The 51,024-nt window shown below is 43.6% G+C and carries 42 protein-coding genes; 18 read left to right on the top strand and 24 right to left on the bottom strand.

What is annotated here, in order from left to right; translation table 11 throughout:
- Positions 1-61: 61 nt before the first annotated feature.
- The 4 genes from FE392_RS13685 to FE392_RS13670 all read right to left on the bottom strand — a co-directional run bounded on the left by FE392_RS13685 (position 62) and on the right by FE392_RS13670 (position 5,517).
- Entirely contained in the window at positions 62-415 is a 354-nt protein-coding gene (locus tag FE392_RS13685; RefSeq protein ID WP_319930769.1) for a YfiM family lipoprotein, read from the bottom strand.
- A gap of 149 nt (positions 416-564) precedes the next feature.
- Positions 565-1,920 (bottom strand): CDP-diacylglycerol--serine O-phosphatidyltransferase, encoded by a 1,356-nt coding sequence (gene pssA / locus FE392_RS13680; RefSeq protein WP_319930776.1) that lies wholly within the window; start codon positions 1,918-1,920, stop codon positions 565-567.
- 120 nt (positions 1,921-2,040) lie between these two features.
- Positions 2,041-4,683, bottom strand: coding sequence for a bifunctional acetate--CoA ligase family protein/GNAT family N-acetyltransferase (locus FE392_RS13675; RefSeq protein WP_319930768.1), 2,643 nt, complete (start codon positions 4,681-4,683; stop codon positions 2,041-2,043).
- A 126-nt stretch (positions 4,684-4,809) separates the two neighbouring features.
- Positions 4,810-5,517, bottom strand: a complete 708-nt coding sequence (locus tag FE392_RS13670; protein WP_319930767.1) for a tRNA-uridine aminocarboxypropyltransferase — start codon at positions 5,515-5,517, stop codon at positions 4,810-4,812.
- A gap of 135 nt (positions 5,518-5,652) precedes the next feature.
- Between FE392_RS13670 and FE392_RS13665 the strand changes: the two genes are divergently transcribed.
- From FE392_RS13665 to FE392_RS13615, 11 genes are all read left to right on the top strand, one after another.
- Positions 5,653-6,762 carry a tRNA/rRNA methyltransferase gene (locus FE392_RS13665; protein WP_319930766.1) on the top strand — a complete coding sequence of 370 codons (1,110 nt, stop codon included), beginning with the start codon at positions 5,653-5,655 and terminating at the stop codon, positions 6,760-6,762.
- Positions 6,763-7,306: 544 nt separating this feature from the next.
- Positions 7,307-9,127, top strand: a complete 1,821-nt coding sequence (locus FE392_RS13660) for an IucA/IucC family protein (RefSeq protein WP_319930765.1) — start codon at positions 7,307-7,309, stop codon at positions 9,125-9,127.
- A gap of 109 nt (positions 9,128-9,236) precedes the next feature.
- The gene (locus tag FE392_RS13655) at positions 9,237-11,408 is read left to right on the top strand and encodes a TonB-dependent siderophore receptor (RefSeq protein ID WP_439153487.1); all 2,172 of its coding nucleotides are present in this window, start codon (positions 9,237-9,239) and stop codon (positions 11,406-11,408) included.
- Between the two features lie 67 nt (positions 11,409-11,475).
- Complete coding sequence (locus FE392_RS13650; protein ID WP_319930764.1) at positions 11,476-12,504, top strand: iron-siderophore ABC transporter substrate-binding protein; 1,029 nt, start codon at positions 11,476-11,478, stop codon at positions 12,502-12,504.
- Complete coding sequence (locus FE392_RS13645; protein WP_319930763.1) at positions 12,491-13,501, top strand: FecCD family ABC transporter permease; 1,011 nt, start codon at positions 12,491-12,493, stop codon at positions 13,499-13,501. Before FE392_RS13650 ends, FE392_RS13645 begins: the two co-directional genes overlap by 14 nt.
- Positions 13,502-13,504: 3 nt before the next feature.
- Positions 13,505-14,551 carry a FecCD family ABC transporter permease gene (locus tag FE392_RS13640; protein WP_319930762.1) on the top strand — a complete coding sequence of 349 codons (1,047 nt, stop codon included), beginning with the start codon at positions 13,505-13,507 and terminating at the stop codon, positions 14,549-14,551.
- Complete coding sequence (locus FE392_RS13635) at positions 14,551-15,366, top strand: ABC transporter ATP-binding protein (RefSeq protein ID WP_319930761.1); 816 nt, start codon at positions 14,551-14,553, stop codon at positions 15,364-15,366. Before FE392_RS13640 ends, FE392_RS13635 begins: the two co-directional genes overlap by 1 nt.
- 50 nt (positions 15,367-15,416) lie before the next feature.
- Positions 15,417-16,181, top strand: coding sequence for a siderophore-iron reductase FhuF (gene fhuF / locus FE392_RS13630; RefSeq protein WP_319930760.1), 765 nt, complete (start codon positions 15,417-15,419; stop codon positions 16,179-16,181).
- Between the two features lie 515 nt (positions 16,182-16,696).
- Positions 16,697-16,906, top strand: a complete 210-nt coding sequence (locus FE392_RS13625; RefSeq protein WP_319930759.1) for a hypothetical protein — start codon at positions 16,697-16,699, stop codon at positions 16,904-16,906.
- A gap of 73 nt (positions 16,907-16,979) precedes the next feature.
- Positions 16,980-18,293 (top strand): lysine N(6)-hydroxylase/L-ornithine N(5)-oxygenase family protein, encoded by a 1,314-nt coding sequence (locus FE392_RS13620; protein ID WP_319930758.1) that lies wholly within the window; start codon positions 16,980-16,982, stop codon positions 18,291-18,293.
- The gene (locus FE392_RS13615) at positions 18,293-20,707 is read left to right on the top strand and encodes a GNAT family N-acetyltransferase (protein WP_319930757.1); all 2,415 of its coding nucleotides are present in this window, start codon (positions 18,293-18,295) and stop codon (positions 20,705-20,707) included. Before FE392_RS13620 ends, FE392_RS13615 begins: the two co-directional genes overlap by 1 nt.
- A 105-nt stretch (positions 20,708-20,812) precedes the next feature.
- Here the strand turns inward: FE392_RS13615 and emrB are convergent, their stop codons facing one another.
- The 5 genes from emrB to FE392_RS13590 all read right to left on the bottom strand — a co-directional run bounded on the left by emrB (position 20,813) and on the right by FE392_RS13590 (position 25,500).
- Positions 20,813-22,354, bottom strand: a complete 1,542-nt coding sequence (gene emrB / locus FE392_RS13610) for a multidrug efflux MFS transporter permease subunit EmrB (RefSeq protein WP_319930756.1) — start codon at positions 22,352-22,354, stop codon at positions 20,813-20,815.
- An 8-nt stretch (positions 22,355-22,362) separates the two neighbouring features.
- A complete protein-coding gene (gene emrA / locus FE392_RS13605) occupies positions 22,363-23,550 on the bottom strand; it encodes a multidrug efflux MFS transporter periplasmic adaptor subunit EmrA (protein WP_319930755.1) in 1,188 nt (395 codons plus the stop codon).
- A 239-nt stretch (positions 23,551-23,789) separates the two neighbouring features.
- Complete coding sequence (mprA, locus tag FE392_RS13600) at positions 23,790-24,305, bottom strand: transcriptional repressor MprA (RefSeq protein WP_319930754.1); 516 nt, start codon at positions 24,303-24,305, stop codon at positions 23,790-23,792.
- A gap of 129 nt (positions 24,306-24,434) precedes the next feature.
- The gene (ygaH, locus tag FE392_RS13595; RefSeq protein WP_319930774.1) at positions 24,435-24,767 is read right to left on the bottom strand and encodes an L-valine transporter subunit YgaH; all 333 of its coding nucleotides are present in this window, start codon (positions 24,765-24,767) and stop codon (positions 24,435-24,437) included.
- Entirely contained in the window at positions 24,763-25,500 is a 738-nt protein-coding gene (locus FE392_RS13590) for an AzlC family ABC transporter permease (protein WP_319930773.1), read from the bottom strand. The genes ygaH and FE392_RS13590 overlap by 5 nt, the downstream gene beginning before the upstream one ends.
- Before the next feature lie 1,464 nt (positions 25,501-26,964).
- Between FE392_RS13590 and FE392_RS13585 the strand changes: the two genes are divergently transcribed.
- Both FE392_RS13585 and cspE read left to right on the top strand, forming a co-directional pair.
- Entirely contained in the window at positions 26,965-27,450 is a 486-nt protein-coding gene (locus FE392_RS13585; RefSeq protein WP_319930753.1) for a methylated-DNA--[protein]-cysteine S-methyltransferase, read from the top strand.
- 190 nt (positions 27,451-27,640) lie between these two features.
- Entirely contained in the window at positions 27,641-27,850 is a 210-nt protein-coding gene (gene cspE, locus FE392_RS13580; RefSeq protein ID WP_092512657.1) for a transcription antiterminator/RNA stability regulator CspE, read from the top strand.
- Between the two features lie 74 nt (positions 27,851-27,924).
- Here the strand turns inward: cspE and crcB are convergent, their stop codons facing one another.
- The 3 genes from crcB to lipB all read right to left on the bottom strand — a co-directional run bounded on the left by crcB (position 27,925) and on the right by lipB (position 30,033).
- Entirely contained in the window at positions 27,925-28,299 is a 375-nt protein-coding gene (gene crcB, locus FE392_RS13575) for a fluoride efflux transporter CrcB (protein WP_319930752.1), read from the bottom strand.
- A 15-nt stretch (positions 28,300-28,314) separates the two neighbouring features.
- Positions 28,315-29,280 (bottom strand): lipoyl synthase, encoded by a 966-nt coding sequence (lipA, locus tag FE392_RS13570; protein ID WP_092512653.1) that lies wholly within the window; start codon positions 29,278-29,280, stop codon positions 28,315-28,317.
- A 120-nt stretch (positions 29,281-29,400) separates the two neighbouring features.
- A complete protein-coding gene (gene lipB, locus FE392_RS13565) occupies positions 29,401-30,033 on the bottom strand; it encodes a lipoyl(octanoyl) transferase LipB (protein ID WP_319930772.1) in 633 nt (210 codons plus the stop codon).
- 179 nt (positions 30,034-30,212) lie between these two features.
- On the opposite strand from lipB, the gene FE392_RS13560 reads away from it, so the two are divergent.
- A complete protein-coding gene (locus tag FE392_RS13560; RefSeq protein ID WP_319930751.1) occupies positions 30,213-31,673 on the top strand; it encodes a TrkH family potassium uptake protein in 1,461 nt (486 codons plus the stop codon).
- Positions 31,674-31,757: 84 nt separating this feature from the next.
- Here the strand turns inward: FE392_RS13560 and FE392_RS13555 are convergent, their stop codons facing one another.
- The gene (locus FE392_RS13555; RefSeq protein ID WP_319930750.1) at positions 31,758-33,971 is read right to left on the bottom strand and encodes a TonB-dependent siderophore receptor; all 2,214 of its coding nucleotides are present in this window, start codon (positions 33,969-33,971) and stop codon (positions 31,758-31,760) included.
- A gap of 203 nt (positions 33,972-34,174) precedes the next feature.
- Here FE392_RS13555 and fhuC point away from each other — a divergent pair, with 203 nt between their 5' ends.
- From fhuC to FE392_RS13535, 4 genes are all read left to right on the top strand, one after another.
- On the top strand, positions 34,175-34,972 hold the full coding sequence (gene fhuC, locus FE392_RS13550) for a Fe3+-hydroxamate ABC transporter ATP-binding protein FhuC (protein WP_319930749.1): 798 nt from the start codon (positions 34,175-34,177) through the stop codon (positions 34,970-34,972).
- Positions 34,972-35,883 carry a Fe(3+)-hydroxamate ABC transporter substrate-binding protein FhuD gene (fhuD, locus tag FE392_RS13545; RefSeq protein WP_319930748.1) on the top strand — a complete coding sequence of 304 codons (912 nt, stop codon included), beginning with the start codon at positions 34,972-34,974 and terminating at the stop codon, positions 35,881-35,883. Before fhuC ends, fhuD begins: the two co-directional genes overlap by 1 nt.
- Positions 35,880-37,853 (top strand): Fe(3+)-hydroxamate ABC transporter permease FhuB, encoded by a 1,974-nt coding sequence (gene fhuB / locus FE392_RS13540; protein WP_319930747.1) that lies wholly within the window; start codon positions 35,880-35,882, stop codon positions 37,851-37,853. Before fhuD ends, fhuB begins: the two co-directional genes overlap by 4 nt.
- A 177-nt stretch (positions 37,854-38,030) precedes the next feature.
- Positions 38,031-38,960 carry a siderophore-interacting protein gene (locus tag FE392_RS13535; protein ID WP_319930746.1) on the top strand — a complete coding sequence of 310 codons (930 nt, stop codon included), beginning with the start codon at positions 38,031-38,033 and terminating at the stop codon, positions 38,958-38,960.
- 166 nt (positions 38,961-39,126) lie between these two features.
- On the opposite strand, the gene ybeD is transcribed toward FE392_RS13535, so the two are convergent.
- The 11 genes from ybeD to leuS all read right to left on the bottom strand — a co-directional run bounded on the left by ybeD (position 39,127) and on the right by leuS (position 50,876).
- Complete coding sequence (ybeD, locus tag FE392_RS13530) at positions 39,127-39,390, bottom strand: DUF493 family protein YbeD (RefSeq protein ID WP_045959110.1); 264 nt, start codon at positions 39,388-39,390, stop codon at positions 39,127-39,129.
- A gap of 106 nt (positions 39,391-39,496) precedes the next feature.
- Positions 39,497-40,705, bottom strand: a complete 1,209-nt coding sequence (gene dacA, locus FE392_RS13525) for a D-alanyl-D-alanine carboxypeptidase DacA (protein WP_319930745.1) — start codon at positions 40,703-40,705, stop codon at positions 39,497-39,499.
- Between the two features lie 252 nt (positions 40,706-40,957).
- Complete coding sequence (gene rlpA, locus FE392_RS13520) at positions 40,958-41,989, bottom strand: endolytic peptidoglycan transglycosylase RlpA (protein WP_319930744.1); 1,032 nt, start codon at positions 41,987-41,989, stop codon at positions 40,958-40,960.
- Positions 41,990-42,001: 12 nt separating this feature from the next.
- A complete protein-coding gene (mrdB, locus tag FE392_RS13515) occupies positions 42,002-43,114 on the bottom strand; it encodes a peptidoglycan glycosyltransferase MrdB (RefSeq protein ID WP_319930743.1) in 1,113 nt (370 codons plus the stop codon).
- 8 nt (positions 43,115-43,122) lie between these two features.
- Positions 43,123-45,042: a peptidoglycan DD-transpeptidase MrdA gene (mrdA, locus tag FE392_RS13510; RefSeq protein ID WP_319930742.1), complete on the bottom strand. Its 1,920-nt coding sequence runs from the start codon at positions 45,040-45,042 to the stop codon at positions 43,123-43,125.
- 36 nt (positions 45,043-45,078) lie between these two features.
- Positions 45,079-45,549, bottom strand: coding sequence for a 23S rRNA (pseudouridine(1915)-N(3))-methyltransferase RlmH (gene rlmH, locus FE392_RS13505; RefSeq protein ID WP_319930741.1), 471 nt, complete (start codon positions 45,547-45,549; stop codon positions 45,079-45,081).
- A gap of 2 nt (positions 45,550-45,551) precedes the next feature.
- Entirely contained in the window at positions 45,552-45,878 is a 327-nt protein-coding gene (gene rsfS, locus FE392_RS13500) for a ribosome silencing factor (protein WP_319930740.1), read from the bottom strand.
- 95 nt (positions 45,879-45,973) lie between these two features.
- Entirely contained in the window at positions 45,974-46,693 is a 720-nt protein-coding gene (gene nadD, locus FE392_RS13495; RefSeq protein WP_319930739.1) for a nicotinate-nucleotide adenylyltransferase, read from the bottom strand.
- Complete coding sequence (gene holA, locus FE392_RS13490; protein ID WP_319930738.1) at positions 46,690-47,718, bottom strand: DNA polymerase III subunit delta; 1,029 nt, start codon at positions 47,716-47,718, stop codon at positions 46,690-46,692. The genes nadD and holA overlap by 4 nt, the downstream gene beginning before the upstream one ends.
- Entirely contained in the window at positions 47,715-48,260 is a 546-nt protein-coding gene (gene lptE / locus FE392_RS13485; RefSeq protein WP_319930771.1) for an LPS assembly lipoprotein LptE, read from the bottom strand. The genes holA and lptE overlap by 4 nt, the downstream gene beginning before the upstream one ends.
- Before the next feature lie 33 nt (positions 48,261-48,293).
- Positions 48,294-50,876: a leucine--tRNA ligase gene (gene leuS, locus FE392_RS13480; protein WP_319930770.1), complete on the bottom strand. Its 2,583-nt coding sequence runs from the start codon at positions 50,874-50,876 to the stop codon at positions 48,294-48,296.
- Positions 50,877-51,024: the final 148 nt, after the last annotated feature.

Genomic DNA, 51,024 nt, shown 5'->3' with positions numbered 1-51,024 from the left:
ATTAGACGAAAAAGCCATCCGATACCGGATGGCTTTTTTGCGTTTGGTAAACTTCAAAAAATCACTTCATGGATTGATATAAGCTGTAGCCGGTGATCGCACCGGCGATATCATAAGCAATATCGTGCCAACTCCAGCCGGTTCCTGACGGGCGACTATCATAAAGCTCTTTTGCTGCTCCAAGGCCGATTGAAAATAACAATCCGAATTGTGCACTTTCACGGTGCCCCCAATTTTGGCGCTCGCCATAGGCATTTCCAGCTACAGTCATAGCGGCGGAAAACAGAAAATGTTGTACTTTATCTTTACCAGACCAATTATCATTGGCTTGGCGGATATTAGTGCAAGAAGCATTTAATAGAAGAGGAGATATTATTAATATATTTTTCAATAAGGAAATGACGATTTTTCTCATTATAAATGACGCCATGATTTAGTTTTTATAAATCATAGCTGTTTGATAAATAAGATACAAAAAATCCCCGCTTACGATTGCAAACGAGGATTGATTATTTGATAACTATTTATCAGTTTATAATTGATCTATTCTATGGCCTATTGGTATTACAATATCCTATTGATCAACCGATCAACTCGAATACGGCGCAAGCGACGTATTAACTTACGAACTTTGACAGGGTAAAACTGGATACTTTCCAGCTCTTGATAATTGTTGATAACCTTCGTATAAGTACGAATATGCTCCAACTCCATCCTGCGTTGTTCTTGCATTTCGTGTTGAGGATCGTGGATCAGAATAGCATTTTCTAAATCCAGCCCCCATGCTCTAGGATTGAGATTATTACCTGTAATCAATTGCCATTTATCATCAATCCAAACACCTTTTAAGTGATAAGTATTGTCCTGATCTTTCCATAGCCGAATAGTTAATTGCTGGCTATCGATAAACTTCTGTAGCCGGCTGGTAAAACGGCGTAAGTTAATTTCATACAGATATGGCAATGCCGCGATGATTTTAAAAGGCTCTTCCGGCGGGATATAAAAATCGTTGGCCGTTTTGTCACCGATGATGATTTCAACTTGTTTTCCTTGGCGGAGCAACCGTGATATTGAGCGTACCAATACAGCAGGCAAGTTGAAATAAGGTGTACAGATGACCAATTTATTTTCAGTGCAGGCCATCAAATCGCAGATTGTTTTATTCAGCAGATTCTTTTTCCCCAACCCAATCAGAGGAATTACGGCCAGCTCCTCATTTGAAGCTTGGTTTTTGAATCGATACTCAGAACTGCGTAGTGATGAACGAAACTGCCGGATTAAATTTTTAATCTCAAGACTGCGAGGGCGGTTATGTTGAGCTAAATTACTCACCGCTTCAGATGCCAGAATATTTTCATCAATGAACTGCTTCATGACTGTCGCAAGTTTTGCATTATTTAATAAATGATAACGGTCATAACGATATTTTTCGTGGCGATGCAGATAAACATCATTAATGCTGGCACCGCTATAAATTACCGTATCATCAAATATAAAGCCTTTTAGATGCAAAACCCCGAGTGCTTCACGAGTGTTTACAGGGACACCCATAACAGGAATAGCGACATCAGGATAGCTTTCAGCCATGGAACAATACCAATCTGCGTTTGTTGCTGCAGCTTTTGCGCCAATGCGACCTCGTTGAGCACGATGCCAATCAACAAATATTTTGATATCCAATTCTGGACGTTTTTGCTTGGCAGCATAGAGTGCGGTCAGAATATCTCGTCCGGCATCGTCGTGCTCTAAATATAGGGCAGCGATATAGATATGTTTTTGGGCGCTGGCAATGCGTTCGAGTAAGGTGCTGTAGAACACTTTAGATTGGTAAAGTGTCTCTATACCAGCAACTGACTGCGGTAGTTTAGGCAGTTGTGCAAGGTGTTGTTGGTGTTTTGCTTGTTTAAATTTGGACAACATCACAGTGCGTTTTTTCTCTTGGTTTAGATGGATTATATTCCATCATAAGGTGTATGAATCAAAATGATCTGGTGATGATACCATTAGTTTGGTTCATTGTGAGTATGAATTCACTTTTTATTAAAGCTTCAATACCAGATTAACAATGCCATCTTCCAACTGAATATCGACAGCAAATCCCAGTTTTTTCGCAAGTTGGATCATATTACGATTTTCCGGCATGGTGATTGCAGTTAGTGTTTGGATGCCATGCTCTCTTGTATATTGGATCAACTTGGTCATGAGTTGATAGCCTAACGTAATTCCCTTGAGATCTGATCGCACTAATATCGCAAATTCGGCTTCGATATTATCAGGATCGGCCATCGCACGGGCTACTCCAATAATTTCTGGTTCAGTCGTCGGATTACGCACAGCGACAAATGCCATTTCCCGGTCATAATCAATTTGGGTCATATTGGCGAGATCATCATGGGTAAATTCATTGATCTCACTGAAATAGCGGTAATATAGGTCTTCTTTTGTCACTTGGCCGATAAAGGCTTTCAGCAAAGGTTCATCTTCTGGCAGGATTGGGCGCAGAAGACAGGTTAAATCGTCTTTTATATAGATAGTTTCTTCCAGTTCATTGGGGTAAGGGCGAATGGCAAGACGATGATGGGGATCGCCTGTTACTAGCGCCAACTCCATGACGACATCCAATAGTGTGAATTCATTGCCAGAAGCAAGCAAAGGATGAATATTCATGCGCATTATCTGAGGGCAATCGATCAGAAGATTGGAGACTCTGACCAATAACTGACTGAGGGCAGGAATATCCAACGGCAGTAATGAGCCTCCGGACTTTATTTTGCCACTTTTAATGGCTTCAATGACCAGATAGCGAGCCAATGCCATGTTCAGGGGAGGAAGGGCTACCGCAGCTTGTGTTTCATGAGTCCAGTCAACACCGCCTTCCCCGAGCATGATTAAGGGGCCAAAGATCTCATCTTGCTCAATAGAAATCCTTAATTCTTGTGCGCCGGCCCGGTTAGCCATGCTTTGTACTAACAGGCCATGAATCCTGGCTTGCGGGAAATTTTGTTTGACGCGTTCAATCATCGCTTGCGTGGCTGTCTTAACCTCATCGGCATTGCGCAAATAAAGCATGACCCCTTGAACTTCTGATTTATGCGGAATATCGGGAGAACGAAGTTTCAGAGCGACAGGATACCCAATCTTCTCGGCGATATTCACTGCATCATCACTGTTATGAGCGATCCAGGTTGGCAAAGGTTTTAAACCATATGCTTCAAGAATGGATTGTACTTCATGGGTATCCAGTTGGGTATTTCCACTATTAAGGGATTTTTGTATACATTCATGGGCACGGGTCGCATTCGAAGTGATACCAATGGGCAGAGATGGCGTTTCTTTAAGTTGCTTTTGATTTCGCTGATATTCCACCATATGCATAAAGGCAGTGATCGCCCCTTCCGGCGTACGATAAGTTGGAATGCCGGCTTCACTGAATAAACGCCGTGATTCCATTGAAGAATATTCACCGCACCAATTCGTAAAAAGAGTGATCCATTTTCCGCGTGGATGTTCTTTAATCGTCTGGATAACCCGGGTTGCAGTAGCCTGACTATGAGATATGGCGCTGGGAGAATGGATCAGCAGCAAAGCATCGTAATCATAGCTGTCCAGCAATAGTTTGAGCGCTGTAATGTATTGCTCCGTTGAGGAATCATCGCCAATATCCAAGGGGTTTCGCAGAAGTAATGTTTCAGGAAGCACACTTGAAAGTTTGCTGATGACCTCTTCCCCAAGCACTGCTAGCTTGCCTGCTCTCCTGAGTAACTCATCTAGCGCCATTGCGGCCGGTGCCGTGCCATTACTGACGATTAACAAACGTTCTCCACGCAATGGCCGCATAAAGCTTAATGTTTCTACCGCTGAAAACATTTCATGTGTATCTTGTACGCGCAATAGCCCGGCACGTTGAATGGCTGCGTCATAAGCGGCATCAAAATTCTGTTGCTCACCCAATAATTGTTGTGCTTTTCGGGTTCGGCTGCTTTTCACTATCAGAATAGGTTTATTGCGTGAAGCACTTCGGGAGGCTGAAAGAAAACGCCGGGCATCGCTGATATGTTCGAGGTGCAGCAAGATTGCACTGGTTTTGCTGTCTCTTGCCAGAAAATCAAGCAGGTCATCAATATCAATGTCAACGCTGTCTCCCAAAGCAATAAAATATGAAAAACCAATATTGCGATGGTTAGCCCAATCCAGAATTGTGTTTGAGATTGCGGCTGATTGAGAAATAAATGCCAATTTGCCCTTAAGGATAGGGATGGGAGAAAAACTGGCATTCAAGCCAATCCAGGGAGCCAAAATACCCAGACTATTGGGCCCTAGAATGCGGATATGATATTTTTGCCCGTATTGTTTCAACTCTGCAAATTGCGATGGCGGTGAGGAGAGAATGATAACGGTTTTGCATCCGTGTTGAGCCAACTGTTCCAGCAACGATAAATTGCGGCTGTGATGTGTACAGATGACAGCAAGATCGGGAAGCAGCGGTAATTTATCGATAGAAGAATAAGCCAATACGCCTGAAACGGCGTGCCTGTTAGGGGTTACAGGCAAAATAGGCCCGGTAAAGCCACCCATCAGCAAATTTCGCATTAACATTGAACTGGCTTTTTCTGGCTTTTCAGAAGCACCAATAACGGCGATAGATTTAGGGCGTAATAATGCTTCAAGTCCACGCTGGCTCATTCTGGGATCCTCATCAGTTACTACATCAGTAAACAATCACCGTTATCAATAAATAATCACCGCTGATTTAACAATTACCGCGAATTAAGCAATTTTCATGACTAATGTTAGCCACCATCTAGTACTTTAGTAGGCATTGTCAAGAGTTACAGTAATTGATTCCTCCGGAAGATTAGCCTTTCCTGCCAGATACTGTTCACGAAAGTGATTGAAGTGATTGAGTAAGGATTCTGATGCATCAAGATCGCCCGCCAATTCAAGCGCAGCGGCTGCAACCTCAGCGGTACAGTGCTGTTCCTTTCTTGATGGTATTCGCAGCAAATAATCCATTTTGGCAAGACTATCAATAGACAATAGAGGAATATCATCCAAATATGGGCTTTTGCGGAACATTTTCCTTGCTTCGGGCCAGGTACCATCCAATATAATGAACAACGGTGGTTTCTGATGATCAGGAAGTTGCTGGTACACAGTGCGAGGGGGTGTGGCATAGCTACCCGGGAAGATCAAATAGGGTTGCCGGGTTGGGTCACGCAATACTTCTAGCATTTGTTGATCTGGTTCAGTTCTGGACCAGAGGAAAGCGTACGTATCGGGTAAAATATCTGCAATCAATTTTCCAGTATTGCTGGGTTTCATTGGCTCAGTATCAAACATAATGAGACAAAAGCGACTCGCCGCAGTTACTGGTGAGATCCTTTCACACAGGCACTTTCTTTTAGGTAATAAACAATGCAGGCAACGCTGTACCCTGCAACCTCTCGCTTGAAAAGGGCGAGTAGAGCGAGCGAGGCGATGTTGACGAAGCTGGTAAACGGCGTTGTTATTTCTCATTTAAGAACTCAAACATGTTCGTGGGTCAAGCCAGGAAAAAAATTAGCGGATATTTTAATAGATTGTTGTTGCCAGAGGTAGCTTCGGGCGCGCACATCGGGTAATCTTCGCGCCATAGCGCAGTTGGAGAAATAAATGAACGATTCCTATAGTGGTAAAAACGGCAAAGTCAAAGTCATGTATGTCCGTAATGAGGACAATAATGACAGTCGTAATGACGGCGATCGCCGCAGAAATAATGATCGCAATAAAAATGATGATCGCAGTAAGAACAGCGATCGCAATAAATATAGTGATCGTAATAAAAACAGTGATCGCCATAACAACAATAAACGTTCGTTTGGTAAAGGGCGCGAACAAGGTGAACGTCGTCGTGACAATGAACGCTCAGGGCATTCCGGTGAACGTTCTCCTTGGAAAATTGTATCTCGACCAGAGGGTGAGTCTCAGACACCAGATCATGGCGGAATAAGTGGGAAAAGCTACATCGATCCTGAACAGCTTCGCCGTCAGCGTTTGGAAGAAACCCGTATTTATGGTGAAAATGCATGTCAGGCCATGTTCCAAAATCGCCCGGATGCGATTGTCAGGGCTTGGTTTGTCCAGTCAATCACTCCACGTTTTCGTGATGCGTTGAAATGGATGGCTGCAAACCGTAAGGCTTACCATGTGGTCGATGATGAAGAGTTATCTAAAGCATCCGGCACTGAGCATCATGGTGGCGTATGTTTCTTGATCAAGAAGCGCAATGGCTTAAATGCAGAAACTTATTTACAGCAGGCTCCAGCGAAAGATTGCGTTTTGGCATTGGAAAACGTTGGTAATCCACATAACCTTGGCGCAATCATGCGTAGCTGCGCACACTTTGGTGTACAAGGGGTTATTTTGCAGGATACCTCAATGCTGGAGTCAGGTGCTGCGGTTCGTACAGCTGAAGGTGGCGCAGAACATATCAAAGGCATTGACGCTGACGGTTTCACAAATACGTTGAACCAATTCCGCGATGCAGGCTACACCATTGTGACGACATCCAGCCATAAGGGAAGCACAGCATTGGCGCAAGCAACATTGCCGGAAAAAATGGTTTTGGTCTTGGGGCAGGAAAGTGACGGCTTAAGTGACAGTATTTGGGAAGATGGTGATATTCGCCTTTCTATCGGCGGAACTGGCCGGGTTGAAAGTTTGAATGTTTCTGTTGCGACCGGAATTATGTTGGCGGAATGGTGGCGCCAGAATAATATTTGATTTATCTATCTAATGAAATTTGAATTGCTGCATAGCTAAAATCAGTGATTCGAATGTAGGACAAGATAGCTCAATTACTGCTATTAATAAGGCCCTGGCTATTTAGTCAGGGCCTTTATTTATTCATATATATTCAGGTTGTTTTGATTGCCAAGGTGAAATTGTTTTATTAAATCAAACAAATTCAATGGTTATTATTTTAATCTGAAATTACTTTATGTGAAACATTTGTAATTACCTTAGATTTTAAATGGAATATTTAAAATTTATATTATTTATAACGTATTTATTATTACATTCCCTTTGTAAATATGTGGCCAAGTTATTGCTTAATAACCTGCTTTTGTGGGGTTGTTAATGTTAATGATTTTAATTATCATTCATGAAAATAAAAAATAAAGACGATGATTTTTGGTAAGCCAGAGCTGATACCCATAACATGGATAGTGATATCCAGATATTTATATAAATATGTATCACCCTGTTAATCAGGTTCCTCATATGAAAACAGGTGATGCAGGATATGAATGAAGGGCTTTATTAAATGTATCCGTTAATTTCCAATTTAGGTCATGAAGTCTCCCATTTAACAATGGAAAACTGGTCACACGCCAATCGACATCTTACAGCAAAAATATTACGTGAACTTTGCCACGAAAAACTCATCAACCCAGTGCACAATAAGGATGAGGACACTTATTGTATTGAGATCGATAAATATCAATACCATTTCCAAGCACAGGTTTATCAGCTTGAACATTTAGATATTGATGTTGCCTCTATATCTAAATTTCATCACCACCAACAGCAATCTTTAGATGCTCTTGAGCTGATTATTGAATTACAGCCATTGTTAGGCATTTCTGAAAAATTATTCCCTATTTACCTCGATGAAATATCCAGCACACTTTATGGCCATGCTTTTAAATATGGCAATAACCGACTGACTGCGCAGGATTTGACTCAAGCAGATTATCAGACGGTAGAAACTGCAATGAGTGAAGGGCATCCGGTCTTTATTGCCAATAATGGCCGCATTGGCTTTGATGCCGATGATTATTTAGAGTATGCGCCGGAGAGCGCTCACCCCGTGACGTTAATTTGGGTAGCCGTACATCGGGATAAAACCGTTTTCTCTACATTATCCTCGCTTTCCTATTCACAGCTAGTGACTGAAGAGCTGGAAGCATTTTTGCTTGCTCAATTTAAACGAAAAATGCAGTCTCTGGGATTAAATTGGTCAGATTATTACCTGATGCCTTTACACCCTTGGCAATGGAAACATCGCATTACCATGAGTTTTGCAGCAGACATTGCGAAACAGGATATTGTTTATCTCGGGGAAGGCCACGATCGCTATTTAGCTCAGCAATCAATCCGTACCTTATTCAATATCAGCCAACCGAAGAAAAACTATGTAAAAACGGCATTGTCAGTACTTAACATGGGGTTCATGCGCGGGCTTGATCCACACAGTATGGTGACCACGCCACAAGTCAATGAGTGGCTTGGCAACCTAGTTGAGTCTGATGAATTTTTTCAAGAAAAAGGGTTTACGATCTTGAAAGAACGCGCCGCCGTTGGTTACTTCAATCACTATTTTGAATCTGCTATCAAAAAAGATAATCCGCACAAAAAAATGTTGTCAGCATTATGGCGTGAAAGCCCAATGACAATACTGAAAGATAATCAGCGCCTGATGACAATGGCATCATTGCTGCATCTCGATCGGGAAGGGAATTCAGTTGTTGCTGCTTTGATTCAAAGCTCAGGTTTGTCTGCCGAAGATTGGATATCGCGTTATTTAGATGCTTACCTTTCTCCGTTACTGCGTTCTTTTTTTACCTACGATTTAGTCTTCATGCCGCATGGCGAAAACTTAATGCTGGTACTGGAAAATAACGTACCGGTAAAAATGTTGATGAAAGACATTGGTGAAGAAATTGCTATTTTAAATGGTGAACTTCAACTTCCGGAAGAAATTAATTTCCTTCATGTCTCCATCAAAGATGAGATGAAAATAAACTATATTTTCCTCGATATCTTTGACTGTTTTTTCCGCTATTTGACGCCATTGCTGCAAAAATACTCAGCATTACCAGAAACCCATTTTTGGGAATTGGTTGCCCAATGTGTCCATCGTTATCAATCACAACATCTGCATCAGATAGAAAAATTCCGCAAATTTGATCTATTCAAGCACGATTTTGTGCGGACTTGTTTGAATCGTCTGCAAATGGCGAATAACCAGCAGATGATTGATCTTGATGATCGAGAAAAAAATCTGAAATTTGCCGGAACATTGGTAAACCCACTTCATGCTTTGTGCGATAAGTATTCTGTTATTGAAACAGGTAACTGTTGAGATAGAGAAGTAAACATAACAATAAGTCATTTTGGTAACGGGAATTAAAAGAGTGAACAATCCAATTTTGCAAACAAATCATTTAACCCAAAGAACGTTGCTTTCTTTAATGATTCCGCTGATTTTGGCAGGAAACAGTGTGGCTGTGGCAGCAGAACCACAAGGAAAGGAAGATAAAATTGTCGTAACGGCAAAACCCATTTCATCAGAGCGTGAAGGTGTCACGGAAGATACCGGCATGTACAACACGACGTCAATGGTGACATCGACGGGGCTGAATCTGTCTGCCCGTGAGACACCACAAAGCGTCAGTGTGATGACCAAGCAGCGTATGGTCGATGAGAACCTGAATAATGTTACAAGCGCTATTGACAATATTACAGGCATGACAGTCAATCAGTCTGACAGCGATCGTTTTACCTTTACGTCAAGAGGGATAAGCGTCAGAAACATGCTGCGTGATGGCGTACCGACTTTTTATGATACCCGTTTCAACTATGGTGATAATCTGCTGGACACTTTCATTATTGATCGTCTTGAAGTTGTTCGTGGGGCGGCAGGGTTGATGGTCGGGCCGGGAACACCATCGGCGGCGGTTAATGTCATCCGTAAACGCCCAACCAGCGATTTTCGGGGAGAAGCCATTTTAGGTGGCGGGTCTTGGGACAAATGGCGGACTGGAATTGATTTGTCTGGCCCATTAAATGAAAACGGCACAGTCAGAGGGCGTTTCGTCACTGCTTATGAGCGTTCCAATTCGTTTATTGATCGTGATAAACATGAGAAATACCCTTTTTATGGCACCCTTGAAGCGGATTTGACCGAAAATACATTATTGACCATTGGCAGTGATTATCAAATCAATCATACCCGTGGTGGGATGTTTGGCGGATTACCCATTTATTTCAGCGATGGCAGTAAAACCGATTACAAGCGCAGTAGCAGTTACGCGCCTGATTGGGCATTTTCCAAAGTGCGTTCATTCTCAACTTTTGCCAGCCTGCAACATAATTTCGACAATGGCTGGAATGTGAAAGGGACATTTACCTATGACAATAACACTCTGGACCAAAAGGTTCTGTGGGCGACAGGGTTTCCAGATCGCGTAACGAATGAGGGAATGTATCCGGGTAATATCACGTTAATTGATGGGCAGCGTCGTCAACGTAATATCGATTTACAAACTAATGGTCATTATGAGCTGTTAGGGCGTAAACATCACGCCAGCTTTGGTCTGAATTATCAAAAGCAAAACTTCCAGAATGACTATTACTGGGCTCCATGTATGGTGGAAGGTACTTGCTCAACGCAGTATCCATTAGGTGATTTCACTAGCCCTTCATGGGGTTATGCAGAGCCGGAATGGAGCAAAACGAGAAATAATGGCTCCCATGGTTATATTGAACAAACTGCGGGTTATGCGGTTACTCAGCTTTCTCTGGCAGATCCTGTGACATTGATTCTGGGTGGGCGTATTACCAGTTGGAAGACGCGTGGTGATAATTTTGGCACACCACAGAATGCAGATTATAAACATGAATTTATGCCATACGGTGGACTGGTTTATAACTTTACACCAGACTTTTCTGTTTATGGCAGCTATACCAAAATTTTTGATCCAGAAAGTCGTATTAGCCGCAATAACAAACTTTTGAAGCCAGTCACAGGCGAAAACTATGAACTCGGGCTGAAGGGCGTTGCTTTGGATAACGGCATTGATTATTCATTGGCACTTTTTGAAATCCGTCAGGATAACTACACGAGTGAAGATACTTCAGGCAAACCTAAAGCGCCTGAAATCCCTAAAAACGCCAGAGTCTATACTGCAGTTGACGGTGTAAAAACGCGCGGTTTTGAAGCTGAAATAAGTGGGCAGCTTACTGATGATTGGCGTATTTATGCGGGATATACTCAATTCCGCGCCACAGTACCGGGCGGTAAACGCACGAATACGGAATCACCAAATCGCTTGTTCAAACTATTCACAACTTACACCTTGCCCGGCGTGATGAATGATTTGACGTTAGGTGGTGGCATTAACTGGCAGGGCGAAACAAATCGTGAACTTAAAGGGCCTGATGGCAAAATGCGCCGAGATGGCCAGAGCAGTTTTGCGACAGTTAAATTGATGGGACGTTATCAATTCACTCCGGATCTCTCGTTAACCGTGAATCTGAATAACCTGTTCGATAAGAAATATTATACGTCATATGGTGCTTATACCCAGTACTACTACGGTGCACCACGTAACGTAGAAGCAACTTTGCGTTATAAATTCTAACTCCATCACGGGCGGCGATAATGTATTTTTATCTATTTGAGCAAATAGCAATAAAGGGTAATCGGCAATGAATTTAACGCGTTGCAAAATGTTGATCGCCGCACCGTTGATACTTTTGGCCAGTTTGTTGGCAGGTTGTGACAAACCCACGGTTAAAGACACCCAGCCAGCGAATATGGCAGGCTACCCCAAAATAGTTACCACCGAACTGGGTACGGCGGTGATAAACCAACCGCCACAACGGATTGTGGCGTTGGGAACCGGCACAGAAGATATTTTGCTGGATTTGGGTGTTATTCCCGTCGGCATTGAATCCCATCGTTGGGGCGGTGATGCTGAGGGATATTTGCCTTGGTTCAGGGAAGAAATAGAACGTCGTGGTGAAAAATTGCCCGCCATTATTGAAATGTACCCTGAGTTGGATATTGAAAAAATAGTCAGCCTGAAACCCGATTTAGTTCTGGCAACCCAATCGGGTATTACGCGGGAAAATTACAAACAGTTGTCTCATTTTGTCCCCGTCGTGGCTTACCCGAAAAAGCCGTGGCAAACGACACCAAGGCAACAAATTGCCTTGGTTGCGCAAGCGTTGGATAAAACCGAACAAGGGAAGAAACTGATTGCGGAACTGGATAACTTACTGACACAAGCAGGCAGCACCATTCCTGCTATTGGCCGTTATAGTTTTGCTTATATCAAAGCGGGAACTACAGGCAATACATTATCACTTTACGTGAAAAATGATCCCCGAGTGGACACTCTGGTTCATCTTGGTTTGTCTTTACTTCCGATAGCTGACGCTTTAACGGCACCTTTCGGCAATTTTACCGTCAATATTGGTTTAGAAAACGCAGACTTACTTAATGGAGCCGATATCTTGGTCACATGGTATAGCAGCGAACAAGAACGTCAGGAAACAGAATCCCAGCCATTGTTCAGAACTATCCGGGCTGTTCAGCAGGGAGGATATATTCCGTTGACTGATCAATCAATTGTGATGTCCATGTCTTATGGTTCACCACTCAGCTTACGTTGGGGATTACCGAAATTTATGCCATTGCTAAAGCAGGAGATAGCAAAACATGAACAGCTCTAAGCGGAGAAGCGTTCTTATCTCTGGGTTAGTGTTTATGATTGTGCTGACCTGTCTTTGTGCCGCCGCCAGCTTAAGCCTGGGGTCGAAATCACTGCCTTTCTCTGCGGTTTGGCAACATTACTGGTTGGGCGATGGTGGTAGCTATTATGACTTAGTCATTAACTCCAGAGAGCCACGTACTTTGATTGGTTTAATGGCGGGCGCTGCGTTGGCCTTGTCGGGAGCCATTACACAAGGATTATTGCGCAATCCGCTGGGTGATCCGGGTTTATTGGGAGTTAATGCAGGAGCTTCGGCTACTGTTGTCTGCTTCTCTTTTATTCCATTTTTGGATGGAATTCCTCGGTTCTGGACAGCCTTTATTGGTGCAAGTTTATCCACATTTTTGTTTTATTCGCTCAGCGGGGGCGCACGCAATACCAATCCTACCAGGTTGGTATTAACAGGTGCTGCGATTAATATCTGCCTGTTCGCATTAGTACAAGGAGTCGTACTGCTGAACCCACAAGTACTGGATACTTACCGTTTTTGGACGATTGGTTCATTAAGTTCAATGTCATTCAGTGAAGCGAGTTCGTTGCTCCCTTATTTGCTGGTGGCTGTGATATTGGCGCTTTCCTTGGCAGCTCCCTTGAATGTGATGGTATTTGGTGAAGGAATAGCGGGTTCATTAGGGGCCAATGTTGCCCGCACCCGAATATTGTCTCTACTGAGCGCAACAATGCTTGCGGCTTGTGCTACAGCGATAGCTGGCCCGATAGCATTTGTCGGTTTGGCAGCGCCTCATTTGATGCGGGCATTAGTGGGCAGTGATTTTCGTTGGTTATTGCCTTACTGCTTGTTTGCAGGGGCATGTTTATTGCTGATATCGGATATTGTCGCCCGGTTACTGATAGCTCCGGAAGAAATTATGGTTGGCATTATCACCGCGTGTATTGGTGCACCCTTACTGTATTTGGTCGCAAAAACCCGCGCCCATAAAATGGCGGAAGAGTAAATTATGGCCTTAATTCATCCACCAATGGCAGCACCAAAAATTAGAACACTCAAACTGGGAGCGTCCACTTTCATCGCTCCTTCACGCTCGGTAGTCAGGGTTATTTTCTCTATTTTACTGTTAATTGCAGTGCTTTTTTATTTGTCCTTAGCGATGGGCAGAGAAGGGATGGATAATCCGTTTTTACTAATGGAAACACCTTACCAAGCATTCATCCTGACAGAACTCCGTTTACCAAGAGCCTTAGTGGCGATTGGCGCGGGAATAACATTGGCTCTTTCAGGCTCCCTGTTTCAGCTAACAACCCGCAATGCTCTGGGCAGCCCAGATATTATTGGCGTTAATGGTGGGGCAGCAGTGGGTATTGTCGTGGCAATGGTGATTTGGCCAGAAGTTTTGCCAGTGCCATTGGGCGCACTATTGGGGGCCTTAATCGCGGTGTTATTGGTTTTTCTCGGCAATGGTGCCGGCTTTGGCACTATGCGGGCAAACAAGATCATCATCTCAGGCATTGCCATTGCGGCACTAAGCATGGCTTTTGTCGATTTTGCTTCTTCAAATATTCGTATTGAGCAGGCTGCACAATTGCAATCGTTGCTAAGAGGCAGCCTTGCCAGTCAGGATTGGCAAAATGTGGCGCTGATTAGTGGAATGATACTGTTTATTCCCGTCTTATTTTGGTTGGGCAGGCAACTGAACTACACCCATTGTGGCAATGATGTTGCCAGTACGTTGGGCGTACCAGTACGTCTTATCCAGATTGCCAGCATATTATTGGCAGTGGTTTTCGCTACCATGTCGGTGTTGGTTGTCGGGCCTGTTGCATTCGTTGCTCTGTCTGCGCCGCAAATTGCCAGACGTTTAGTCCGAAACAAAGGTGCAGCTCTGTTTTGCACTGCGCTGGTGGGCGCTTTGCTTATGTTGGCTTCTGATTTAATCACGTTAATGTTGCCAACTTCAGCCCGTTTACCCGTGGGAGTCATTACGGCTGTCTTGGGAGGAGTTTATTTAATGTATTTACTGTATGCCGAATTAAGGAGAACGCGATAATGTCATCGGATGTCAACTCTTCAGTGACTACTTCAAGATTGAAAGTGCAAGACTTGTCACTGGCATACGGTAAAAAAACCATTATCAATGGGGTGAATCTGGCGATCCATGACGGTGAGTTTAGTGTCATCATTGGCCCTAACGGGTGTGGGAAATCAACCCTGCTGCGGGCAATCAGCCGCAGCATGCAGCCACAGGGTGGAGAAGTCTTGCTGGATGGGGCTAATATTCATCGTTATAAACCTAAAACAGTTGCCCGAGAATTGTCGCTACTGACACAAGGTGCTGCCGTTACTGAATCATTGACAATCTATGATCTGGTTTCTCGCGGGCGTTATCCTTACCAATCTTTTCTGCGTCAATGGTCGCCGGAGGATGAGAAAGTCGTTAATGAGGCATTGAAGGCAGTGGATTTATGGGACATGTCACATAAATTGGTGAGTGAATTGTCAGGAGGGCAACGTCAACGAGCTTGGTTTGCCATGACGTTGGCACAACAAACCCCGATCATTTTGTTGGATGAACCAACCACGTATTTGGATATTTCTCATCAGATTGAATTGCTGGATCTATGCCAGAATTTATACCGACAAGGTAAAACATTGGTGTTGGTTCTGCATGATATTAATTTGGCCCTGCGTTATGCCTCCCGCCTTATTATGATGAAGGATGGTCAGGTTTATGCAGAAGGTGTTCCTGAAGAAGTTGTGACAGTACAGAGTATCGCAGAAGTGTTTGGTTTATCATGCAGGATTATTTGTGATCCTGAATCTAATAAACCATTAATTATTCCCAAGTTCAAAATAAATGAATAACGCACTGAATTTTATGCTCGAAATTTATAATTGATAGAGGAGAGTATGGAATGAACAATGAAAGTGGAACTATTGAAATGATGTCTGAGATATCGGTTGATGATATAACTGAATTGTTTGATGGTGCATTTAGCCATTTTAATTCATTAATAAAAATAAATTCAGATAATATTCCAGCAAAAAGCATGGGTCTTCATCAATGGTCAAACGAAGAAGAATTTAAATTATTGATGAAAAGCTATCAGGATTCTTATTATGATAATAATGAATTGAAACCAAATCAAAAAGGGCTTTATTCTTTATGGGCACAATGGTATTTTGGTTTAATTGTTCCATCAATGATGCTGATGTTAATCGAATATCCTCGGGCTGTTGATACAGATTATAATCTTTTTCAGGTAGAGTTCCATGAAACAGGCAGGCCAAATATTGCTTATTATCAATTAACCTGGATGGATGAATCTATATCAATATCTCTGTTGGAACGTTATCATTCAATGTTGGAGCGGCATATTATTCCTGTGTGTGAAAAAATAGAATCTTCCCGTGGAATAAATGGGCGTTTGCTATGGAATAATATCGGCTATGTTATGTATTGGTATTTAGATAATTTTAAGGAAAGAATAGGCGCTCAGTATGACGCATTAATCCAGAATCTTTTCTTTGAACAAACTCTGCCTAATGGTAAAGATAACCCTCTTTATCGTACCGTTATATTGAAAAATAATATCATACAACGTCGTTGCTGTTGTCAAAGAAATAAGCTGCCAGGGGTAGGGAATTGCCATGATTGCCCTCTTGAATTGACAGCATAAGCAGTATTGGTAACCTTATAATTTATAAAGAAAATTATCATGATTTGATGATGTTAAAAATTATCGGCTCCATTTGTTAATGGAGCAACTTATTATTTATTAAGTAATGTTGAGCAAATATTAACTATAAATTACATATTCCTAATGAATTTCTAACATAATGTATTTTCAAGATATCGTGTGACAGCCAAAGGATTCTTTATCAGAGACATAGATAACCGTATGTTTATAAAAGCGGTGGTTGTGGAGATGAGAGAATTAGTTTGGCTAATAATACATAAGTGTGAAAAACAGAGGGTAATAAATATTAAGGATATGCCATGTCTGGTAAAGCTCAATATATTTTTGAATTTTCAATCAAAAAATCACTTCCAATGAAAAATAAACATCCTAATAACAGGTGTTTTTTATCGGTGTTTATTTGATGGTGATAATTCTGAACGGTATTTAACAATTATCTACGATCTTATTGTAAAGATAAAATCAATATTGCGTCAGGGTAATTAATTATCTGGTTGAGTATCGTTCAAGGAACTATTGCTGTTATTTTAGAATTTAAAGCTAGATTATCCATTGTATTTTTTTGTTCTTACATTGGAGGAATGGCTGTGCCTTTATATCAGGGTGCTGTTTATTTTATCATCCCACATATATTGCTGGTATTTATTATCGGTGTATGGCAGGCAGTGCTTGTTGAAACCAGCACTGAGGCTGGCGATGAATAGTTTTCTCCAGTGGTGAACCTATCAAATAAATAAGCGTTATTTCTCTAAGTAAGTGGCTTTATTAGGAGTAATTATGACAACCCAAACTTATGACTTTATTGCAATTGGCATTGGACCATTTAATCTGGGGTTGGCTTGTTTGTCTCAGCCGATAAAAGATCTTAATTGTTTGTTTCTCGATCAAAAACCTGCTTTTGATTGGCATCCGGGAATGATGCTGGAAAATTCCACTATGCAGACACCTTTCATGGCGGATTTAGTGACGCTGGCATCCCCGACCAGCCCATTTAGTTTCCTTAATTACATTAAGCAAAAAGGCCGTATTTACTCATTTTATATCCGGGAAAGTTTTTTCCTGATGCGTAAAGAATATAACCAATATTGCCAGTGGGCGGCAAAGCAACTCTCTAATCTACGTTTTAATACACGAGTGGAAAAAATCAGTTATGACTCTGATTATTCACATTACGTTTTGCTCTGTTCAGATACAGTGACGGGGGATCAGCACCAATTTTTCTGCAAGAAGCTGGTATTGGGAACCGGGCCTTCTTCGTATATACCTCAATGTTGCAGGCCCTTTGCCGAAGAGATGGTGTCATCAGGAAATTATTTAAAAAATAAGGCCGCGTTACAGCGGAAAAAAACGATTACTGTTCTGGGCAGCGGGCAGAGTGCCGCAGAAATATTTTATGATCTGCTGCAAGACATTGATGTTCATGGCTATCAACTCAATTGGGTAACTCGTTCTCCGCGGTTTTTCCCTCTTGAATATACCAAACTCACGCTGGAAATGACTTCGCCCGAATATGTTGATTACTTTTATGGGCTGTCGGAAAACAAACGTGACTCCCTGAATCGCACGCAGCAATCACTTTATAAAGGCATTAATAGTTCACTGATCAATGAAATTTTCGATTTGATGTATACCAAAAGATTAAATGGAGAATTGAACGTTGGGTTATACACCAATAGCGAATTGCAGCGGGTTCGTCATACAGAAGAGGGGCAGGGAACCGCAGAAAAACTGACATTGGATTTATTCCATCAAGAGCAGGAAGAGGAATTTTCCCTGACAACGGACGCTGTCGTCCTTGCCACGGGCTATCAATACCAAACGCCCGGTTTTATCGAAGATATACGGGAGCTCATTCGCTGGGACAATCAAGGGCGTTATGATGTTCAGCGCAATTACAGCATCGACCATAAAAATGAAATTTTTGTGCAAAATGTTGAACTCCACACCCACGGATTTGTGACCCCTGATTTGGGCATGGCAAGCTACCGCAACTCCCGATTGATTAAGGAAATTACGGGAAAAGAGCATTATTCGATAGAAAAAAGCATCGCGTTTCAGCAATTCGGTGTGGCAAATGGAGAGGTTATCTAATGTTGACTACTGCTACAGTATTATTTGAAAAAACACTTCCGGAGTTTGGTACTTTTTCTTTGCGCCCACTGATTTTGGCTGATGATATTGCGATTATCACTGATTGGGTTAATCGGGATTATGCCTATTATTGGGGCATGCAGGGACAGACTAGGCAGCAGGTATCTGATTTTTATCAAGACTTGCTTGCGCGTCAGCCCAATTCCGTCTTTATCGGCATATTTGAAGGGAAGCCCGCTTTCCTGTTGGAATGTTATCAGGCACAGACAGACCTGATAGGAGAGTATTACTCAGTTTGTCCGGATGATATGGGAATGCATATTCTGGTTGCGCCACCAGAGAGGAAGATTAGCCAATTTACCTGGGGCATTTTCCAAACTGCCATTGCATTTATTTTCAGTAATCCCGCCATTAAGCGAATTGTCGTTGAACCTGATATTCGCAATGAAAAAATCCATCAACTCAATTTGCGGGCGGGCTTTGTTTATGAAAAAACGGTGCAACTACCACATAAAACCGCAGGGCTGGCATTCTGTACAAGGGAGCAACATCACATGGCATTGCAAAAGAACGCTTCATCAACACCAACCTATCAAAACCGGGGTCACGCCTTGATTAGCCATCTGAACCCGCAAATTTGGCAGAAAGTGAATCGGTTACATATACGGAAAGCCATTTCCGAATTTGCCCATGAATGCCTGTTGTCACCTGAACGATTGACCGAAGCAGCCGATAAACAGGGTTATCACAATTACCGTTTAGATAATCACGAATATTCCATAAGTTACTATTTCCGGGCCCGGCGGTTGGCAATGGATCACTGGTTAATTGATGCTGATTCTTTGAAGAAGCAACAAAATGGAAATGAGGTTGAATTGGATTTTGTCTGGTTCGTGATCGAATTCAAAAATCAGTTAGGTATCAGTGATAGCGTGATGCCGACTTACTTGGAAGAGTTGACCAGTACACTGTACAGCAGCGCATTTAAATATCACCGCAAGGGTATCAGTGCTGAAGCATTGGTCAACGCTGATTTTCAGACCATTGAAGCTGAAATGATGGAAGGGCATCCCATTTTTGTTGCCAACAATGGGCGCATTGGTTTTGATGTGGAAGACTTTCAGAATTTTAGCCCGGAATCTGCTGCTGACATGCATTTGGTATGGCTGGCAGCGCACAAGAGTAAAGCGCATTTTGCCTGCATTGAAGAACTTAGTTACCAACAACTGCTGGAGCACGAGTTGGGCGCTGACGAGATTTCCCATTTCAATCATCAATTGATCCTTCTGGGATTAGATCCTGAAGAATATTTGCTGATGCCTTTCCATCCTTGGCAATGGAAAAATAAACTTCCCTCTGTATTCGCTCATGATATTGCCAACCGGAAGTTAGTGTATTTGGGCAAGGGCACGGATGTTTATCAGGCTCAGCAATCAATACGAACTTTGTTCAATCGTAGCCATCCTCAGCGTTACTACGTAAAAGGAGCGCTTTCTATTCTGAATATGGGATTTATGCGTGGGTTATCGGCGTACTATATGGCGACAACGCCCGGCATTAATGATTGGTTGTCTGATTTGCTACAAAAGGACGATGTTTTGCACGGCTACGGTTTCCGAATTTTGCGGGAAGTTGCCAGCATAGGTTTTAAAAACAGTTACTACGAACAAGCCGTTCAAGGGGATACTCCTTATAAGAAAATGATGGCAGCATTGTGGCGAGAAAATCCATTACAGCTTATCAAGCCTGGCCAGAACTTAATGACTATGGCAGCGCTGTTGCATTATGACCAACATGGAAAGGCTTTTTTGCCGGCACTGATATCTGCTTCGGGGTTGCCAGTAGAAAACTGGATCAGACGTTACCTTAATTGTTATTTCGCTCCTTTGTTGCATTGTCTCTACGCTTACGACTTGATGTTTATGCCACATGGCGAAAACATCATCATGGTGATGGAGAACCATATTCCGCAATATATTTTCATGAAGGATTTGGCGGAAGAGATTCTGGTTATCAACCCAGATGCAGAATTGCCGGAAAAAGCCAGCCGAGTGAAAGTTAGCATGCCAGAAGAGATGAAAACGTTGACGATACTGTCAGATGTGTTTGATGGCGTTTTTCGTTACTTGGCTGCCATTTTGGATGAACAGGCGGGGTATGGGCAGGATAAATTTTGGCAGGCAGTGGCAGATTGCATTTTGGATTACCAATCTCAGCATCCGGAATTTAACCATCAATTTGAACGTTATGAGCTATTCACGCCAGAAATTAAACGTTGTTGCTTGAATCGGCTACAAATCGCGAACAACCGTCAAATGCTCGATTTAAGCGATCCCTCACAAAGTTTCAAGTTTGCAGATAATTTGGTTAACCCCATTGCATCATTTGTGCATGAAACGGCAAATACGATGTAATGTGAATTTTGTTTCATCTTGTTTTGCATATTGCAGCTAAGAGCTGCCGAGGGATGATAACGGGAGTTAATTCTCCCGTTATCATCGGATACATTGATTATATAATCAATGTGCCCCTTCACTCTCTTTGCCTCCTGCGGAAAATGGCGGTTTTGCCAGCCAAACCAACATAGTCAAAATCAAGAAAATACCCGCAGAGAACCAAAAGATCTCATTGGATGAGATAATCAGTCCTTGATTGGTAATCTGTTTCGCCAGATAGGCTGCAATCTGCTGATCATTCATGCCCAATTGGGCTAGCTGATGATGAATTTGCTGATATTCAGGGTTGTATGGGTTGATATATTCCGCAAAATTGGCGTGGTGTATGGATTCGCGCTGTGTCCACATGGTAGTTGTGATGGACGTACCGATGGAACCCGACAATATACGGAAAAAGTTTGACAGGCTGGAAGCCGAAGCCATTCGGCTTGGCGAGAGACCGGAGAGTGTAATCGTGGTCAATGGCATAAAAAAACATGCCATGGCGAGTCCTTGGACAAATTGGGGCCAAGCGGCAGCGGCGAAATCCATGCCTGGTTCAAATGTATATGCCCGCCAATAAAAACAGCCCATATAAGTGAGGAAGCTGAATGTCACAAGATAGCGCATATCTATCTTATGACCAAATCGCCCAATGACGGGAGACAGCAGCAAAGGCAATAATCCCACTGGCGCAGCGGCAAAACCAGCCCAAGTTGCTGTATAGCCGAAAACTTCCTGTAATAGCTGAGGCAACAGGACTATCGTACCGAAGTAAAGCATGAAGGCTAAACTGATACAGAGTGTACCGATACAGAAATTGCGTTCTTTAAAAAGCGAGAGATCGATAATCGGGTGATCGTCCGTCAGCTCCCATACTACAAGGAAAATCAGGGCGAGTACGGCAATGATTGCCAGAACAATGATTTCCGTTGAGTTAAACCAGTCAAGCTCCTTACCTTGATCAAGCATAACTTGCAGGGAGCCAATACCGACAACCAATAAAAATAAACCCATGGTATCAATCGGTTTAATCTCTGTTTCTGTCTCGCGTTTACCCAATAGCCGCATTATGACAAAAATAATCGCAATCCCAAGCGGGATGTTAATGAAAAAAATCCATCCCCAATGGAAGTTGTCGCTGATATATCCCCCAAGGATAGGCCCGCAAATAGGGGCGACAACGATCATTACTGACCAGAGAGCCAGTGCCATGTTTCTTTTGGCTGGTGGATAGTTATTCAGCAGCAGACTTTGACACAGAGGAAGCACCGGGCCTGCGGCCATCCCTTGGATTACGCGGAATAAAATCAGCATACCAAGACTGCTGGAAATGCCGCATAGCCAAGATGCAAGTGTAAAAATTCCGGCAGACCAGAGAAACAATTTCACTTCACCAAAGCGCTTCGCTAACCAGCCGGTAATTGGGATGGAAATGGCATTGGCAACACCAAAGGAGGTGATGACCCATGTTCCTTGCGAGATTGAACCACCCAGATTACCTGCAATTGTCGGTATGGCGACGTTGGCGATGGTAGAATCGAGAACGAGCATGAAAGTCGCCATCGAAAGCGAAATGGTCAGAATAACCAGCTTCGCACCGGTAAGAGGTTCTCTTTTGGCCATGACATCCCCTAAATGTTATTCCCAACGTTACTATTAATGATGTCAGTAACTATTTTGTTAGCAGGAGACATATCGACTGACAAAGCATTGGTGTGATAAGCAGGAAGCTTACGTTCAGTCGTTGCCAGAGCAGAACCTTCGGTATTTGATGTATCGACCGTAACTTTAGTCGATAACCCAATCCGCAGAGGGTGTTGTTTTAATTGCTCAGATTCAAGTTCAATCCGGACGGGCAAACGCTGGACAACTTTAATCCAGTTGCCGCTGGCATTTTGTGCCGGCAATAGAGAAAAAGCGCTGCCGGTTCCCATATCAATGCCTGCCACTTTTCCGGTATAGACAACGCCGCTGCCGTAAAAATCGCTGGTAATTTCGACAGGTTGGCCGATGCGCATATTGGCAAGTTGGGTTTCTTTGAAATTCGCCTCAATCCACATATTGTTGGTTGGTACAATCGCCATCAATGGCGTTCCTGAATTTATGCGGGAGCCAACTTGAACACTGCGACGTGCAACATAACCATCAACAGGGCTGACAATCTGAGTTCTCTGCAAATTAAGCCATGCATCGCGCACGCCTGAAGCGGCTTTTTCGACAGCCGGTTGTTTTTCCAGTGGAGTATTGAGAATGGTGGCCTGATTGCTTTTGTATTGGGCAACAGCGATATCAAGTTCAGCTTGAGCCGCCGCCACAGTATCATACATATGCTGCAGCTCTTCTTTACCAATCAAATTTTTGCTTCCCAATATCTCCCGTCGATTGAGATCGCTTTGCGCTTTCTTGAGAGCAATTTTCTTCAGATCAATGGTGGCTTGAAATCTTTTACTATCAATCATGTGTTGATGAGTGATTCGGACTGTATTGGCAAGCTCATTTTCGGCCTTTTTCAAGGCTAGCTCAGCATCACGAGGATCGAGTTGCAATAGGGCCTGGCCGCTTTTCACAAAGTCAGTATTATCAAAATTGACTGTGGTGACGCTTCCCGCTACTTGCGACATGATTTGCACCTGATTACCAGCCACATAGGCATTATCGGTTTCTTGGTGATGGCGCAAAACGAGAAACCAATAAACGGCATAAATTACCGCCAGAATAAGGAGAAGGGATACCAGCGATATGATAACAGTGCGGCGTTGTTGCTTCTTATTGCTGCTGGTTTGATTTGACGGCAGTTTTACTTTCTCACTAGTACTCATAGAGAATTTCCGTATTTTTTCTTAGGTTAAATTGCTGGGTGGTCGCTATCAGGCAAAGGTATTTCCAGTAGTGTGTCGTTACACTACTGGAAAAACGGACAATATGGATTTTAATCTTATCTGAAGATAATAGTCAGCCATACGAAGTATCAAATAATACTGGCTAACAGAAAAGTTTTTTTAGGTCATGTTGCGATAACATGTTCTTCTTAGCTCAAAACTTTTCGAGGAAGAAATGATTACTTACTAAAACAATCGCCAACATTGTCTAATTGGTTCAAGATTTTCCTCATCAATTTCTCTAACTGATTTTTTTCTTCCAAATCCAGAATAGACCAAAGTTTAACCAGGCATTCATGCTGAGGAGGCAGCAAACTATTCAAGAAATTTGAACCTTTATCTGTTAGCTGAAGATGGAGGCAACGACGATCGTTATGGCTCTCTTTTCTTTCTATCCAGCCTTGTTTTTCCAATTCATCAGCAATACGTGTTGCATTTGTACGGGAAGATCCCAATGCAGCACTGAGTTCTGATGGCTGAATGCTGCGACTTTCTTTGGTATCCAGAATCATCAGAGCCATAAACAAGGTTTCATTGATTCCTTGCGCTTTCAGCATGTTATTACGATTTTCCAGTATTTTGCTCTGGACATGCATTGACAAGCGAGTGAGCAATATTTCTTGATAGGGAAAACTTTTTTGCTGTGCTACACGGCAATTAAGCAACTCTTCTGTGGGAGTGAATGAACTTTCCATTGTTTAGATACCTTATTAGTTTCAACCGGTAAAGTAACTTCTGTTAAAAACCATACAAATACTATATTAAAAGTTAAATTTAGCAATTGTAGTTATTTATTATCATCATATTTCTTTTGATATTGATACCTAATTCATAAATACCTTGAATATTAATCCAAAAATGGCAGCACCGGACAGTGTTGCAACGATAATGCTTCGTGTTTTATAAAAGAATAAACAGATGGTCAGAAAGCCGAATAGGGTGGGAAGAATTTTATTATGCTCTTTTATCACTTCTGGAATACTTGAAATGATGAGCAATGAGCAAATGGAAGCAATACCAATGCTATCGAGTATGACGCCTATCTTTCCACTTTTTCTGGCTGGTGAGTGATTGCCTCCTATACGTAATGGCAGGTAGCGGAATAGAAAATTAGCAATACCTACAACAAGGCCGATAAAAAGTATCTTATTATCAATCATATGATGTACTGTTATTCAACTGTGCGTTTTGAGATTGCGCATTTTTAGTTTGCAAAAGTGCGGCTAAACAGCCACTCATAATTCCGGCAAAAATGGCAATGGGTATTGAAAAAAATGTCATGCCGGCTATGGCTCCCGCTATAGAGGCAATGACGCAATAGCTGTTTTGTTTTTTGAATGACGCCAGTAAGAAGCTCAGAAATAGGGCAGGAAGCATAAAAATCATCGTGGCTTCGATGGCGGGGTATTCATCCAAATAACCGTTGCCTAATACCGTTCCCAATACAGTGCCCAATACCCAAGAGAGCCAGGAGCATATGGCAACGGCGACCATCCAGTTTTCACTCCAGCTACGATTATCTTTTATTAATTTGGTCGTTGCTGCGGCAAATACTTCATCGGTCAGGCCAAAGGCCCAGATCATGGTTTTCTTGTTCGACAATTTTTGTTTAATGCGGTAGCGCAATGCCGGGCCATACAGAATATGGCGAATATCCATAGCCATCACGGTCAAGGCGGTAATCCAAAGTGACATCCCGGCACTAAGCAGAGCTGTGATAACAAATTGGCTGGCCCCGGCATAGATTATGCATGAAAAGAAAATGGCTTCTAAGGGAGTGAACCCCAACTTGACTGAACTCAAACCAAACGCAAATGAAATGGGAATGTAGCCGATAACAATAGGAAGGCTATCCCAAATGCCATCTTTAAATGAAGAAACCTTATGCATTAAAGGTTGTTCAGACAGTAGCGCATCAGATATCGGTATGTGGGGTACAGATTTGTCTGGTATTTGCATACGACATTTTGTTTTTTTGTTAATAGGTGAAACAACATTAACAAAATATGATGAATGTGAAAATATGAAATGTATAAATTATCTAATTAATATTATTTATAACAACGGTTTTAGCAGGAATTTGGCGTGATGCGGAGGGAATTGTGAGTTTTTGTTAATGTTTTAGTCTGGTGATGCAGTTTGGGATAAGACATTTGGATAGCCTTTAGCAAACGTTCCATACGTGTTAGTGCTGTACCTAATGATTTAGTATGTGAATATCAATGTATGATCATTCTATGATTAATGAATAACCATGCCATTATCGGGGTTCTGCCTTTGGCCGGCATAAGGCGGCCATATTTGAGTTTTGTTATAGATGGAGAATAGCTATATATTCAATAGGGTTACGCTTATTGCCAGAGGAGATGAAGAGGCATAAGTTAATAACTCCGCGACAGGGAATGGATAAATATCATTCATTTTGAGTTTGATTTACATACAAATTAACCGTCTGTTATTGAGATATTATTTTAATCCACCTCGCTCTATTTTAATTAATTTATTCGATGGTCTGCTATATATTTTGTGCTCTTCTTGCCCGGAATTTCTTGTATGAGATTTTTAGCTTACCTTCATTGTTATAAAAATTTATTTCATAACAATGAAATAGATTGCTTCAAGGTATCTTCCATATGAGAACTCAACAAATCAAGAAATGAAAACGAACTCATCAAGCGATTTCTTTCTTAATTCTCGAGTGCGCTTCATCACAGTTTTCAATGAAACTCTTTATTTGTTAAAAATAATAGGCTTTTTCGCGCGATTGATTAATTGACAACAATGTAATTTACACTTTGCCTCTTTGGATTTTGCTTTTCCGGCTGAGGTTATTCACTCTGGTCATTTTTACTTGGTTTCTTCACTATATTTTTTTGCCGTGTGTTTTTCCGTACTGTTATAAATATTCAGCAGTAAGAATTTAGTTATGCTCCTAAAGGGTTTTATCCTTGGTTGGGATATTCAAATCGGGTGTATATGAGTGAATAGTCGTTTTGATTGCCATAAATCATAACACTTCTGGTAAAAAAACTTTGTAGTATAGAGAGTTGTTAATAATAAAAACTAACATTTGTTTATTATATCAAGATAGTTTTTTTATGAAATAAAGACTACATATAGATATTTTGTATTGCTTTTATTCTATATGTTGTATTCTTTCTTTTTTTAAAAAAGTGACATTAAAAATAAAGTGTCATATATTATTGGCAGAGCCATAATTTTAATTGTCAGAGGGTGGTATGGTTTCTTTATCAAATTGTCAGATGTGTAACCGAATTCATCATTGCAAATTGATGAAGGAGAGATTTAGGCTAGTACAGAAATTTTTAATAATAAATTAAATGGAGGTAGTTTATGTACCATCATTACCTGAATACTCCAGAAGGATTTCCTAAGCCTTATGTACATATCACTGCGGATGATGAAGGAGTAACCAGCATTTATTTTGTTAATGAAAAGAAAGAGTCAGAATCTAAAAACTCGATTACCAAACAGTGTGTAAAAGAGCTGCAGGAATATTTCAAAGGAAAGAGACTGACATTTACAGTTCCTTTAAGTATGCAAGGAACTGAATTTCAAAGGCGTGTCTGGCAGCAGCTCTGCACTATCCCTTATGGCGAAATGTGGAGTTATAAACAATTAGCGTTGACATTGGGCTCGGTAAATTATTGTCGTGCGGTCGGTATGGCAAATTCACGTAATCCTATTTCATTGATTGTTCCCTGCCATAGAGTAATTGGTCATGATGGTAAATTAGTTGGCTATACTGGAGGGTTGGATATCAAGGAATGGTTGCTGGAGCATGAAAAGCACAGGAAGGTGAAAAGTAAACAAAATTAAAATAAAACGCTAATTTATTTGTGAAATCAGTAGAGGCGTATAAAATCATCTATGTAATTAAAGCGAAAAAACGCGTTTTTTACATTTTATTATATAATTCGTGATCTATGTTGCAGACAGTGGGCTATATTTTTTGTTGTACTGTAGGCGACGCTGAGTTAGTGTCTATTTTTATTAAAGGTAAGTTTTGATGTCAAAAATTAAAGGTAACGTTAAGTGGTTTAATGAATCCAAAGGATTCGGTTTTATCACTCCAGAAGATGGTAGTAAAGATGTTTTTGTACACTTTTCCGCCATTCAGTCTAACGGATTCAAAACTCTGGCCGAAGGCCAAAAAGTAGAGTTTGAAATTACTGAGGGCGAAAAAGGTCCATCTGCTGCGAACGTTGTCGCAATCTAATTTCGAATCCCATATTTCTTTAAAACCCGTCATTGATGACGGGTTTTTTTCGTTTTGGGACGGCAGACAGGTAATTACAGCTTATTTATGATCGCAAAAGCAAGGGCAGTCATAAGCAACGAACTCCCGACATTTGCCAATATGCCAGCCAGTGCCCAGCCTATCTTCCCTGTTTGCAGAAGGTAAACGATTTCAACGGAAAAGGTAGAAAAAGTGGTCAGCCCACCGCAAAAACCCGTTGTCAGCATTAACTTCCAGACGGGATCAAGGTGCGGAGCTTTATTGAAATAAGCCAAACCCAGCCCAATGATGAATGCGCCGATGCAGTTAGCCGTCAGCGTACCAACGGCTATCGGAGAAGAAGGGTTATTCAGGCGGCAACTGATGAGCCAGCGCAGAACGCTACCAAAACCACCACCGACAAATATGGCCAGAACAATATTTATCATAATGGTGGCAGCGGGTTATTTAACTTCCATGCCCTTGGCTTGCAAGTCAGCATGGTAAGATGAACGAACGAACGGGCCACAAGCAGCATGGGTAAAGCCCATTTCCAGCGCCGCTTCTTTCATTTCTTCAAATTCAGCAGGGCTGACATAACGCTGGACTGGCAGGTGATGGCGACTTGGCTGCAAGTACTGGCCAAGGGTCAACATGGTGACACCATGACGACGCAAATCACGCATAACCTCGATGATCTCTTCGTTAGTTTCTCCCAATCCCACCATCAAACCTGATTTAGTCGGGATATCTGGGTGAGCTTCCTTGAATTTTTCCAGTAATTTCAATGACCATTCATAGTTAGCACCTGGACGAACCTGACGATAAATACGTGGCACGTTTTCCAAATTGTGGTTAAACACATCCGGTGGTGTCGCGGTCAGAATTTCCAGTGCACGATCCATGCGACCACGAAAATCCGGCACCAGTGTTTCTATTTTGATTGAAGGATTTTTTTCACGGATAGCAGAGATACAGTCAGCGAAATGCTGTGCGCCGCCATCACGCAGGTCATCGCGGTCAACAGATGTGATAACGACATAGCGCAGATTCATATCTTGGATGGTCTGTGCAAGTTTAACCGGTTCATTAGCATCCGGTGCATTCGGACGGCCATGAGCTACGTCGCAGAATGGGCAACGGCGAGTACAGATGGCCCCCAAGATCATAAAGGTGGCGGTTCCGTGATTAAAACACTCAGCAAGGTTAGGGCAGGAGGCTTCTTCACAGACTGAATGCAACCCATTTTTGCGCATTGCAGCTTTAATGCCTTGAATGCGGCTGGAATCCGCAGGAAGTTTGATTTTCATCCACTCAGGTTTACGCAAGAGTGCTTCACGTTCTGTGGCAACTGTCTTCACAGGGATCAAAGCCATCTTGTCTGCGTCGCGATATTTGACACCGCGTTCCATCTGAATTGGTTTACTCATAATCGTGCTGGTTCCAGTTATATTCTTCAGATTTTTATTTACTGCCTGATAGTGATAAGAGAAATATCGAGGCAATAAATCCATTCAAATTTTTTTGAAAAATGTTAAAAAATTATATCATCAATCATTGATTAGTTGAAATCCCAAGATCTGACAGAATTTTTCTACCAGAACGGGTTGTACATCTTCAATTGTCACGTCAGTAATGAAATCACTGAGTTGGATCATTTTCATGCCTGCATAACCACATGGGTTAATGCGTAAAAACGGTTCTAAATCCATTGCTATATTCAGCGCCAGGCCGTGGAAAGAACATCCTTTACGGATCCGCAGCCCAAGAGAACATATTTTATTGCCTGAGACGTAAACACCTGGCGCATCTGGGCGAGCGTATGCTTCCACACCAAAATGTGCCAGCGTTTCAATCACAGTATTTTCGATTGCCGTTACCAACTGACGAACACCAATTTTTGCCCGTTTCAAATCAATCAAAACATACATGACCTGCTGCCCAGGCCCATGATAGGTGACTTGACCACCCCTGTCCGATTGAATGACCGGAATATCACCAGCGACAAGCACGTGCTCGGATTTACCTGCCTGACCTTGTGTAAAGACTTTTTCGTGTTGGACCAGCCAGATTTCATCAGGTGTTTCCGCAGTACGCTGTTCGGTAAATTGATGCATGGCATCAGAAACCGGCTCGTAAGGCTGAATACCTAACTGGCGTAAGATAACGGTGTTATGTTGCAATGGGGGTTCATCATTCGTTAATAAAAAGTGCCCGTCAGTATAACGCCCTAAGATGAATCTCACCAGTTCGAGAATGACTTAATGCAATAATATTGTTAATTAGACGAATATATTTATATTTTATATTATCATAGTTATATATTTCGTCGATTTCCTTTAATCACTGTTTGAGATAACAGATGGTCAGAAAAAACCAACTATTGATTGTTGGGCACCTTTGTAGTTTTTTGGTGCTCCTGTACAGCCTTTCGATGCTGTTGCCTATTTTTGTTGCATTGTTTTATAAAGAAAAAAGTGTTTTTGCGTTTTTTGAAACATTTATTATTGGATTAATCGCCGGGGGTGTGGGTTGGTATCTCACCCGTAAAACGAAAGTACAACCCAGTACGCAAGATGGGTTTCTTATTATTGTATTATTTTGGCTGCTGTTTTCGATAATCAGCGCCTTGCCATTTGTACTCGACAAAAGTTTGAATATCAAACTCGTGGATGCGATGTTTGAAGGTGTTTCCGGGATAACGACCACGGGAGCAACAATACTGAATGATGTTTCCGCTTTGCCCAAATCGATGCTTTATTATCGTGCCCAACTCAATTTTATCGGTGGATTGGGAGTCATTGTTCTTGCTGTAGCGATTTTGCCATTACTGGGTATTGGTGGCGCCAAACTTTATCAATCAGAAATGCCCGGCCCTTTCAAAGAAGAGCGATTGACTCCGCGTCTTGCGGACAGTGCCAAGAGCTTATGGGTTGTTTATTTATTGTTGGGAGGGTTATGCTCGGTCAGCTTTTGGGGGGCTGGGATGTCATGGTTCGATGCTATTTGCCATGGCATTTCAACCGTCTCTCTGGGGGGATTTTCAACCCGCAATGAAAGCCTTGGTTATTATGACAGTGCTGCTATTGAAATGGTGGGGGGAATTTTCTCAGTATTGTCGGCCGTCAACTTTACGCTTTATTTCGTTGCCTTGACACGCCGGAGCCTGAAACCGCTCTTGAAAAATGCGGAGCTACAATTCTTCTTATTAGTGCTGGCGGGAATAGTCTGTATTATTTGGCTGGAATTATACCGCTCTGGCATGTATGGCATAAAAGATGCCTTTGTTCATGGCTTTTTTATGACCAGCTCCATGATGACCGACAATGGCTTGGCAACATCGGATTACGCCCAATGGCCGCCCCATACTATCTTGATGCTGCTGGCAGTCAGTTTTTTTGGCGGCTGTGTGGGATCAACGTGTGGTGGTATCAAAGCATTGCGCTTCTTGATCTTGGCAAAGCAAAGTTTCAGTGAAATTAATCAACTCGTTCATCCAAATGCCATTTCGACGATCAAGATAGGTCAATCTGCGGTTCAAGAACGTGTATTGCGATCGGTCTGGGGCTTTTTTTTCCTCTATGTTTTTTTTAGCTGCTTTTTTATATGGGCATTGAATCTGCTTGGCTATGATTTGGTGACATCATTTGCCACGGTTGCTGCCTGTATCAATAATATGGGAATTGGATATGGCGCAACAGCCCAAGGTTTTGGTGAGCTTGATGCTGCAGCAAAATGGATGATGTGTGCGGCTATGTTATTGGGAAGGCTGGAAATTTACCCAATACTGATTTTGTGCTCGAAAGCGTTTTGGCGATTTTAGTTACGCTGTTTTAATTACTCTATTTCACTTGTTATGTGTACCCATTGAATGGGTACACATAACTATTCACAGCCAGATTCACAACTAGAAAGCGACGGAATAACTTAGCCCGAATGCTCTTCCTCTACCCTTGTAGCTATATAATTCAGGTGCGCCATATCCCGGGCTATAAAAGACGCGGGCACGTTGCCCCCAAATCGTGGTGTAATTTGTATCCAGCAAATTTTCGATACTGAAGTTGATTTTTCCAACTGGCAAATAGTAAGTGCCGAGAAAATCAACGGTATTGTATCCATCTATCTTTTTACCGCTGTCATCAGAGACATTAAATGCTTGTTGTGATTGCAAACGGAATTCCCAATCATCCGGAGCCCAATCAACATAAGCGGTCATTTTTGATGGGCTGGCATCGGTGATCGACAACTTTTCCCATCTCCCACTTTTTTGCGTTTCCGATTTGAGAATATTGAACGTGGTTCCGACTTTCCAGTCACTATTGTCAAAGAAATAATCTACGGCACCTTCCACACCATAAATACGCCGCTTATTGGGGTTCACAATGATAGTCATATCTGTTTTATTGACACCGATTGTGATATCCGACAGAGAATAATAAGTCGCGATTTGTGTATGCAGATTATCTCCGTTATAACGCCATCCCAATTCATATGAATTGACTTTAATGCCCCTTAATTTGGAATCATTGACATTGACGCTGTTTCTTAACGGATAGTGCCCGTTCACTGGTTTACCGTAATCACCCGAACCGTAGTATTTGCCTAAGTCAGGCAGTTCAAACCCTTGAGAAAAGTTAAACCATACTTGTTGGTTTTTAGCTAGGTTAGCGAGTATTCCCGCATTGAACAGGTAGTTATTGTAGCTCGTTGTGCCGCCGGGGATGGTATCTGCGGATTTTGCCTCTTTCTCCGCAATCGCCTGCTGCTGTTTATACGCGATAAAATCATCGATTTTGTTCTGCGTATATTGATAGCGAATGCCGCCGTTGATGGTAAATATTGAATTGATATCGTAGCTCGTTTGTAAAAAAGGAGCCAAGTTGGTAATCGTGAACCCCGGATATCGGCCAACATTATAGTTATTTTTTAATTTCATCCCGCCGGATTTTCGTGCGGTATCTAAATTAAAGAATTGCTGATTTGCACTGAATTTTTCATGCTCAGCATCAAATCCGTATGTTAATGACAAATTTTCAATAGGTTGGCTATTGAGTGTGAATTTTCCACCGTAAAATTGGGTTTTTTGCTCTGATGAACTGATACTGTTGACTTTACCCTTTGTAAGGGTTGGAAATGGATAAAAAGCAAAAGACTCATCACGATAAAAAGTCTGGGCAACTAAATCCTGCCCTAAAAAATCGGTATTGGAATATTGCAGGCTTACCAAATGGCGTTCAGTACCGGGAATGCGATCTGAATCTAATCCACTGGCATTATAAGCCGCCGCTTTGCCGGTGACAGCGGCAAAATCTTGACCGAGATAGATGCCATGCTTGCCGTCAGCCTTACTCCGGTAATATTGCGTTATTAACTGTAATTGCTGGTGTTCATCAATGGTAAGTTGCCCGGTTCCCATGACATCAAGCCGATCGGAATATTGCAGGCCTGTTTGAGTATTATCGATTAAAACTTCATTCTTTTTGCCATCAAACCAGCCACCGTAACGTTGGTAAGAGGCGGAAAGGCGACCATGTATATGATCAGTACCGCCACTAATGGCTGCGGCTACTTTTTCATCATGATCTTGGCGGCTTATCAAGCCACTTTTGCCGCCCAATTGCAGATCAACTTGTTTTTCCTGCTGCCCTTTTTTCGTGACAATATTAATTAATCCCCCCGTACTGCCACCGCCATAAAGCGACGTCGCGCCAGATATGACTTCAATATGGTCAATATTGAATGGGTCGATAGAATCTAATTGCCGGCTATCGGAACGGGAAGAATTTAAACGCACGCCATCAATCATGACAGCAATTGATCGGCCACGAATATTCATTCCATGATTAGTTCGGCCTTGGCTGCTGACATCCATGCCCGGAATTAATTGGGCCAGAATATCTTTGAATTCTTTGCCCCCATCCATTTGCTGCTCAATATCACTCTTCTCAATTACCCAAGTTGTTTGCGCCATTTGGGGAATGCTGCGGTGAGTACGGCTGGAAGAAACAACAATGCGATCTTCTTTATCACTTTCTTTTTTTAATTCTGTTGCTGAAACAGATGGGGCCAAAATAACAGACAAACAGGGCGAAATAATCCAAAAAGAACTGCGCTTTATCATTGATTGCCTTCGTATTGAATAAATGAATTAATTTCAGAATCATTATCAATGTTGCAATGATTTCATTCTGAAAACAAAGAATTAAATGCTATTAATAATAATTATTAAGATGATATTCATTTGTTTTGTTGTGTAAAGCATTTTGTGTATTATGTCTACAATTCAACGCAGTAATCGTAACCTTTATCCAGAGGTAATTAGGTTTGATTGAAAGTATTTCATCCCCAACTTCTAATTTTGTTTTGCAACGAGTTAGTTTTGCTGTTTCAGGCCGACGGCTACTCAGTGATCTCTCATTGGCATTCACTTCAGGTCTGGTTACGGGGTTAATTGGTCATAATGGCTCAGGCAAATCGACATTATTGAAAATGCTGGGGCGCCATCAGCCGCCAAGTGAAGGCACAATACAACTGGCAGAACAGCCGATAGCACAGTGGAACAATAAAGCGTTTGCACGTGAAGTTGCTTATTTGCCACAGCAATTGCCGCCAGCAGAAGGGATGACTGTGCGTGAATTGGTTGCTGTCGGTCGGTATCCTTGGCATGGGGCTTTGGGGCGGTTTAGCTCTGAGGATCGTCGTCATGTCGAAGAGGCAATAGCGCTGGTGGACTTGAGCTCCTTGGCTAATCGGCTGGTTGATAGTTTGTCGGGCGGGGAACGCCAACGTGCATGGCTTGCAATGACCGTCGCCCAGAACAGCCGCTGCCTGTTGCTCGATGAACCTACTTCAGCACTGGATATAGCACATCAAGTTGAAGTGCTGGCCCTGATCCAACGCTTGAGCCGTGAAAAGGGGTTGACGGTGATTGCAGTCCTGCATGATATCAATATGGCTGCGCGCTATTGTGATCATTTGGTGGCTTTACGGGGCGGAGAACTGATAGCTCAGGGAACCCCCCAAGAAATAATGCAAGAGCATGTATTAGAAAAAATATATGGAATAGAGATGGGGATTTTGCCTCATCCTGCTGGTGGAGCTCCGGTAAGTTTTGTCTACTGATGAATAAATTTAACCCTAATTTTGGCCGCCGTCGTTTACTTACAACGCTGGCCCTTTCTCCGTTATGGATGCCATCGCTGGCCCGTTCGGTGACTTCCCCGTATGTTACCCATCCTGATAGCCAACGCATTGCTGTATTGGAATGGCTGCCAGTAGAGCTACTGACTGCTCTGGGAATTATGCCGTTGGCTGTGGCTGATATTCGTAATTATAACTTGTGGGTACGGGAGCCTGAATTATCGCCCCAAGTAATCGATTTGGGGACGCGCACTGAGCCTAATATGGAATTGTTGCAGCAATTATCACCTTCCCTGATCCTTTACTCACAAAATTATGGCCCTGCAGTGGCGAAAATGACGACAATTGCGCCAATAATGGGGTTCAGTTTCACAAGCAAAACCCGAACTCCATTAGCTGAAGCATGGCATTCATTGCAACAGCTTGCTGAGCGACTCGAGCTTCATCACCAATATGCCCAACATGTGCAACACTATCATAGGCAGATGGAACAATGCCGGCAGCGGCTGCACATTTGGCATGATGTACCTATTTTATTATTTACTTTGTTGGATAAAGACCATGCGATGGTTTTTGGCGACGGTAGCCTGTTCAAGGATGTCCTCGATAATCTGGGCTTGCAAAATGCCTGGAAAGGAAAAACAAATGCTTGGGGAAGTCAGGTGGTGAATATCGAGCAACTAGCCGCTATTCAAGATGCCAAGGCTATCTTTTTCAGTCATGGAAATGACGCACTGTTCACTCGTGTACAGCAAACTCCATTATGGAGAGCACTGCCGTTTGTAAAACGTTACCCGATCAGCATTCAACCTGCCGTGTGGTTTTATGGTGCTACGCTGTCAGCCATGCGCTTTAGTGAATTATTGACGTCAGCGTTGGAGAAGCGGGCATGAAGTGTTTGTGGACGGTACTTTTACTATTGTTGTTTCCATCACTGATGTTGACATTCTATAACCTGCAACATCAATTGCCTGTTTTCCAGTGGTGGCAATCTTTATATTCTCCCGACGCGGATAATATCCGTCAGGTTGTGATGCATTACAGCACATTACCCCGTCTGGTCATTTCCCTGTTAGTTGGGGCAGGGCTGGGATTGGCGGGATTATTATTTCAGCAGGTATTGCGCAATCCTCTGGCCGAGCCTGCAACCCTCGGCGTTTCTGCCGGAGCCCAATGTGGTGTGACACTGGCATTACTACTGGCAGTACCACCAGATAGCCTGTTAATGCAACTGGCCGCTTTGGCAGGTTCGGTGGTAGTTGCATTGGTAGTATTCGGGTTGTCGTGGGGACGGCGCTTATCACCGATAACGCTGATTCTTGCCGGCTTAGTGATGGGGCTATATTGCGGTGCCGTCAATTCTCTGTTGGCACTGTTTAACTATGAAAAATTACAAGGCATGTTTGTCTGGGCGAGTGGTTCATTGGCCCAGCACGATTGGCAAATTGTACAGTGGTTGATTCCGACATTGTCAATTTCACTGGTGCTGACTTTATTGCTACTAAGACCATTAACGCTGCTTGGATTGGATGACGGAGTGGCGAAAAATCTTGGATTGGGCCTGAACAGTGCCCGGTTGGCTGCATTGTCACTGGCTGTTGTTCTCAGTGCTGTGATGGTCAATGCGGTGGGGGTGATTGGCTTTATTGGTTTATTTGCCCCATTGCTGGCACGTATTTGTGGCGCAAGGCAATTGAGTCAGCAAGTGCTTATGTCACCGCTGATTGGAGCCTTATTATTGTGGTTTACTGATCAGGTTGTACAGTGGCTGGCGACTGTATGGCGCAATATTCCCACAGGTTCGGTCGTCGCGCTAATCGGAGCCCCTCTCTTGTTGTGGCTTTTGCCCCGTCTGCGTACCAATGGGCAAAGGCCTGCACTTTCAACTCTCGAGAAAATTCTCGTTGAACGTCGGGCATTTTGGCGTTGGATCATATTGGGGATATTGCTGCTGAGTGCAATGACAATAACAGCATTACTGTTCGGGCGTGGGGCTGAAGGTTGGTATTGGGCACAGGGTGATAAAATCGCTGAATTATTGCCTTGGCGCTGGCCGCGTGTAATAGCAGCATTGAGTGCAGGAATGATGTTGGCTGTTGCAGGGACGATGATCCAAAAACTGACGGGCAATCCCATGGCCAGCCCTGAAGTTTTAGGGATTTCATCTGGCGCGGCATTAGGCGTTTTGACATTACTATTAATGACATCCGGCAATGTTTTTGTCTGGTTACTTCCCGCAGGAAGCTTGGGAGCTGCCCTTACTCTGCTATTGGTTATCCTTGTATCCCGCCGGCAAGGTTTTTCGGCACAACGGATGTTATTGTCCGGTATTGCAATTAGTACGGTATTTGGCACGTTAATTGTAATGGTGCTGGCAAGTGGTGATCCTCGCACGGGAATGTTGCTGGCATGGCTATCAGGCTCAACTTACGGGGTTGAACCCACTCAGGCACTTTTCACGTTGGCAATTGCCTTAATATTGATAGGATTGACGCCGTTATATCGCCGTTGGTTGACGATTTTACCATTGGGAAGTGCCAGTGCTCAGTCTGTGGGCATTTCTCTGACTTCCTCACGATGGCTCATTTTATTGATAGCTTCCGCACTTACCGCAGCCGCAACGTTAATGACCGGGCCATTAAGCTTTGTTGGTTTAATGGCTCCGCATATGGCTCGCATGATGGGATTCAGGCGGGCAATGCCACAGTTGATGATAGGAATGTTGCTGGGAGGATCTTTGATGCTACTAGCTGATTGGTGTGGACGGATTCTGCTGTTTCCTTACCAGATCCCGGCAGGGTTGCTCGCGGCTTTTATTGGCGTTCCTTACTTTATTGTGTTGCTACGCCGGCAGGTCAGATAGGGATGAATTCAGGGGAGAGCCTGAAGGTTCAGAAAGAATATTTAGCATAAATGGCTATTATTAGTAGTCATGCGAATAATTATCAATATGATATTGATTTGCGTTATCGATTAGTCTAGGTTGTCAGGTATCCTTTCGATAACGAGAATAACAAACCACTTTGTTAATATAATTATTATGTCTTCAACTTACTCTATCTTTAATCTGGTCTTGAAAAAACGCATCACTGTGTCTGCCTCTTTGGTGCGTTGTGTGTTTGAAAGTTCTGATGTGAATAAAATGCGGCGGCATGCTCCCGATCAGCGCATTAAGCTACTATTTCCTCAGCCAAGCCACCCTTCAATAAGGATAAATGAAGGGAACGACTGGTACAGCCATTACATGTCTATCCCTAAAGACGAACGGCCTTTAATGAGAACTTATACATTAAGGGCGTTGCGCATTGAAGATAATGAGATGGATGTAGAGTTTGTCTTGCATGGCAAAAACACACCTGTATCCAATTGGCTAAGTCAGGCTGAACAAGGTGCACCCTTACAGATAGTTGCCCCTAGAGCTACATCCGATAACACTGGCAGTGGCCAAATGGGGGGCATGGGGGGCTGCGAATGGATGCCGCCAGAGCAGGTTAATCAAGTATTGCTCGTTGCTGATGAAACAGCACTGCCTGCGGCGTTGGGGATCCTTGAAGAATTATCTCTGCATGACTCTCCTCCAAATGTACAGGCATTCTTCGAAGTTCCTGTGCAGGGTGATTGCCTCAATCTAGAACAATTTAAATTTGCCAATGTATTTTGGTTGCCACGCGATGTTAAAGCAGAATACGGATACGGCGAGCGTTTGTTAGAAGCGGTACGTGAGCACGTTGTACTTCCAGAATCCGCATATATTGAAGAGCAGTCTTTGGCTGAATCTGTTTCATCTGACGGCATATTCTGGGAAAGGGCAGACAATGAGGGTAAAGCCAACCATTTTTATGGCTGGGTTGCCGCAGAATCAACGGCCGTAAAAAATCTGCGTCGTTATCTACTTCAGGAACGCCATTTAGATAAAAAATTAATTAACTTTATGGCTTATTGGGCTAAATCGTCAAAAAGCCACCATTAAGCTACACAAGCTGTCTGAAATAAAGTGTATGCAGGCAGGTTGCAGAAAAGAAAACGCTGATTTTTCCAATCAGCGTTTTTCAATGGAGCCATCAGTGCTTAACCGCTCAGCGCGTTATTACTTAAAGAACTATTGCTCAAAGAGCATATTCTCTAAGGTACTCTGATTAGAGCACAACACGCACCAGTTCCAGAGCACCCAATTCTTCATACAACGTTTCAACTTGTTCAATATGAGTGGCGTTGATGGTGATGGAAACAGAATGGTAGTTGCCTTTGCTGCTAGGTTTTACAACTGGGGAATAATCGCCCGGTGCATGGCGCTGAACCACTTCAACTACGTGATCCACCAGCTCAGGTTGAGCTAAGCCCATCACTTTGTAAGTAAATGAGCAGGGGAACTCAAGCAGTTCATTTAATTTTGTTTTCATGGGCGTTCCTCATGTCTTTGCCACGGCAGAATGGCAAATTGCCGTGGCATAATAATTTTCTAACGGATGTCACTAATATAAGGCCCAATACCTGGCTTTCAAGGGATTAACCAAACCAATGATGGAACATCAGTCGAATATAATCGACTATGCGGCTGAAGAAGCCACCTTCTTTGACTTCCTGCATAACAACTAATGGGCGCTGTTCAATGGTTTTTCCATCAAGCTGGAAGTTGATCGTGCCGACAACTTGGTGTTGCGCCAGCGGTGCATGCAGCTCAGTATTATTCAATACATAGCTGGCCTTTAAGTCTTTCAAGCGGCCACGGGGAATTGTCAGGTACACATCTTTGTCAACGCCCAGTTGGACTTTATCGGTATCACCATACCAAACTGGTTCTGATGCGAATTCTTTGCCGACTTTCAATGGTGCAACTGTTTCGAAGAAACGAAAGCCCCATGTCAGTAACTTTTTACTGTCGCTTTCACGGCCCTTGAATGTTGGGCTGCCCATGACGGCAGAAATAAGACGCATATTACCTTCGGTTGCAGAGGAAACGAGGTTATATCCTGCGCCGCTGGTATGACCGGTTTTAATGCCATCAACATTTAGGCTCTTATCCCATAACAGGCCATTGCGGTTGGGTTGGCGAATGTTGTTGTACGTAAATTCTTTCTCTTTGTAGATAGCATATTCATCCGGCACGTCGCGGATCAGCGCCTGGCCAATGAGAGCCATATCACGGGCAGAGCTGTACTGACCATTCGCATCCAAGCCATGCACAGTCTGGAAATGGGTATTTTTCAGGCCAAGACTTTGCACATATTTGTTCATCAAACTGACAAACGTATCTTGGCTGCCAGCGACATAGTCAGCCATTGCCACACAGGCGTCATTGCCGGATTGCAGGTTGATCCCGCGGGACAGCATCGCAACAGAAACTTGATCGCCGGGCTTTAAAAACATCAAGGAAGAACCCTTGAAGATTGGGTTACCGGTTGCCCAAGCGTCCTTACCGACTGTAACCATATCATTTGGCGTTATTTTTCCTGATTTGATGGCTTGGCCTATTACATAGCTGGTCATCATTTTGGTCAGGCTTGCGGGATCTCGGCGAACATCTGCATTTTTCTCAGCCAAGACTTTTCCTGAGTTGTAATCAATCAGAATATAGGCTTCAGAATCCAGCACGGGAGCCCCGGGGATCATGGTTTTGAAATTATCATCTGTGTTGGCAAACGCAGAAACACTGGCAGCTAGGGCGATGCCTAAGGTCGCTTTTTTAATCAAGCGGGAAGTAACTATATATTTCATGATTGATCAGATAACATCCGTGAGAGAAAGATTAATAATAAGCCACATAATAACAAATGAAAAAAAGCCTGACATTAAACAAAATTGAGTGAGTTAAAGGTTTTACACTGCTTTACCCAAAACTCAGTTCGCAATTATTTATCTGCCTGCTGATAAGCATGAGATATTTAATATCAGCAGGGAGCGTTATTTGTTTCTATCTTGCTTCTATCTGGCACAACAGTTTGCTGGCAGAGAAATTTACCCAGACAATCAAGGTGCAACAATAAATGAGGATTGCTGCATTTGATCTGTTAATTTCTTTTGCAACTCAACTGCTTGCTGGCGGCTGTCGAATGGCCCCAGTTGCACGCGATAGACATTGCCAAATTGAGTTATGCGGCCTTGTACGTTAAAACGTTGGCTCAATGATTGTTGCCATTCTCTGGCTTTTGGTTCAACACTGACTGCGCCTACCTGCACCATATATTTCCCCGTTGATATTGAATCTGCAGTATTCGGGGTTGATGGCGTATTCAGCCTCAATGAATTATCTGATGCTGAGGCCGTTGGAGCAGCAGAAGTGCTGGTGGCAGACGGCAGGGCTTCAGGCGCTGATGTTTCAGTGACTGATGCTTCAGAAGATGGCGTAACAGCTTGCTCTTCTGGTTTTACAGACAGATTTTGTTCAACAGTGTTATTTTCCACTGGCGACTGAAAATCAATACTTGGCCTGTCTGGCAAAGCATAACTTTGTTTGACGATAGTGGAACCGACTGTACCTAAACCAGAAACTGAATCATCAGGTGCAACTAGGATGCCATCCAGTTTTACTTTGCTTTGTGGCATCAAATTCAGGCGTTCTGCCGCCGCGCGTGATAATTCGATAATTTTCCCGGTATTGTACGGGCCGCGATCGTTGATGCGGACAACCATCATGCGCCCGTTGCTTAAATTGGTGACACGCACATAGCTTGGGATCGGTAATGTCGGATGGGCGGCCGTTAAAGCATAAGGGCTGGCGCGTTCACCAATTGCTGTCAACTTACCATTGGCAGCTTCGCCGAACCAACTGGCATAGCCTGTTTGAGTGAATTGGGCCGGATCTTGCACAATGTGATAAGTTTTTCCATCCCGCTGATAATCCTGATTGGCACCGGGATGGTAAGGCTCATATTGAGGCTCTGCACCTAAAACGTCATGGGTCGGAACCTGAGGTTGAGAAACACTCTGCTCATTGCTGGTTAATGTACAGCCTGATAGCAGTACCGCTACGATGCTAAGTATAAGCCATTGTTGACGCATGAAACTTCTTCCTCATAAACTTTTGGACAATAATTTACGGTGCGTATGTATCGACATGATAATGCCGAACCCCGCCATTAAGACAATGAGAGCCGAGCCTCCATAACTCACCAGAGGCAAAGGGACACCAACTACAGGCAAAATACCGCTCACCATGCCGATATTAACGAAAACATAGACAAACAGAATCAGTATCAGCCCTCCGACCATGACCCGGCCGAAAGTATTTTGTGCTTTCGCTGCAATAACTAAGCCCCGCATAATGATAAGCATATAGAGCGCAAGCAGGGCGAGAACGCCAATCAGGCCCAATTCTTCAGATAATACGGCGAAAATAAAGTCGGTATGGCGCTCAGGTAGAAATTCCAGTTGTGATTGAGTGCCTTGCAGCCAACCTTTCCCGAACAATCCACCAGAACCAATGGCGATTTGGGATTGGATGATATGATAACCTTTGCCCAAGGGATCAATCTCTGGATCCAATAACATCATCACGCGGGAACGTTGGTAGTCGTGCATCAGGAAAAACCACAATATTGGGATAAAGCAAGCGACTAGTACAACGGCAACGGCAATCAGTTTCCAATTCATGCCAGCCAGAAACAGTATGAACACCCCAGATGCAGCAATCAGAATCGAGGTGCCTAAATCGGGTTGTGCAGCAACCAGCAATGTCGGAACAAAAATTAAAACCAGTGCAATCGCCGTATTTTTCAATGTAGGAGGGCAGAGATCGCGGTTCATAAAGCGAGCCACCATCAAAGGAACGGCAATTTTGGCTATTTCCGATGGCTGAAAGCGAACAACGCCCAAATCCAACCAGCGCTGTGCACCTTTACTTATTTGACCAAACACATCAACCAAAATCAGCAGGATGATACACCCTACATATAGGTATGGCGCCCAATTCTCGTACAGGCGCGGGGGAATTTGAGCCAAAACCACCATGACAATCAGGCCCATGATAACCTGCCCGACTTTACGTTCCATCATGTCGATATCTTGCCCGCTGGCGCTCCACATGATGAACAGACTGTAAGCCAGTAACGCCAGAACCAATAGCATTAGTGGAATATCTATATGTATGCGGGTCCAAAAAGGAACCTTTTTTTGAGACTCTGTCATAGCTTTACTCAATTGGCTTGTGTTCTGGTTACAGGTGTTCTGGTTGCTTGCGCATTGGAAACTGCGGCAGGAGGAGGCGTATTTTTATCCTTAAGTAAAACATGATCCAGAATTTTACGCACGGTTGCCGCAACCGTCAGCCCTGATGAACCGCCATTTTCCAGAATAATGGACATAGCGACTGTCGGATTATCAAAGGGCGCAAAAGCAATCATCAGCTTATGGTCACGCAAGCGTTCAGCAAGTTTACTTTCGTTATACGTTTCATAACTGAAAACCTGGGCTGTACCTGATTTAACCGCCGCTTTGTATGGGGTGCCGACGAAAGCCCTACGTGCAGTACCTGTTGGAGAATTGGCAGCACCGTACATACCACTTTTGGCAATTTCCCAGTAACCGGAATGGATATCTCCAATAGGGGGGCTGACTGGGGGGCGATAAGGGTGCATTTCGCCATTGATGCGCGTCTTAAGTAAGAAATGGGGTGTTTTTACTTCGCCATCATTAATCAATATCATAAGGGCCTTGGCCATCTGCATCGGGGTGGCAGTCCAGTACCCTTGGCCGACACCCACGGAAATAGTATCGCCTTGATACCAAGGCTTTTTATAACGCTTCAATTTCCATTCCCGCGTTGGCATATTGCCCGGTCTTTCTTCTTTCAAATCAATGCCCGTAAGCTGGCCGTAGCCAAATTTTGACATCCATTCGGACAATTTATCGATACCCATATCGTAGGCGAGTTGATAGAAGAACGTATCCGCAGATTCCATAATGGATTTATGGACATCCAGTTTGCCGTGCCCTGAACGCTTCCAGTCACGGTAACGTTTTTCTGAATTTGGCAATTGCCACCAACCGGGATCGAATATTGTTGTGTTTTTGGTAATGACATTGCTGCTGAGGGCTGCAACGGCAATAAAAGGCTTCACTGTAGATGCCGGAGGATATGTTCCATATGTTGCCCGGTTAATCATCGGATGGTTGGGATTGTTTTGCAGAACAGCGTAATTTTTGAATGAAATGCCATTCACAAATGGATTTGGATCATAGCTTGGGTTGGATACCATAGCCAAGACTTCCCCTGTGCGGGGATCCGTGACGACGACAGCGGCACGGCTGGTTGCCAGCAATTCTTCGATATAGGTTTGCAACTCTAAATCGATGGACAGATAAATATCTTTACCGGCTTCCGGAGGTTGTTCATGCAGTTGGCGGATCACTTTACCTCGGTTGTTAACTTCCACTTCCTCATAACCGGGCTTGCCGTGCAAGACGGATTCATAATAGCGTTCAATGCCTAATTTCCCGATATCGTGGCTCGCCGCGTAATCTCTCGCAACGCCATCTTTGTTGAGCTGTTCTAAATCTTTATCATTGATTTTAGCGACATAGCCAATAACATGGGTGAGCGTCGAACCATACGGATAATAACGACGCTGTTGGCCTTTGACCTCCAGCCCCGGAAAACGATATTGATTGACCGAAAACCGGGCGACCTGAACTTGGGTCAACGGTGTTTTCAACGTAATGGGCTTAAAGGGGCCCGTTCGCTTGCGCTCTTTTTGGAAATTTTCGATATCTTCATCTGTAAGCCCGACAACAGAACGTAGCTCTTCTAATACTTTGTCAAGATCACTGACTTTTTGTGGCACAACTTCTAACTGATAAATAGTTCGGTTAATCGCCAGTGGTGTGCCATTGCGATCATAAATAATGCCCCGGCTTGGGGCTATGGGAAGGAGCTTAATCCGGTTCTCATTTGAGCGGGTTTGGTAATCTTCGTGACGAGTGACCTGGAGCTTATAGAGATTGGCAATCAAAACTCCCGTCAAAACAATAATACCAATAAACGCCACGAGTGCGCGACGTATAAACAAGGCTGATTCAGCCGAATGATCACGAAAAGGAGTTCGTTTATTCTTCATCCCATTGCCAGAATTCACGGTGATAGATTACCCAATTTATTCCCGATGATAAGGGTGGTTAGTTGTTATGCTCCATGCACGGTAAAGGCTTTCCGCTACCAGAACTCGCACCAGAGGATGTGGCATGGTCAAAGGAGAAAGTGACCAGCTTTGTTCTGCTGCTGCCTTGCAAGCAGGCGCCAGACCCTCAGGGCCACCAATCAAGAGGCTGACATTTCTGCCATCCAGCTTCCAGCGTTCGAGCTGATTCGCTAATTGCGGGGTATCCCAGCGAGAACCGGGAATATCCAGCGTCACAATCCGGTTGCCTTTACCGACGGCCGCCAGCATTTGTTCACCTTCTTTTTCCAGAATGCGCTTGATATCCGCATTTTTTCCTCGTTTTCCTGCCGGAATCTCAATGAGCTCAAAGGGCATATCTTTAGGGAAACGGTTTAAATAATCCATAAAGCCGGTCTGTACCCAGTCCGGCATTTTTGTTCCTACTGCAACTAATTGTAACTTCAAACTCAACTCCAGAGTTTTTCCAGCTCGTACATGCGACGACTGTCTTCTTGCATAACATGAACCATGATTTCGCCAAGATCCACGACAATCCAGTCTGAAATACCTTGCCCTTCAACCCCCAGAGGCATAATACCGGCCTGACGGCAGTCATCGACTAAATTATCTGCCACAGACATCAGGTGGCGGTTTGAGGTTCCGGTGCAGATGATCATGCAGTCAGTAATGCTGGATTTTCCACGAACGTCTATAGAAACAATATCCTGTGCTTTGGAATCTTCAAGTTTATCAATAACAAATTGTTGTAGTTCTGTGCCTTGCAAAAGGATCACCTTTATTTCATAAAATTGGTTGAGTAACGCAGAATAATAGCATGCGAAACTCGGTAAAAGTAAGCAACTTAACGGCAAATCACCGCAAGGTTTAGTTATTGTCTGTATAACCTGTGAGCATCGATATACTGCAATATTGATGAAGGAAGCAGGTCATCACAGCTCAGTCCTTGTTGATGGCGCAGACGAATATCAGTTGCCGAGATATTTAATAATGGGGTGGCTGCTAAATAAATATAGCCATGCGGTTTTTGGCTCAATAGAAATGGGGTATCAACCCGGTGCTTTTCAAACCATTGTTGCATTTCTGGGGTTGAAAGCTGATGTTGATAACCCGGGCGGGAGCAAACCAGAAGATGGCAAATTTCCAGTAGTTCTTCCCATTTATGCCAAGTTTGGATAGTTTGCAGTGAATCCTGCCCAATGATGAACGCCAGTGGATGCTGCTCGCCGATCTCTTGACGAAAGGATTTTAATGTTTCGACTGTATAAGACGGTGTTTGGCGTTCCAGTTCACGCGTATCCACGGTAAAAAGCGGATTGTTTTGTACCGCAAGACGAACCATTTCCAACCGTTGCTGTGAGCTTGCTTCTGGCTGGGGACGGTGTGGCGGTACATGATTGGGCAATAAAATAACCTGTTTTAGCCCTACAAGCCGGGCCAAGGCTTCCACCGGGTACAAATGGCCATAATGGATAGGGTCAAACGTACCACCAAACAGGGCTTGAATAACTGGGGTATTGGTGTTTGAGGCGTTATCATCTGGCGCAATATTATCTGGGACAATATCGCCTGAAATAGTGGAATCAGTCATTCAAAAAAGCTCTCTGGCAATGGTTTTCCGCATAACAGCATGGAAAGCGTTTCCAGGTCAGCCCAAATGGATTGGCTATAATCCTGTTTGACGCGCAGTTCCATCTGGCTTAACAAATGTATGGCAGACCGTAGATCCGGTTGCGACAGACGTTGTAATGCCGCTGTCAGCAAGGGGCGACGATTTTGCCAAACTTTGTGCTGATCAAACAATGTCTTCAAGGGAACCGCTGTGCTCTGGCGCTTAAATGTCAGTAGCAGCATCAGTTCCCGCTGGATAGTGCGAAGCAAAATGATCGTTTCCGTATCTTCTTGCCGTAGTTGTTTCAATACATGCCAAGCCCGCTTTGTTTTTCCTGCCAGTAAGGCATCAACCCAATGATAGGGGGAGAAATGGGCTGCATCATTGACAGTATCCTCAACCCGGTGCAGGGTCAGCCGATTATCAGGATAGAGCAAGGAGAGCCGTTCCAGCGCCTGAGCCAATGCCAATAAATTACCTTCATAGCAATAGCAGAGTAACTGATTGGCTTCATTTTCCAGCGATAACCCCATGTTTTTGGCTCGCTGAGCCACCCATTGAGGCAGGCGGTTTTGTTCTGGCGTCAGGCAACTGATATAGACACCATTTTGCCCAAGCGCCTTAAACCAAGGACTATTTTCCTGCGCTTTGGTCAGTTTGTGCCCACGCAATATCAGCAGGATATCTGCATGTAATAATTCTGACAGCTTGACCAGCCGCTCAGCCATTGCTGCATTTGGGCCATTTTCCGGCAGTTGCAGTGTAATTGATTGGCGGCTGGTAAATAAGCTGAGTGACTGACAGAGGCTAAAGATTTCATCCCAATCAGTGTGGTTATCCAACACAAAAGAGAAATGTTCCATAAAGCCTTGTTGTTCAGCCACTCGCCGAATGCTGTCCTGACTCTCTTGCAACAGCAAAGGTTCGCTGCCCCACAGCAGATAACTATTTCGCAGCCCTTCATTGAGCTGCGCAAGAAGTTGTTCAGGATAAATTCGGATCATTGCTTCGGTGTAGCTGCTGCTTTTTGCTTTTCATCAGCTTTCTGGAGTTCTGCACTATGAACAGTCAACAGTTGACGCATAAGACTGCGAGCTGCTTGTTCACGCATCTCCTGCTTAACTAACTCATTCTCAGCATCTTTTGCCAGTGCTTCCAATGAGTTATCGAAGAAAGCCCGATCAATCCTTGCTTGCAAGGGGTAGATGCTGCCATCCGGCATCAGAACCTGAGCATCAACATTGAGTACTAATTGGCGCTCTGCTGCTTTACCATCCTGGAAAACTGAAACTGTCTCTTTGTTTTCATCAGATCCCAAAAGCTTCAGGATAGGTATCGAAGCATCGCCATTTTCAACAAGTTTGACATCATTGAGGCGAAGTTGCTGGCGTACAGCCCGTGCCAGCGGCCCGTAAGGGTCACTTGAATTCAGTTGCAAAGTTTGAAGTTCTTTAGGTACTTGTGTTGTGCCACGGAGATGAAAGCCGCAGCCAGCGGTGACCAGCACCGCTAACCCGAGAAACAACATGCAAATACGATGTCGCAAATTATTTCCTGTCACAAATAAGGTCTCCTGTTATCAGCCCACAACCAGGTTCAATAATTTGCCTGGTACGTAGATGATTTTGCGAATAGTGACATTTTCAAGATATTTCGCCACGCTGTATTCCTGTGCCGCCATTTCCTGAACATATTCTTTTGTTGCATCTGCTGGAACAGTAATGCGGCCACGAACTTTCCCGTTGATCTGAATGATCACCAGTTTAGTATCGTCCACCATTGCTTGCTCATCGGCTTGTGGCCACTGGGCAACATCAATGTCATTTTCATTGCCCAACGCTTTCCACATAACGAAACCAGAGTGTGGTGTGATTGGGGAAAGCAGGCGAACAATGGCGTTCAGGGCTTCTTGCATTAATGCACGGTCTTGCTCCGCCTCTTGTGGAGCACGAGTCAATTTGTTCATTAATTCCATGATAGCGGCAATGGCGGTATTGAATGCCTTACGGCGGCCGATATCATCAGTAACTTTCGCGATGGTTTTGTGCAGATCACGACGCAGATCTTTTTGTTCAGCAGTTAACTTGCTGACATCCAACGGCTGGGTTGCCCCTTTGTTGCTGTGCTCATAAACCAGACGCCATACGCGTTTCAGGAAGCGGTTAGCGCCTTCTACGCCAGATTCCTGCCACTCAAGAGTCAATTCTGGCGGAGCAGCAAACATCATGAACAGACGAACAGTATCAGCGCCATATTTATCTACCATCAGTTGTGGGTCGATACCGTTATTCTTAGATTTGGACATCTTGCTCATGCCGGTATAAACCAGTTCATGGCCTTCATTATCCGTTGCTTTTACAACACGCCCTTTTTCATCACGTTCAACAGTCACGTCAGCCGGAGAAACCCAGACTTTTTCGCCACTGTTACCGGTGTAATAGAACGCATCAGCCAGAACCATGCCTTGGCACAGCAGATGTTTAGCTGGTTCATCAGAGTTGACCATGCCAGCATCGCGCATCAGCTTATGGAAGAAACGGAAATACATCAGGTGCATTATCGCATGCTCAATACCACCGATGTATTGATCTACTGGCAACCAATAGTTAGCCGCAGCCGGATCTAACATGCCTTTATCATAGTCAGGGCAAGTATAGCGCGCGTAATACCAGGAAGACTCCATGAAAGTATCAAAGGTATCTGTTTCAAACAGTGCTGGCTGACCATTAATCGTGGTTTTCGCCCACTCAGGATCAGCTTTGATTGGGCTGGTAATGCCATCCATTTCAACATCTTCCGGCAGAACAACCGGCAGTTGATCTTCTGGTACAGGAACGACCGTGCCGTCTTCCAATGTTGCCATCGGAATTGGCGCTCCCCAATAACGCTGGCGGGAAACACCCCAGTCGCGCAGGCGGTAATTGACTTTGCGTTGGCCTACACCCATTGAAACCAATTTATCCGCAATGGTATTGAAGCCTTCTTCATTGCTTAATCCATCGAATTCACCGGAGTTGCACAGGGCATTTTTGTCTGTCAGTGCCGCTTCTTGAATGTTTGGCACGTTACCGTCATTATCCAGAATAACGGCTTTCATCGGCAGGTTATATTTGGTCGCGAATTCCCAATCACGCTGATCATGCGCAGGAACTGCCATTACCGCCCCTGTGCCGTATTCCATCAGAACAAAGTTAGCAACCCAGATAGCGATTTTTTCATTGGTTAATGGATGAATGACGAACATGCCCGTTGACATGCCTTTTTTCTCCATCGTAGCCATATCTGCTTCGGCAACTTTGGTATTGCGGCATTCATTAATGAATTCGGCCAATGCCGGATTGTTTTCCGCAGCTTGTTTTGCCAGAGGATGACCCGCCGCTACAGCAACATACGTTGCCCCCATGAACGTGTCCGGGCGAGTTGTATAAACCGTGAGTTTTTCTTGGCTGTCAGCAACATTAAAAGTGATTTCAACACCTTCTGAACGGCCTATCCAGTTGCGTTGCATGACTTTGACCTGCTCAGGCCAGTCTTCCAGCTTATCCAGATCGTTTAACAGCTCTTCTGCATAAGCGGTAATTTTGATGAACCACTGCGGGATCTCTTTACGCTCAACCTGAGTATCACAACGCCAGCAGCAACCATCGATAACCTGCTCGTTTGCCAGAACAGTCAGATCGTGTGGACACCAGTTAACCGCAGAAGTTTTTTTGTATACCAGGCCTTTTTCGTACAATTTAGTGAAGAACCACTGTTCCCAGCGATAGTATTCCGGTGTACAGGTCGTGACTTCGCGATCCCAGTCATAGCCGAATCCCAGCATTTTCAACTGGTTTTTCATGTACTCGATATTGGAATAAGTCCAAGGTGCTGGAGCGGTATTATTTTTGATCGCAGCGCCTTCTGCTGGCAGGCCGAAGGCATCCCAACCGATAGGTTGCAGGACATTTTTACCCAGCATGCGCTGATAACGGGAAACCACATCACCAATAGTGTAGTTACGAACATGGCCCATGTGTAGTCGGCCAGAAGGGTAAGGTAGCATGGACAGGCAGTAATATTTTTCTTTATTGTTGTCTTCTGTCACTTTAAATGTTTGCTTCTCTTGCCAATGAAGCTGGACTTGTTGCTCTATGTCTTCTGGACGATATTGTTCTTGCATGGCACCGATGATCCTATGGTGAAGTAAAGCTGCGCCTTTAGCGAGCATGGTTCGTTTATACCCTTCGTCTTTCAAGTTGCCTCTTTGTTGGCTGCACTCATTCACCCCAGTCACCGTTTTTATAAACATACGGTTATCTATGCCCCCG

Origin of the sequence: Xenorhabdus santafensis (assembly GCF_033949405.1) — a bacterium.
Lineage (GTDB): Bacteria > Pseudomonadota > Gammaproteobacteria > Enterobacterales > Enterobacteriaceae > Xenorhabdus > Xenorhabdus santafensis.
Note: the sequence above shows the minus strand (reverse complement) of the source record. Positions and strands in the feature narration are given on the sequence as shown.

Excerpts from the sequence above, each read along its gene's own strand:
- FE392_RS13685 (WP_319930769.1), bottom strand. The coding sequence starts at position 415 with ATGAGAAAAATCGTCATTTCCTTATTGAAAAATATATTAATAATATCT.
- pssA (WP_319930776.1), bottom strand. The coding sequence starts at position 1,920 with ATGTTGTCCAAATTTAAACAAGCAAAACACCAACAACACCTTGCACAA.
- FE392_RS13675 (WP_319930768.1), bottom strand. The coding sequence starts at position 4,683 with ATGAGCCAGCGTGGACTTGAAGCATTATTACGCCCTAAATCTATCGCC.
- FE392_RS13670 (WP_319930767.1), bottom strand. The coding sequence starts at position 5,517 with ATGAGAAATAACAACGCCGTTTACCAGCTTCGTCAACATCGCCTCGCT.
- FE392_RS13665 (WP_319930766.1), top strand. The coding sequence starts at position 5,653 with ATGAACGATTCCTATAGTGGTAAAAACGGCAAAGTCAAAGTCATGTAT.
- FE392_RS13660 (WP_319930765.1), top strand. The coding sequence starts at position 7,307 with ATGTATCCGTTAATTTCCAATTTAGGTCATGAAGTCTCCCATTTAACA.
- FE392_RS13655 (WP_439153487.1), top strand. The coding sequence starts at position 9,237 with ATGATTCCGCTGATTTTGGCAGGAAACAGTGTGGCTGTGGCAGCAGAA.
- FE392_RS13650 (WP_319930764.1), top strand. The coding sequence starts at position 11,476 with ATGAATTTAACGCGTTGCAAAATGTTGATCGCCGCACCGTTGATACTT.
- FE392_RS13645 (WP_319930763.1), top strand. The coding sequence starts at position 12,491 with ATGAACAGCTCTAAGCGGAGAAGCGTTCTTATCTCTGGGTTAGTGTTT.
- FE392_RS13640 (WP_319930762.1), top strand. The coding sequence starts at position 13,505 with ATGGCCTTAATTCATCCACCAATGGCAGCACCAAAAATTAGAACACTC.
- FE392_RS13635 (WP_319930761.1), top strand. The coding sequence starts at position 14,551 with ATGTCATCGGATGTCAACTCTTCAGTGACTACTTCAAGATTGAAAGTG.
- fhuF (WP_319930760.1), top strand. The coding sequence starts at position 15,417 with ATGAACAATGAAAGTGGAACTATTGAAATGATGTCTGAGATATCGGTT.
- FE392_RS13620 (WP_319930758.1), top strand. The coding sequence starts at position 16,980 with ATGACAACCCAAACTTATGACTTTATTGCAATTGGCATTGGACCATTT.
- FE392_RS13615 (WP_319930757.1), top strand. The coding sequence starts at position 18,293 with ATGTTGACTACTGCTACAGTATTATTTGAAAAAACACTTCCGGAGTTT.
- emrB (WP_319930756.1), bottom strand. The coding sequence starts at position 22,354 with ATGGCCAAAAGAGAACCTCTTACCGGTGCGAAGCTGGTTATTCTGACC.
- emrA (WP_319930755.1), bottom strand. The coding sequence starts at position 23,550 with ATGAGTACTAGTGAGAAAGTAAAACTGCCGTCAAATCAAACCAGCAGC.
- mprA (WP_319930754.1), bottom strand. The coding sequence starts at position 24,305 with ATGGAAAGTTCATTCACTCCCACAGAAGAGTTGCTTAATTGCCGTGTA.
- FE392_RS13590 (WP_319930773.1), bottom strand. The coding sequence starts at position 25,500 with ATGCATAAGGTTTCTTCATTTAAAGATGGCATTTGGGATAGCCTTCCT.
- FE392_RS13585 (WP_319930753.1), top strand. The coding sequence starts at position 26,965 with ATGTACCATCATTACCTGAATACTCCAGAAGGATTTCCTAAGCCTTAT.
- cspE (WP_092512657.1), top strand. The coding sequence starts at position 27,641 with ATGTCAAAAATTAAAGGTAACGTTAAGTGGTTTAATGAATCCAAAGGA.
- crcB (WP_319930752.1), bottom strand. The coding sequence starts at position 28,299 with ATGATAAATATTGTTCTGGCCATATTTGTCGGTGGTGGTTTTGGTAGC.
- lipA (WP_092512653.1), bottom strand. The coding sequence starts at position 29,280 with ATGAGTAAACCAATTCAGATGGAACGCGGTGTCAAATATCGCGACGCA.
- FE392_RS13560 (WP_319930751.1), top strand. The coding sequence starts at position 30,213 with ATGGTCAGAAAAAACCAACTATTGATTGTTGGGCACCTTTGTAGTTTT.
- FE392_RS13555 (WP_319930750.1), bottom strand. The coding sequence starts at position 33,971 with ATGATAAAGCGCAGTTCTTTTTGGATTATTTCGCCCTGTTTGTCTGTT.
- fhuD (WP_319930748.1), top strand. The coding sequence starts at position 34,972 with ATGAATAAATTTAACCCTAATTTTGGCCGCCGTCGTTTACTTACAACG.
- fhuB (WP_319930747.1), top strand. The coding sequence starts at position 35,880 with ATGAAGTGTTTGTGGACGGTACTTTTACTATTGTTGTTTCCATCACTG.
- FE392_RS13535 (WP_319930746.1), top strand. The coding sequence starts at position 38,031 with ATGTCTTCAACTTACTCTATCTTTAATCTGGTCTTGAAAAAACGCATC.
- ybeD (WP_045959110.1), bottom strand. The coding sequence starts at position 39,390 with ATGAAAACAAAATTAAATGAACTGCTTGAGTTCCCCTGCTCATTTACT.
- dacA (WP_319930745.1), bottom strand. The coding sequence starts at position 40,705 with ATGAAATATATAGTTACTTCCCGCTTGATTAAAAAAGCGACCTTAGGC.
- rlpA (WP_319930744.1), bottom strand. The coding sequence starts at position 41,989 with ATGCGTCAACAATGGCTTATACTTAGCATCGTAGCGGTACTGCTATCA.
- mrdB (WP_319930743.1), bottom strand. The coding sequence starts at position 43,114 with ATGACAGAGTCTCAAAAAAAGGTTCCTTTTTGGACCCGCATACATATA.
- mrdA (WP_319930742.1), bottom strand. The coding sequence starts at position 45,042 with ATGAAGAATAAACGAACTCCTTTTCGTGATCATTCGGCTGAATCAGCC.
- nadD (WP_319930739.1), bottom strand. The coding sequence starts at position 46,693 with ATGACTGATTCCACTATTTCAGGCGATATTGTCCCAGATAATATTGCG.
- holA (WP_319930738.1), bottom strand. The coding sequence starts at position 47,718 with ATGATCCGAATTTATCCTGAACAACTTCTTGCGCAGCTCAATGAAGGG.
- leuS (WP_319930770.1), bottom strand. The coding sequence starts at position 50,876 with ATGCAAGAACAATATCGTCCAGAAGACATAGAGCAACAAGTCCAGCTT.